Annotated in this window: 61 protein-coding genes and 1 pseudogene (1 of these 62 only partly in view); 54 read left to right on the plus strand and 8 right to left on the minus strand. The window is 43.1% G+C overall.

Translation table 11 applies throughout. The annotated features are described in order from the left end of the window. Nucleotides 1-83 precede the first annotated feature (83 nt). The 7 genes and pseudogenes from RKD52_RS01710 (at nt 84) to RKD52_RS01740 (ending at nt 7163) form a co-directional block, all read left to right on the plus strand. Complete coding sequence (locus tag RKD52_RS01710) at nt 84-749, plus strand: TIGR03943 family putative permease subunit (protein ID WP_454098409.1); 666 nt, start codon at nt 84-86, stop codon at nt 747-749. Between the two features lie 197 nt (nt 750-946). Beyond that, nucleotides 947-1990, plus strand: a complete 1044-nt coding sequence (gene xylF, locus RKD52_RS01715) for a D-xylose ABC transporter substrate-binding protein (protein WP_369735114.1) — start codon at nt 947-949, stop codon at nt 1988-1990. Nucleotides 1991-2552: 562 nt separating this feature from the next. Beyond that, nucleotides 2553-4076 (plus strand): xylose ABC transporter ATP-binding protein, encoded by a 1524-nt coding sequence (locus tag RKD52_RS01720; RefSeq protein WP_454098410.1) that lies wholly within the window; start codon nt 2553-2555, stop codon nt 4074-4076. Further along, nucleotides 4073-5252, plus strand: a pseudogene (locus RKD52_RS01725) (sugar ABC transporter permease). Before RKD52_RS01720 ends, RKD52_RS01725 begins: the two are co-directional and overlap by 4 nt. An 89-nt stretch (nt 5253-5341) precedes the next feature. Next, nucleotides 5342-6544: a methyl-accepting chemotaxis protein gene (locus RKD52_RS01730; RefSeq protein WP_454098411.1), complete on the plus strand. Its 1203-nt coding sequence runs from the start codon at nt 5342-5344 to the stop codon at nt 6542-6544. Beyond that, on the plus strand, nt 6495-6812 hold the full coding sequence (locus RKD52_RS01735; protein ID WP_454098412.1) for a hypothetical protein: 318 nt from the start codon (nt 6495-6497) through the stop codon (nt 6810-6812). Before RKD52_RS01730 ends, RKD52_RS01735 begins: the two co-directional genes overlap by 50 nt. Nucleotides 6813-6890: 78 nt before the next feature. Next, on the plus strand, nt 6891-7163 hold the full coding sequence (locus RKD52_RS01740) for a hypothetical protein (protein WP_454098413.1): 273 nt from the start codon (nt 6891-6893) through the stop codon (nt 7161-7163). A 68-nt stretch (nt 7164-7231) separates the two neighbouring features. On the opposite strand, the gene RKD52_RS01745 is transcribed toward RKD52_RS01740, so the two are convergent. Then, nucleotides 7232-8431: an NAD(P)/FAD-dependent oxidoreductase gene (locus RKD52_RS01745; RefSeq protein ID WP_454098414.1), complete on the minus strand. Its 1200-nt coding sequence runs from the start codon at nt 8429-8431 to the stop codon at nt 7232-7234. A gap of 172 nt (nt 8432-8603) precedes the next feature. Between RKD52_RS01745 and RKD52_RS01750 the strand changes: the two genes are divergently transcribed. Then, entirely contained in the window at nt 8604-9590 is a 987-nt protein-coding gene (locus RKD52_RS01750) for a Gfo/Idh/MocA family protein (protein WP_454098415.1), read from the plus strand. 151 nt (nt 9591-9741) lie between these two features. Here RKD52_RS01750 and RKD52_RS01755 read toward each other — a convergent pair whose 3' ends face one another. Then, nucleotides 9742-10245, minus strand: coding sequence for a hypothetical protein (locus tag RKD52_RS01755; RefSeq protein ID WP_454098416.1), 504 nt, complete (start codon nt 10243-10245; stop codon nt 9742-9744). Nucleotides 10246-10461: 216 nt separating this feature from the next. Here RKD52_RS01755 and RKD52_RS01760 point away from each other — a divergent pair, with 216 nt between their 5' ends. The 16 genes from RKD52_RS01760 to spoIID all read left to right on the plus strand — a co-directional run bounded on the left by RKD52_RS01760 (nt 10462) and on the right by spoIID (nt 25716). Beyond that, on the plus strand, nt 10462-10836 hold the full coding sequence (locus RKD52_RS01760; protein ID WP_029566617.1) for an NADH-quinone oxidoreductase subunit A: 375 nt from the start codon (nt 10462-10464) through the stop codon (nt 10834-10836). Then, nucleotides 10827-11348: a NuoB/complex I 20 kDa subunit family protein gene (locus RKD52_RS01765; protein WP_029283394.1), complete on the plus strand. Its 522-nt coding sequence runs from the start codon at nt 10827-10829 to the stop codon at nt 11346-11348. Before RKD52_RS01760 ends, RKD52_RS01765 begins: the two co-directional genes overlap by 10 nt. Beyond that, the gene (locus RKD52_RS01770; protein ID WP_454098417.1) at nt 11338-12786 is read left to right on the plus strand and encodes an NADH-quinone oxidoreductase subunit C; all 1449 of its coding nucleotides are present in this window, start codon (nt 11338-11340) and stop codon (nt 12784-12786) included. The genes RKD52_RS01765 and RKD52_RS01770 overlap by 11 nt, the downstream gene beginning before the upstream one ends. A gap of 3 nt (nt 12787-12789) precedes the next feature. Beyond that, a complete protein-coding gene (locus RKD52_RS01775) occupies nt 12790-13890 on the plus strand; it encodes an NADH-quinone oxidoreductase subunit D (RefSeq protein ID WP_454098418.1) in 1101 nt (366 codons plus the stop codon). Beyond that, nucleotides 13890-14894 carry an NADH-quinone oxidoreductase subunit NuoH gene (gene nuoH / locus RKD52_RS01780; RefSeq protein ID WP_454098419.1) on the plus strand — a complete coding sequence of 335 codons (1005 nt, stop codon included), beginning with the start codon at nt 13890-13892 and terminating at the stop codon, nt 14892-14894. Before RKD52_RS01775 ends, nuoH begins: the two co-directional genes overlap by 1 nt. A 38-nt stretch (nt 14895-14932) precedes the next feature. After that, entirely contained in the window at nt 14933-15352 is a 420-nt protein-coding gene (gene nuoI, locus RKD52_RS01785; protein ID WP_454098420.1) for an NADH-quinone oxidoreductase subunit NuoI, read from the plus strand. A gap of 2 nt (nt 15353-15354) precedes the next feature. Next, complete coding sequence (locus RKD52_RS01790; RefSeq protein WP_454101119.1) at nt 15355-15867, plus strand: NADH-quinone oxidoreductase subunit J; 513 nt, start codon at nt 15355-15357, stop codon at nt 15865-15867. Beyond that, nucleotides 15864-16178: an NADH-quinone oxidoreductase subunit NuoK gene (nuoK, locus tag RKD52_RS01795; protein ID WP_029283405.1), complete on the plus strand. Its 315-nt coding sequence runs from the start codon at nt 15864-15866 to the stop codon at nt 16176-16178. Before RKD52_RS01790 ends, nuoK begins: the two co-directional genes overlap by 4 nt. Before the next feature lie 29 nt (nt 16179-16207). Then, nucleotides 16208-18073: an NADH-quinone oxidoreductase subunit L gene (gene nuoL / locus RKD52_RS01800; protein WP_454098421.1), complete on the plus strand. Its 1866-nt coding sequence runs from the start codon at nt 16208-16210 to the stop codon at nt 18071-18073. Continuing rightward, the gene (locus RKD52_RS01805) at nt 18073-19587 is read left to right on the plus strand and encodes an NADH-quinone oxidoreductase subunit M (protein ID WP_454098422.1); all 1515 of its coding nucleotides are present in this window, start codon (nt 18073-18075) and stop codon (nt 19585-19587) included. Before nuoL ends, RKD52_RS01805 begins: the two co-directional genes overlap by 1 nt. Nucleotides 19588-19593: 6 nt before the next feature. After that, on the plus strand, nt 19594-21084 hold the full coding sequence (nuoN, locus tag RKD52_RS01810) for an NADH-quinone oxidoreductase subunit NuoN (protein WP_454098423.1): 1491 nt from the start codon (nt 19594-19596) through the stop codon (nt 21082-21084). A gap of 350 nt (nt 21085-21434) precedes the next feature. Further along, nucleotides 21435-21665, plus strand: coding sequence for a DUF1146 family protein (locus RKD52_RS01815; protein ID WP_029284972.1), 231 nt, complete (start codon nt 21435-21437; stop codon nt 21663-21665). Between the two features lie 242 nt (nt 21666-21907). After that, on the plus strand, nt 21908-22648 hold the full coding sequence (locus RKD52_RS01820) for a YwmB family TATA-box binding protein (RefSeq protein WP_454098424.1): 741 nt from the start codon (nt 21908-21910) through the stop codon (nt 22646-22648). Between the two features lie 32 nt (nt 22649-22680). Beyond that, nucleotides 22681-23985 (plus strand): UDP-N-acetylglucosamine 1-carboxyvinyltransferase, encoded by a 1305-nt coding sequence (murA, locus tag RKD52_RS01825; protein ID WP_454098425.1) that lies wholly within the window; start codon nt 22681-22683, stop codon nt 23983-23985. A 167-nt stretch (nt 23986-24152) separates the two neighbouring features. Beyond that, nucleotides 24153-24587, plus strand: coding sequence for a VanZ family protein (locus tag RKD52_RS01830; protein ID WP_454098426.1), 435 nt, complete (start codon nt 24153-24155; stop codon nt 24585-24587). 106 nt (nt 24588-24693) lie between these two features. Then, nucleotides 24694-25716 (plus strand): stage II sporulation protein D, encoded by a 1023-nt coding sequence (spoIID, locus tag RKD52_RS01835; protein ID WP_342824199.1) that lies wholly within the window; start codon nt 24694-24696, stop codon nt 25714-25716. Between the two features lie 264 nt (nt 25717-25980). Here the strand turns inward: spoIID and RKD52_RS01840 are convergent, their stop codons facing one another. Both RKD52_RS01840 and RKD52_RS01845 read right to left on the minus strand, forming a co-directional pair. Continuing rightward, nucleotides 25981-26478: an N-acetyltransferase family protein gene (locus RKD52_RS01840; protein ID WP_454098427.1), complete on the minus strand. Its 498-nt coding sequence runs from the start codon at nt 26476-26478 to the stop codon at nt 25981-25983. 6 nt (nt 26479-26484) lie between these two features. Then, nucleotides 26485-26913, minus strand: a complete 429-nt coding sequence (locus tag RKD52_RS01845) for a VanZ family protein (RefSeq protein ID WP_454098428.1) — start codon at nt 26911-26913, stop codon at nt 26485-26487. 175 nt (nt 26914-27088) lie between these two features. On the opposite strand from RKD52_RS01845, the gene RKD52_RS01850 reads away from it, so the two are divergent. The 8 genes from RKD52_RS01850 to RKD52_RS01885 all read left to right on the plus strand — a co-directional run bounded on the left by RKD52_RS01850 (nt 27089) and on the right by RKD52_RS01885 (nt 33072). Beyond that, nucleotides 27089-28027, plus strand: coding sequence for a peptidoglycan DD-metalloendopeptidase family protein (locus RKD52_RS01850; RefSeq protein WP_454098429.1), 939 nt, complete (start codon nt 27089-27091; stop codon nt 28025-28027). 352 nt (nt 28028-28379) lie between these two features. Further along, nucleotides 28380-28655, plus strand: a complete 276-nt coding sequence (gene spoIIID / locus RKD52_RS01855; protein ID WP_029284957.1) for a sporulation transcriptional regulator SpoIIID — start codon at nt 28380-28382, stop codon at nt 28653-28655. Nucleotides 28656-28804: 149 nt separating this feature from the next. After that, the gene (gene mreB / locus RKD52_RS01860) at nt 28805-29806 is read left to right on the plus strand and encodes a rod shape-determining protein MreB (RefSeq protein WP_454101120.1); all 1002 of its coding nucleotides are present in this window, start codon (nt 28805-28807) and stop codon (nt 29804-29806) included. Between the two features lie 192 nt (nt 29807-29998). Further along, the gene (locus RKD52_RS01865; protein ID WP_454098430.1) at nt 29999-30787 is read left to right on the plus strand and encodes a flagellar hook-basal body protein; all 789 of its coding nucleotides are present in this window, start codon (nt 29999-30001) and stop codon (nt 30785-30787) included. A gap of 10 nt (nt 30788-30797) precedes the next feature. Beyond that, on the plus strand, nt 30798-31589 hold the full coding sequence (locus RKD52_RS01870) for a flagellar hook-basal body protein (protein ID WP_454098431.1): 792 nt from the start codon (nt 30798-30800) through the stop codon (nt 31587-31589). Nucleotides 31590-31601: 12 nt separating this feature from the next. Continuing rightward, nucleotides 31602-31865: a DNA-directed RNA polymerase subunit beta gene (locus RKD52_RS01875; RefSeq protein ID WP_369735601.1), complete on the plus strand. Its 264-nt coding sequence runs from the start codon at nt 31602-31604 to the stop codon at nt 31863-31865. Between the two features lie 67 nt (nt 31866-31932). Then, nucleotides 31933-32367, plus strand: coding sequence for a 3-hydroxyacyl-ACP dehydratase FabZ (fabZ, locus tag RKD52_RS01880; RefSeq protein WP_369735603.1), 435 nt, complete (start codon nt 31933-31935; stop codon nt 32365-32367). A 429-nt stretch (nt 32368-32796) separates the two neighbouring features. Next, complete coding sequence (locus RKD52_RS01885; RefSeq protein WP_454098432.1) at nt 32797-33072, plus strand: hypothetical protein; 276 nt, start codon at nt 32797-32799, stop codon at nt 33070-33072. Nucleotides 33073-33090: 18 nt separating this feature from the next. Here RKD52_RS01885 and RKD52_RS01890 read toward each other — a convergent pair whose 3' ends face one another. Beyond that, entirely contained in the window at nt 33091-33546 is a 456-nt protein-coding gene (locus RKD52_RS01890; protein ID WP_454098433.1) for a YwpF family protein, read from the minus strand. A 97-nt stretch (nt 33547-33643) separates the two neighbouring features. Then, nucleotides 33644-34054, minus strand: a complete 411-nt coding sequence (locus RKD52_RS01895; RefSeq protein ID WP_029284937.1) for a helix-turn-helix domain-containing protein — start codon at nt 34052-34054, stop codon at nt 33644-33646. A gap of 293 nt (nt 34055-34347) precedes the next feature. On the opposite strand from RKD52_RS01895, the gene RKD52_RS01900 reads away from it, so the two are divergent. The 4 genes from RKD52_RS01900 to RKD52_RS01915 all read left to right on the plus strand — a co-directional run bounded on the left by RKD52_RS01900 (nt 34348) and on the right by RKD52_RS01915 (nt 36064). Beyond that, nucleotides 34348-34746 (plus strand): hypothetical protein, encoded by a 399-nt coding sequence (locus RKD52_RS01900; protein WP_454098434.1) that lies wholly within the window; start codon nt 34348-34350, stop codon nt 34744-34746. A gap of 157 nt (nt 34747-34903) precedes the next feature. Then, nucleotides 34904-35281, plus strand: coding sequence for a single-stranded DNA-binding protein (gene ssb / locus RKD52_RS01905; protein ID WP_454098435.1), 378 nt, complete (start codon nt 34904-34906; stop codon nt 35279-35281). A gap of 244 nt (nt 35282-35525) precedes the next feature. After that, nucleotides 35526-35678 (plus strand): hypothetical protein, encoded by a 153-nt coding sequence (locus tag RKD52_RS01910; protein ID WP_454098436.1) that lies wholly within the window; start codon nt 35526-35528, stop codon nt 35676-35678. Nucleotides 35679-35824: 146 nt separating this feature from the next. After that, nucleotides 35825-36064 carry a hypothetical protein gene (locus RKD52_RS01915; protein WP_454098437.1) on the plus strand — a complete coding sequence of 80 codons (240 nt, stop codon included), beginning with the start codon at nt 35825-35827 and terminating at the stop codon, nt 36062-36064. A 235-nt stretch (nt 36065-36299) separates the two neighbouring features. Here RKD52_RS01915 and RKD52_RS01920 read toward each other — a convergent pair whose 3' ends face one another. Both RKD52_RS01920 and RKD52_RS01925 read right to left on the minus strand, forming a co-directional pair. Then, nucleotides 36300-39056: a DEAD/DEAH box helicase gene (locus tag RKD52_RS01920; protein WP_454098438.1), complete on the minus strand. Its 2757-nt coding sequence runs from the start codon at nt 39054-39056 to the stop codon at nt 36300-36302. After that, nucleotides 39046-40656, minus strand: a complete 1611-nt coding sequence (locus tag RKD52_RS01925; protein ID WP_454098439.1) for an SWIM zinc finger family protein — start codon at nt 40654-40656, stop codon at nt 39046-39048. The genes RKD52_RS01920 and RKD52_RS01925 overlap by 11 nt, the downstream gene beginning before the upstream one ends. A gap of 258 nt (nt 40657-40914) precedes the next feature. Here RKD52_RS01925 and RKD52_RS01930 point away from each other — a divergent pair, with 258 nt between their 5' ends. From RKD52_RS01930 to galE, 18 genes are all read left to right on the plus strand, one after another. Continuing rightward, complete coding sequence (locus RKD52_RS01930; RefSeq protein ID WP_454098440.1) at nt 40915-41058, plus strand: hypothetical protein; 144 nt, start codon at nt 40915-40917, stop codon at nt 41056-41058. A gap of 156 nt (nt 41059-41214) precedes the next feature. Further along, nucleotides 41215-41346: a hypothetical protein gene (locus RKD52_RS01935; RefSeq protein ID WP_267881656.1), complete on the plus strand. Its 132-nt coding sequence runs from the start codon at nt 41215-41217 to the stop codon at nt 41344-41346. Between the two features lie 230 nt (nt 41347-41576). Beyond that, nucleotides 41577-42326, plus strand: coding sequence for a YveK family protein (locus tag RKD52_RS01940; protein WP_454098441.1), 750 nt, complete (start codon nt 41577-41579; stop codon nt 42324-42326). Further along, nucleotides 42316-43014 (plus strand): CpsD/CapB family tyrosine-protein kinase, encoded by a 699-nt coding sequence (locus RKD52_RS01945; RefSeq protein WP_454098442.1) that lies wholly within the window; start codon nt 42316-42318, stop codon nt 43012-43014. Before RKD52_RS01940 ends, RKD52_RS01945 begins: the two co-directional genes overlap by 11 nt. Nucleotides 43015-43140: 126 nt before the next feature. Further along, on the plus strand, nt 43141-43905 hold the full coding sequence (locus RKD52_RS01950) for a tyrosine-protein phosphatase (RefSeq protein WP_454098443.1): 765 nt from the start codon (nt 43141-43143) through the stop codon (nt 43903-43905). A gap of 218 nt (nt 43906-44123) precedes the next feature. Beyond that, entirely contained in the window at nt 44124-45452 is a 1329-nt protein-coding gene (locus RKD52_RS01955) for a UDP-glucose dehydrogenase family protein (protein WP_454098444.1), read from the plus strand. Nucleotides 45453-45467: 15 nt separating this feature from the next. Beyond that, nucleotides 45468-46355, plus strand: a complete 888-nt coding sequence (gene galU, locus RKD52_RS01960; protein ID WP_454098445.1) for a UTP--glucose-1-phosphate uridylyltransferase GalU — start codon at nt 45468-45470, stop codon at nt 46353-46355. Nucleotides 46356-46370: 15 nt separating this feature from the next. Continuing rightward, nucleotides 46371-47051 carry a sugar transferase gene (locus tag RKD52_RS01965; protein ID WP_454098446.1) on the plus strand — a complete coding sequence of 227 codons (681 nt, stop codon included), beginning with the start codon at nt 46371-46373 and terminating at the stop codon, nt 47049-47051. Nucleotides 47052-47114: 63 nt separating this feature from the next. After that, complete coding sequence (pssD, locus tag RKD52_RS01970) at nt 47115-47570, plus strand: PssD/Cps14F family polysaccharide biosynthesis glycosyltransferase (protein ID WP_454098447.1); 456 nt, start codon at nt 47115-47117, stop codon at nt 47568-47570. Further along, a complete protein-coding gene (gene pssE, locus RKD52_RS01975) occupies nt 47567-48055 on the plus strand; it encodes a PssE/Cps14G family polysaccharide biosynthesis glycosyltransferase (protein ID WP_454098448.1) in 489 nt (162 codons plus the stop codon). The genes pssD and pssE overlap by 4 nt, the downstream gene beginning before the upstream one ends. 31 nt (nt 48056-48086) lie before the next feature. After that, on the plus strand, nt 48087-49154 hold the full coding sequence (locus RKD52_RS01980) for a glycosyltransferase family 4 protein (RefSeq protein WP_454098449.1): 1068 nt from the start codon (nt 48087-48089) through the stop codon (nt 49152-49154). Nucleotides 49155-49263: 109 nt separating this feature from the next. After that, the gene (locus RKD52_RS01985; RefSeq protein WP_454098450.1) at nt 49264-50625 is read left to right on the plus strand and encodes an O-antigen ligase family protein; all 1362 of its coding nucleotides are present in this window, start codon (nt 49264-49266) and stop codon (nt 50623-50625) included. Between the two features lie 38 nt (nt 50626-50663). After that, nucleotides 50664-51701 carry a glycosyltransferase family 2 protein gene (locus RKD52_RS01990; RefSeq protein WP_454098451.1) on the plus strand — a complete coding sequence of 346 codons (1038 nt, stop codon included), beginning with the start codon at nt 50664-50666 and terminating at the stop codon, nt 51699-51701. A gap of 24 nt (nt 51702-51725) precedes the next feature. Further along, a complete protein-coding gene (locus RKD52_RS01995) occupies nt 51726-52910 on the plus strand; it encodes a polysaccharide pyruvyl transferase family protein (protein ID WP_454098452.1) in 1185 nt (394 codons plus the stop codon). Nucleotides 52911-52986: 76 nt separating this feature from the next. Further along, nucleotides 52987-54528: a lipopolysaccharide biosynthesis protein gene (locus RKD52_RS02000; RefSeq protein ID WP_454098453.1), complete on the plus strand. Its 1542-nt coding sequence runs from the start codon at nt 52987-52989 to the stop codon at nt 54526-54528. After that, nucleotides 54507-55496 (plus strand): glycosyltransferase, encoded by a 990-nt coding sequence (locus tag RKD52_RS02005; protein ID WP_454098454.1) that lies wholly within the window; start codon nt 54507-54509, stop codon nt 55494-55496. Before RKD52_RS02000 ends, RKD52_RS02005 begins: the two co-directional genes overlap by 22 nt. 5 nt (nt 55497-55501) lie before the next feature. After that, the gene (locus RKD52_RS02010; RefSeq protein ID WP_454098455.1) at nt 55502-56512 is read left to right on the plus strand and encodes a nitroreductase family protein; all 1011 of its coding nucleotides are present in this window, start codon (nt 55502-55504) and stop codon (nt 56510-56512) included. 26 nt (nt 56513-56538) lie between these two features. Then, nucleotides 56539-57369, plus strand: partial view of a UDP-glucose 4-epimerase GalE gene (gene galE / locus RKD52_RS02015; RefSeq protein ID WP_454098456.1) — the 5' portion only. It continues 150 nt past the right edge of the window; only the first 831 of its 981 coding nucleotides appear in the window; the start codon lies at nt 56539-56541; the stop codon falls past the right edge of the window.

The raw sequence follows: 57369 nt of genomic DNA on the forward strand, positions 1-57369 counted from the left end.
GGGAGTTTCTTCTTAACGAAACTCCCTTCTTTTTTGTTACACTGAAAAGAGCAATTCTTATAAATGGAATGGGAGTTAATCGAGTGAAAAATTTCTTAATGACCGCTTTTGGTCTCCTCATAATAGGAAGCATCGTTTTTATTTTTGGAATGAGCATGCAGCCGGAAAAAGCAGAGCCGGAAAAACAAGAAGCTTCTCAGAAAACAGAAGAGCCATTCGCAAATGCGAAAGAGTACTTAGAAGATCCAGATAGCTATATGAATGAGCTTGATGAAAAATACAAGCCTGAGCTTGAAGATGATCATCATGCAGAAGAGAAGCCGGATGATTATTACCAGAATCAAAAAAATGAACTATTGAAGATGGATACAATCATACTTACAAATGAAAATTACACGTCCGTCCTGGATGTTCTGGACCGTTTTCCGAGGGGATTTGAGGGGAAACAGATTGAACTGACCGGATTTGTCCACCGCGAAAAAGATTTTAAACCTACACAGTTTGTCGTTGCAAGAAGCGGTGATCCGTGCTGCACGGATGAGCATGACGGGTTATACGGTCTCTTTTCCGCGACAGAAAAAGCAAAGGATTTTAATGACCGGGAGTGGGTCAGTGTCTCGGGCGAGCTGCAGACAACAGTGTATTCATCTACTGAGATTCCCTATCTGCAAATTAGGAAAATCTCAAAGATAGATCCTCCTTCACAGCCATATGTTTATAAGGAAAAAGAAGAGGGTCATTCTCATTGACTAGCCTATTAATAAGACTGTACCGCTAATGAACAATTGGAGGTACAGTCTTTTTAGGGAAAAAAGAAAGCGGTTTCTAAAATGCAGAAAATAATGCTAGATATCTTAAAAAAGTACAGAAATCATATAAAATAAACCGCTTACAAAGGTGATAAAGTTAGTCTTGTAAGATTGATATTCCAAGGGGGAATGGGGAAATGAAGAAAGGGTTAATGCTGCTTATGCTGATGATGTTTGTGTTTGGTCTTACTGCCTGTGTCAGCTCGGGCTCAGAGCCGACAAAAGGGGACGGCGAAAAGGCTGGCAAAGATGATGAGCTTGTCATCGGATTCTCAATGGACACGCTTGAAGAAGAGCGCTGGCAGCGCGACCGTGATCTGTTTGTTGCAAAAGCCGAGGAGCTTGGCGCAAAAGTTAATGTACAGGCAGCAAACGGGGACGATGCAAAGCAGATTGCACAGGCTGAAAACCTGATCAGCCAGGGTGTGGACATTCTGGTTGTCGTGCCTCATAACGCGGAGGTTGCCGCGTCAATCGTCGAAATGGCTCACCAGGAAGACGTTAAAGTCATCTCATACGACCGTCTGATTAAAAATTCGGATGTGGATCTCTATGTATCCTTTGACAATGAACGTGTAGGAGAAATGCAGGCAACAGCCATCACTGAGCTTGTACCTAAAGGAAACTATGTGCTGATTGAAGGCGCGGATACTGACAACAATGCCCATCTTTTCAAAAAGGGACAAATGAACGTGCTTCAGCCTCTGATTGACAGCGGCGACATTAAAATCGTCTACGACCAGTGGACAGAAGAGTGGGATCCGGCAAATGCCCTTGCCAATATGGAAAATGCTCTGACAGCGAACAACAACAAAGTCGATGCTGTTGTAGCAGCAAATGACGGCACTGCCGGCGGTGTCATTCAGGCGCTTGCCGCTCAGGGCCTTGCAGGAAAAGTACCTGTATCAGGACAGGATGCCGAGCTTGCGGCTGCACAGCGGATCGTAGAAGGCACACAGACGATGACGGTTTACAAGCCAATCACCCTGATCGCAGAAACAGTTGCTGACCTTGCAGTGAAAATGGCCAATGGCGAAGAAGTTGAAACAAATGGCAAAGTCAATAACGGCAAAATCGATGTCCCATCGCTTCTGCTTGATCCGGTAGCTGTAAATAAAGACAACATCGATGACACCATCATTAAAGACGGGTTCCATAAGAAAGAGGATGTGTATAAGTAAAACCCTGGGTCATTTGTGCAAATGATGACCGGTCGGGTGGAAATGGGATAGAAAGGCTGACGGAGTGCCGCCACAAATCCGATAGGTGGGTATGCAAAAGTGGCACCACTCCGGCGAGTGCCGCCACAAATCCAGTCAGTGGGTGTGTAAAAGTGTTACCACTTGGGCGACTGCCGCCACAAATCCAGTCAGTGGGTATGCAAAAGTGGCATTACTCAGGCGAGTGCCGCCACAAAACGTGTCTGACGGTATGCGAAAGTGGCATCACTCAGGCGAGTGCCGCCACAAATCCAGTCAGTGGGTGTGTAAAAGTAGTACCACTCGGGCGAGTGCCGCCACAAACCAGTCAGTGGGTATGCAAAAGTGGCACCACTTAGGCGAATGCTACCAAAAATCCAATTGGTGAGTACGCAAAAGTGCCACTACTCAGGCGGATGCCGCCGCTCAGCACACTCAGCTCAAGCATGAAACTTTTAAAGCTTTACCATACATTGAAAAATGCGGAATTCTCGATAATTCTGCATTTTTTTCTAGACATTTTAATGAATTGGAGGGGGAAGTCGTGTCATCTGTTCTTGAAATGACGAGTATTACGAAAGAATTTCCAGGCGTGAAGGCTCTTGATGATGTCACGTTTCAAGTGGAAAAAGGCGAAATCCATGCACTCTGCGGAGAGAACGGGGCCGGGAAATCCACGCTTATGAAGGTGCTGAGCGGGCTGTATCCTTCAGGCTCTTATTCAGGTGAGATAACGGTGGACGGAGAAGTGCAGTCTTTTAAAACGATTAAGGATGCTGAAAAAGCGGGCATCTCCATCATCTATCAGGAGCTCGCTCTTGTCCGGCAAATGACGGTGGCAGAAAATCTCATTCTCGGCAATGAGCCGGCAACCTTCGGCATTATTGATCAGAATAAGATGATACAAATGTGTGAGAAATGGCTTGCTGAGGTCGGCCTGAAAGGCGTAAGCCCAGATACGATTACGGGAACACTCGGCATCGGCCAGCAGCAGCTTGTCGAAATTGCAAAGGCGCTTTCAAAAAAGGCCAAAATCCTGATTTTAGATGAACCGACTGCTGCTCTGACTGAACAGGAAGTCAAGATTCTGCTTGCGATTTTAAAAGAATTCAGGGAGCGGGGCGTCACCTGCATCTACATCTCCCACAAGCTCGGAGAAGTGTTTGATATTGCCGATACGATCACGGTTCTCCGCGACGGAAAAACGGTCACTTCCCAAAAAGCGGCCGATCTCACGGAGGATAAAGTCATCGCATACATGGTGGGGCGCGAGATCAAAGACCGCTATCCCCGAATGGCCGCAAACCCGAAAGAGACCATTCTGAAGGTTGAGGACTATACGGTTTATCATCCTGATATGCCTGGAAAAAAAGTTATAGATTCTGTCTCATTTCAAGTGAAAAAAGGTGAAATTCTTGGAATTGCAGGGCTGATGGGTTCAGGAAGAACGGAGCTTGTGATGAGCTTGTTCGGTGCTTATGCGGGCTATTCAGAAGGTGGAGTGGAAATCAATGGAAAGAATGCGAAAAACAAATCCGTCAAGCAGGCAATCGAAAACGGACTGGCGCTCGTATCGGAGGACCGGAAAAAATTCGGCCTTGTCCTGAACATGGATATCCAGAACAACGTGACGCTTCCGAGCCTGAGGCGCGTCTCATCCCTCGGCATCATCAACCAGAATGAAGAAATCCGCAGCGGGAATCAGTATTTAAAACAGCTGAGAATAAAAGCGCCATCTGTTGAAACAGTCACCGGCACACTGAGCGGGGGGAACCAGCAGAAGGTTGTCATCGGAAAATGGCTGATGACGAAACCTAAAATTTTGATCCTTGATGAACCGACGAGGGGAATTGACGTTGGAGCGAAGCTTGAAATCTATCACATTATGAATGAGCTCGCAAACGAGGGAGTGGCCATCATCATGATTTCGTCTGAGCTGCCTGAAGTACTTGGCATGAGCCACAGAATTCTGGTGATGTCAGAAGGGAAATTCACAGGTGAATTCCATGCAGAAAATGCTACCCAGGAAAACATTATGAGAGCAGCGACAGGAGGACTTGCAGGATGAGCACAAACCTTGAAACCGTTAAACAGCCGGCAGTGAAAGAAAAGAAAATCAATTTGTTTACAATCGATATCCGCGCGTACTCCATGATTGGCGCCCTTCTCATCATCTGGATTTTATTTTCCGTCTTAAATGATACCTTTCTAACCCCGCGGAATTTATCCAATCTCTTTTTGCAGATGTCTGTAACATCCATTCTAGCAATTGGCATGGTCCTGATCATCGTATCCGGACAGATTGACCTCTCAGTCGGCTCGCTTGTCGGACTGACGGGAGGCGTTGCAGCAATCCTGAACGTCTGGCTTGGCTGGGATACGATACCCGTTATTATTGCAACAGTGGTATTGGGTGCGCTGATTGGTCTGTGGCAGGGATGGTGGATTGCCTACAGGGCCGTGCCGGCCTTTTATCGTCACGCTCGGAGGAATGCTTATTTTCCGGGGAATACTGACCGGTATAACCGGAAGCATGACCGTAGCTCCGCTTTCACCTAGCCTTAAGATCATCGGACAGGGATATGTGACGCCTGCTGCAGGCCTTATCATGGGAGCTATTGCGTTTATCCTTGCCGTGTACTTTTTGATCAGACAAAGAAACGCGCGCATCAAGTACGGATTTGATGTTCTTTCCATGAACTGGACGCTGATTGCTTCAGTGGGCATCGGTCTTCTGATCTTTACGTTCATATACTTGATGAATCAGTACCAGGGAATTCCGGTCCCATTTATAACGGTCATCATCCTCGCTGTTCTTTTTCACTTTATCGCCAAAAAGACGGTATTCGGCAGGCAGGTGTATGCCATTGGCGGCAATCCCGAGGCCGCTGTTCTCTCAGGCATTAACATGAAGCGCAGAATTCTCCTCGTTTTCGTTCTCGGGAACACACTTGCAGCGATCGCAGGTCTTGTCCTGACTGCGCGCGTGAACGCGGCTACCGTTGGAGCAGGAAACATGTATGAGCTCGATGCCATTGCAGCCTGCGTCATCGGGGGCACAAGTTTGATGGGCGGAATCGGAACCATCCCGGGAGCCATCATTGGAGCTCTTGTTATGGCGAGCCTGGATAACGGCATGAGCATCATGAACATTGATGCCTATTGGCAGCTGATTGTAAAAGGAAGTATTCTGGTTCTTGCCGTTTGGTTCGATATCTACAGCAGGAATAAAAAGAAGCGCTGAATTCAGCGTTTCTTTTTTTGTTATATAAAAAATATGTAAGCGCTGTCGATATAGTAAGTAAACCAATTTGAACACAGGGGAGAACATGTATGACAGCGATTGAAAAGGTAAAACACGATGATTTATTAAGCAAAAACAAGCTGATGCTGTTTACATTTGGCGCGTCATCTTTATTTGCTCTGATTTACGTCCTGGTCACGGGGCAGATGGAGCAGGTGCCGATTTATTCAGCTGAATGTGTGCTGCTGATTGTTTTTTATGTATTGTTCCGGTATTTGAAAAGGGACAGGCTGTTTCCGTATTTCACGGTTGTGATGATTTCTATTCTTGCATGCGCCTCGATCTTCATAACCGGCGCGAATCTTGCACTTATTCCAGTCCTCTTTTTTCAGGCCGTTTTTTCAGCGGTCCCTTACTACTCGACGGTTTTTGCAACTGGATTTGGCCTTGGCCTTGTGACCCTTTTTGTCAATGCATCGATTCCCTCTGCAGAACAGGAAATGATTGCAGGCAGCATGGGCGCCATTGTTCTGGCCTATCTTTTAACAGGGGTCCTGCTTGGCGTGCTCATCCATCTGAATAAAAAACAGTTCAATGTGCTGCAGCAGTTCATAGCGGATGCCGAAGCTGAAGCAGGCCGAAAAGAAGAGCAGAGGCACAAGCTCGAACAGGCAGCTTCCCGGATCGCTGACAGTGTGGCAAAAGCGAACGAGAGAGTGCAGATGAATACACGCGCCCAGGCAGAAATGACGATTGCCATTAATGAAGTCTCTGCCGGGAGCCAGATCCAGAGCGAGCAGATCAGCGAAATTGCTGAAAGTGCCCACAACAACATGCTTTCCATGAACGAACTGAACGAGATTTCTTCCCTGTTGAACGAAGACTCAAGACAAGCCAGCCGCATTGCGGACAGGAGCGGTGAAAAAGTGAGCAGGCTGATGACAGAAATGAATGACCTGAATCAAATCGTTACGGCTTTGAATGCGACCTTTAAAAACCTGAACCTGAAGATTGAAGAAACCAATCAGTTCACAAACACGATCCGCCAGATTACCGAACAGACAAATCTTCTCGCTTTAAATGCATCAATCGAAGCTGCAAGAGCAGGAGAGGCAGGCAAAGGATTTTCGGTCGTTGCCCAGGAAATTCGCAAGCTTGCTGAATTAACGAATGATGCCAATAAAAAAATCACGGAAAATCTGAAACAGGTGAATGAAACGAGCGGGGAAAGCGGAAGAAAAAATGGCGGCAAGCAGCGCGAACCTGCTGACAAGCGTCGAGGCAACACGTGAAGTCCACGAGAATTTCCAGCAGCTGAAAGAGAAATTGGCCAATATGGCAGAAAGCTTCACAGGCTTTGAAGCTATTTCGGGCGACGTAGAGACAAACACGGCAAATGTCGAGCGTTCAACCAATGAACTTGCCGCCATCATTGAGCAGGCCTCCGCCAGCATGCAGGAGATGAGCGCGACGATTGAAACCCTCAGTGATGATAATAAAAAAATCGCAGACCTCATGAACGAAACGGCTTTAAGCGCGGAATCAATCCTTAAATCATAAGCCCCTATGTTTTGCATTTTGATAAGCGGGTAAAAGTAAGAAACACTTAAAAAATGCAAAACGGAAGGAGCATCAAGCATGAGACAAAAAGCGTTAATTTCAGGCATTGCCATCTCGACAGTCGGAGTAGGCGTCACATCCTACCTATTAAAGGACAAAGCAAACCGTGAAAAGGTAACTGAATTTGTACAAAGCACGAAAAACAAAATTCCTTATTTCTCGCGCAAAAACACAGATTCATTCCCTGTTGAAAAAGCGGGACATCCGGATCCGGAAGACATCGATGACAACACAATGGTCTCAGAAGGCTCCATGTATCCCGTTCAATATTATGATGAAAATCAAAAGTAATGAAAAAACCGGCCCTGTGCCGGTTTTTTGCTGCAGAAAAACACAAAAAAGGAAAGCCGCAGCTTTCCCTATCTGTCCAGCCGGACAATGTCAGCATCCGGGTGGGATTGATATAGAATCAAATCTTTTATGATTTCTGCTCCAAGCATCGAATAGACGGTGCCGTTGCCGCCAAAGCCAAGACAATAATAAATGTTGTCTTTTTTAGGATGCTGTCCGATGAAGGGTAGGCCATCGTCTGATTCGCCAAAGCTTGCTCCCCAGGCGGAGTCGACCTCCATGTCATATGAAGGATAATGTTCTTTAATTTTATCAAGCAAACGCTGGCCGCGCTCGCGGATGATGTCTTCATTGCTCGGAGCTTCCATCTTGTCTTCATCAAGTCCGCCTGCAACGATTCTTCCGTCGACCGTTGTCCTCATATAAAAGTAAGGGCGTTTCGTTTCCCAGATTAAGTTTCTTTCCTCCCATTTTTCTAAAGAGGCAACAGGTGTAGTGGCAATAGCGTATGTCCTGTTTACATCCGCACCAAGTTTTTTGGCAAATGGAATTGTTTCATACCCGGTTGAGTAAACGACATTCTTTGCCCGGATGGTTCCGTGCGGAGTGTGCATAACGACATACTCTTCCTCGCGGTCACCCTCTTCAACAGCCGTGTTCTCATAAATTTGCACGCCGCGGGTATGGGCATCTTCGAGCAGGGTCTGAGCAAATTTGTATGGATTTACCTCTGCATCCCCGTCAGTCAGAAGGGCCGCAGGCTTTTTAAATCCAAACCGTTCTTCAATCTCATCTTCTTCTAAAAAAGAAACTGGAAAACCATACTTGGAAAGCGCCTTGAATTCTTTTTTAAGCTTTGACACATCTCCGGAGTCGCTTGCATAATACAGGCTTTTCCGTCTGTTAAATTCGACCGGCTTAGACAGGCTCTTTGCCGTTTTCTCAAGCTCGTCCACCGCTTTTAAGCACATCTTATAAAAACGCACGGCCTCATCCTTGCCGATTTCCTTTATAAATTCATGCAGCATTTTGTCATTTGAAAATTGAAGCAGCCCGGTGTTGGCAGACGAACTTCCGCTTCCGACAATTCTTTTTTCAACGAGCACGGTTTTCAGATTATAGGCTGAAAGAGTGTTGGCGCACAAGGCGCCGGACATCCCCCCGCCAACAATGAGAACATCGCATGTAATGGATTCCCGGAGCTCGGGATATTTTTGTGTGCTGCTGATTGTTTTTGGCCAATAAAGTGAACCATTATGCAGTTTCATTCATTTTCCTCCTAGAAGTCATACAGGGATATTCCCTCTTTTATCCAGACGGGAAACCTTTTGGTGAAAAAAATCATTTACGCTTTTCTTTTTATTTTATCCAATTAAAGAAAAGGAAATCAGCGGTGCGAAAAGGAAATAGTATAGGGACAACGTCAAGGAGGGAACAGACATGATAAAAGCAGCGATGCTGAGCAAGTGGCACGTGCATGCCGTTGATTATGCACGGGATATACATAACAGTTCAAAAGTGGAAATTGCGATGGTTTGGGATGAAGACAAAGAGCGCGGAGAGAAGTGGGCAAATGAGCTTGGTGTGCCGTTTGAGGCGAGCCTCGAGGCGGTGCTCGGTAATCCTGAGATTCAGGGAGTCGTGGTAGACACGCCGACAAATATGCATAAGGAAGTCATTGTGAAGGCAGCAGAACACGGAAAGCACATCTTCACGGAAAAAGTGCTGGCACTGACAGCAGCAGACTGCAATGAAATTTTTAAGGCGGTCGAGAAAGCGGGCGTTTCCCTGGTTGTTTCTATGCCAAGGCTGAGTACAGACTATTACCTATATGCAGAGAAAGCGGTAAAGGAAGGCCTGCTTGGAGAGGTGAAAAACGCGAGATGCCGCGTTGCCCATAATGGCTCGGTTCCGACAGAAGAAAATCCGCAGGGCTGGCTGCCGGCACACTTTTACAACGCCGAGCAATGCGGCGGCGGGGCGCTGATCGACCTGGGTGCCCATCCGATCTATTTAATGAACAGACTTGCAGGAAAACCGAAAGAAGTTTCCGCGCATTTTGATTATGTGTACGGCAAGGAAGTGGAAGACCAGGCATCCGTGCTTGTCACGTATGAGAACGGTGCCACAGCTGTCCTGGAAACATCTTTCGTTTCATTCGGCAGTCCGTTTTCCCTGGAACTGTACGGAACAGAAGGGTGTCTCCTGATTCAGGACGGGAAAATCGAGCTTCGGAATGCAGAAGGCGTACGCATTATGGAGAATCTGCCTGAAGAACTCCCGATTCCGATGGAGCAATGGGCTGACGCGATTCTGTCTGGGACAGCGCCATTTATTACGAACGAGGATGCCTTGTTCCTGACCGCAGTTAATGAAGCGGCGATCAAATCCAATGCAGAAAAGCGCAGAGTGGCCGTCGAATGTTAAAAGAATCCGGCCGGAAATCGTAATTCCGGCCGGATTTGCTCCTTATTGGTGCTCTAACAATCCAAACTCGTGCTCCAACAATCCAAATCAGCATGCTAACAATCCAAAAGCCGCCTTTAACAATCCGGCGCACAAAAAAAGAACCAAACGCTCAGTTTGGTCCCAGCTTTTTGCTTTTTCGCTCATATTTTTGATATAGCTCATAAATTTTCTGCTCAGACGCATCTTTTGCAGATAAAAAATGATTCTCAAACAGATTTGAAAAATAAGTGACGGTGCGCCCGCACTGGATTCCTGACACATACGCATTTTCTGTGAACGAGTATTCCTTCACAGCCCATGCAGCATGCTCTAGATGTATCACTGCCACCTCACCAAAGTAAATGCTCATGCATTCCTCAAGATCGGCAACCGTTAGTTGAAAATCACGGAATTTATTTTCTTTGAAAAAATCAAAGTAGACTTCTTCAAGCTCAATCAAACTTTTTGGAGAATAGGTTAATGGTAAGCCAAGTTCTGCATATATATCTTCTAAAAGAGACAAGTTCTCTTTCCGCTGTTCATAAAAATAGATTTTAGCCGCTTCTTCTGATTCAAACACAGGCAGATTCTTGCCGTAATCCGTTTCAAAGTCATGCTGATATGATTCTGGCATTCTGTCACCTCGCGTTTTTTATTCATGAGCTAGTATAACATCCTGAAGGCGATAAAAGAGCAGCTTACAGAAATGCTACAAAAGAGGATGAAACTGGATATGTTCTTGTGAAAATATCCCTTATCGACACGTTTTGGGCAACAGTGTTATAATGTTAGCGGTTACATTTTGAATATTAGAAAAGTTTTACCAACTTTCACATAACGGGGGAAAGGGATGGAATCACTCAACGTATACTTGAATAACTACTTAATTGTTGTTGTTTTCCTGCTGCTTGGTATTCTGCTTCCGGTCGTGGCTCTTGGAATCGGCCGGGTTTTAAGGCCGCACAAGCCGAGTGAGGCAAAGGCCACTACTTATGAGAGCGGGATTGATCCATTTCATGATTCACGCGTTCAATTTAATGTCCGGTACTATATGTTTGGTCTGATGTTTGTCATTTTTGACGTAGAAACGGTGTTTTTGTATCCGTGGGCTGTCGCATATGAGAAGCTTGGTGTTTTTGCTCTGATTGAAATGCTTATTTTTGTCATCATGCTCGTGATTGGGCTAGTCTACGCATGGAAGAAGAAGGTGCTGAAATGGACTTAAAGCTAACGAATATCCCTCAGGATGAAATGGAAGAGCTCAAGCGCAGCGTCTTTTTGACGACACTTGAGGATTTAAAGGGCTGGGCGAGAAGCAATTCACTCTGGCCGCTGACATTCGGCCTTGCATGCTGTGCCATTGAAATGATGGGTGTCGGCTCATCACACTATGACCTCGACCGTTTTGGCTCGTTTTTCAGAACGTCGCCCCGGCAATCGGATGTCATGATCGTATCAGGGACCGTTACGAAAAAAATGGCCCCGGTCTTAAAGCGTCTGTACGACCAGATGCCTGAACCGAAATGGGTCATTGCCATGGGTTCTTGTGCAACGGCAGGCGGACCTTACATCAAATCCTACGCCGTCGTAAAAGGGGTCGATCAGATTGTGCCGGTTGACGTCTATATCCCGGGCTGTCCGCCCAATCCTGCCGCCCTCATCTACGGAATCAACAAGCTGAAAGAAAAAATCCGTTACGAGGCAAAAACAGGGAGTGAAATAATCCATGAGCGATGAAAAAGACCTCCAGCAGCAAAAGAGAGAAGCCGCTCAAAAGGCAAAGGAAGCTGCCCTGAAAAAACTTGCTGAAAAGCAGGCCGGAAACGCACCCGCAAGCGAAGACTCTCTAGCCAAACAAAAGGCCGCCGCTGCCGCAAAAGCCAAAGCCGCCGCACTGGCTAAGCAGAAAGCGAAAGAATCCAGCGGAAGCGAATTATCAGGAGACGACCTCGCATTAGCGAAGCAAAAAGCTGTTGCAGCCGCCAAAGCAAAAGCCGAAGCCATCGCGAAGCAAAAAGCGAAAGAAGCGGGAGAAAGCGAATCCACAGGAGACGACAAGTCATTAGCCAAACAAAAAGTTGCCGCCGCAGTAAAGGCAAAAGCCGCTGATATGGCTAAGCAGAAAGCGAAAGAAGCGGGGGAAAGCGAATCCTCAGGAGACGACCTGGCATTAGCAAAGCAAAAAGCAGTCGCAGCTGCCAAAGCAAAAGCCGCTGCACTCACTAAGCAGAAAGCGAAAGAAGCGGGTGGAATCGAAACCCCAAGGGACGACTTGGCATTAGCAAAGCAAAAAGCAGTCGCCGCAGCAAAGGCAAAAGCCGCTGCACTGGCTAAGCAGAAAGCAAAAGAAGCGGGTGGAAGTGAAACCATAGGAGACGACCTGGCATTAGCAAAGCAAAAGGCTGTCGCCGCAGCAAAGGCAAAAGCCGCTGCACTGGCTAAGCAGAAAGCGAAAGAAGCGGGTGGAATCGAAACCCCAGGGGACGACCTGGCATTAGCAAAGCAAAAGGCTGTCGCAGCCGCCAAAGCAAAAGCCGCTGCAGCCGCCAAAGCAAAGGCATCCCGTGAAAATATGTCAGAAGACGACTTGGCGAAAGAAAAGGCAAAAGCGATTGCCGCTGCCAAGGCAAAGGCTGCCGCTGCTGCTAAAGCGAAGCAAATGGCAGTCAAGGAAGAACCGCAGCAAGAAGAACCCTCACCGAATGAACCGATCCTTCAGAAATACATCAGCGTCATTGAAACGCATCTCGGCCGGGATGTCCTGGAAGAGTCAGGCATCAATAGGCTTTCTAAAGATGTTCCTACCCTTACTGCAAAGAAAGAATCCTATTTTACGATAGCAAAATTGCTGAAAGAACAGGAAGACTTACAGTTTGATTATGTATCCGAACTGCACGGCACCGACTTTCAGACCCATATGGAAATTTACGTGTACCTCTTTTCCTATACACACAGGCACACAGTCGTGCTGAAGGTGAAGCTTGACCGTGACCAGCCTGAAATCCAGTCGCTTGTGCCTCTTTGGAAAGGGGCGGACTGGCCTGAGCGCGAGGCTTACGACTTGCTCGGCATCCGTTTTACGGACCATCCGAATTTAACGAGAATCATGATGCCGGATGACTGGGTCGGGCATCCGCTCAGAAAAGATTATGAACCTTATGATGTGGAGGTGTAGCTTTTGATCCGGACAGAAGAAATGCTCCTGAATGTCGGCCCGCAGCATCCGAGTACGCACGGCGTATTCAGGCTGGTCATAAAAATTGACGGAGAAATCATTAAAGAGGCTACACCGGTGATTGGCTATTTACATAGAGGCACGGAAAAAATCGCGGAAAATCTGCAGTACACGCAGATCATCCCTTACACAGACCGCATGGATTACCTGTCCGCGATGACAAACAATTACGTGATCTGCCATGCAGTGGAGACGATGGCGGGTATTCAGGTTCCGGAACGCGCGGACTATTTGCGCGTCATTGCGATGGAGCTTGGCCGGGTCGCGAGTCACCTTGTCTGGTGGGGCACGTATTTGCTTGATATCGGTGCGGTAAGCCCGTTCTTATATGCTTTCCGCGAGCGGGAAATGATCATTAATCTGCTGACGGAACTGTCGGGTGCACGCCTTACGTTTAACTACATGCGTGTAGGCGGAGTGAAGTGGGATGCACCGGAGGGCTGGATTGAAAAAGTCGCCGAATTCATCCCGTACATGAGAGAGCAGCTCAAGGGCTATCATGATCTTGTGTCAGGGAACGAAATTTTCCTGAACCGTGTAAAAGGGGTCGGCATTTATACAAAAGAAGAGGCTCTTGAGTACTCCCTGAGCGGCGCCAACCTTCGCTGTACCGGGGTGAAATGGGATCTCCGCAAAGATGAGCCGTATTCCATTTATGACCGTTTTGATTTTGACGTTCCGGTCAGGACAAAAGGCGACGCTTTTGCCCGCTATGAATGCCGTATGGCTGAAATCGAGGAGTCTCTGAAAATTTTGGAGCAGGCGGTTGAACAGTTTCCTGGTGACGGGCCGATCATGGCTAAGGTGCCGAAAATCATTAAGGCTCCAAAAGGAGAGGCGTATGTGCGGATTGAATCCCCGCGCGGCGAGATCGGCTGCTATATCGCCAGTGACGGAAAAAAAGAGCCGTACCGCCTGAAATTCAGACGGCCGTCTTTTTACAATCTGCAAATCCTGCCAAAGCTGCTTCAGGGAGAAAACATGGCAAACCTCATTACCATTCTCGGCGCCATTGACATCGTGCTCGGGGAGGTGGACGGCTGATGGTGGAGGATCTGCTGCAATCGTCCCCGGGCCTCGGCAATTTCGCTATTTTTTTCGGACTCGCAACAGCTTTCCTGTTCGTTGTCCTTGGATTTGTCACTTACGGCATTCTGGCTGAACGCAAAGTCATGGGCTTTATGCAGGGCCGGATCGGACCGAATCAAGTAGGCGGCAGGTGGGGCCTGCTGCAGACAGTCGCTGATGTCCTGAAGCTCCTGATAAAAGAGGACACGATTCCAAAGCTTGCAGATAAACCGCTGTTTATTCTCGCGCCAGTCCTTGCTTTTGCACCTGCCTTTATCGTGCTGTCAACAATCCCCTTTACAGATTCCTTTCAATTTGCGGATCTTGGAGTCGGACTGCTATTTTATATCGCCATTTCCGGGCTGACGACAATCGGCATTGTCACCGGCGGCTGGGCATCGAACAACAAATACTCGCTGCTCGGCGGCATGCGGGCCGCGGCCCAGATGATTTCCTATGAAATCCCGCTTGTTATGTCAGTCATCGGCGTCGTACTTTTATCCGGAAGTTTGAACTTGAACACCATTGTCGATGCACAGGAGAATGTCTGGTTTATTTTCCTGCAGCCGATTGGCTTTTTAATCTTTTTGATTGCATCTGTCGCAGAACTGAACCGGACGCCGTTTGACTTGCCTGAAGCGGAATCAGAGCTTGTCGCAGGCTACCATGTCGAATATTCCGGCTTCCGCTGGGCGTTCTTCATGCTCTCGGAATACGTTTACTTCTTCGCCATGGCATCGCTGACGACCGTGCTTTTCCTCGGCGGCTGGCAGCCTGTTGCCTTCCTTGATTTCATCCCGGGCGCCATCTGGTTCGGACTGAAATTCAGTGTCGTGATCTTCATCCTGATCTGGTTCCGCGTCACCTTCCCGAGAATCCGCGCCGACCAGCTCATGGAATTCGGCTGGAAAGTGCTCCTGCCTGTCGCACTCGCGAACATATTTGTAACAGCGATTGTGAAGGAGATTTTCTTTAAGTAACAGATGAATAACGCAAAACACAAACAAGGGGTGAAAACATGCGAGGTTTAGCAAAAGGTTTGACGTATACCCTGAACAGCTTGACGAAGAAGAAAGTGACATATGATTACCCGAATAAGGCGCTTGCACTGCCTGACCGGTTCCGGGGCATTCAGAAGTTTTATCCGGAGAAGTGCATTGTGTGCAATCAGTGTGCGGCTATTTGCCCTACTGACTGCATAGAGCTAACTGGCAAGAAGCATCCGGATCCGGCGAAAAAAGGGAAAATCATCGACACGTACGATATTAATTTTGAAATATGCATCCTCTGCGATCTTTGCACAGAGGTGTGTCCGACAGAAGCGATTGTGATGACGAACAATTTTGAGCTTGCCGAGTACAGCCGCGATCAGCTGTTTAAGAATCTGGAGTGGCTGGATGAAAATGATGAGAACATCAGGGAGGAGAATAAGGTGTGAGTATAACCGGAGAGTTTGTTGCCTTTGTCGCACTCGCCATGGTGGCCATCGGCGGCGGCATTCTCATGCTGAATGTGACGAAAGTGGTTCATATGGTCGTATCGCTTGTGTTCACATTTGTGAGTATCGCCGGTCTGTACGTGCTCCTTTCGGCGGAATTTGTGGCTGCGGTCCAGATCCTGATTTACTCGGGTGCGATCACGATCATCATGCTGTTTGGGATCATGCTGACGCGCCACCAGGATGAGGATGAGCCGTCTGCCGGCATCGGCAAAAAGCTCATCGTGTTTCTTGGCATTGCGGCGTTTGCCCTCGTGATGTATCTAGGAATCTATGATTTGCAGCTCGGGGAAGAGCAGGCAGATCTGCATGTGAAAAATACCGAACAGATCGGAATCTCGCTTTATTCCCACTTTGTGATTCCGTTTGAACTGACGTCTGTTCTTCTGCTTGTGGCGTTAATAGGAGCCATTATCCTGGCGAGAAAAGATGAAAACGGGGAGGACGAAAAATGAGCTCGATTCCTTTATCGGCCTTTCTTGTGCTCGCTCTGATCCTTTTTTGCATCGGACTGTACGGGGCCCTGACGAAGCGGAACACAGTGATCGTTTTGATTTCAATTGAGCTGATGCTGAATGCGGCAAATATCAATCTGGTTGCCTTCAGCAAGTACGGAGTGATTCCGTCCATTACCGGCCAGGTGTTCTCGCTGTTTACGATTACGATTGCAGCAGCTGAGGCAGCCGTTGGACTTGCCATCTTGTTTGCCCTTTACCGCAACCGGAGATCTGTCAATATTGATGACTATGAATCTATGAAGCATTAACACCTCTAACAAGAAGGGGATTGAATACAATGATGCCATACGCCTGGATCATCCCGCTGTTTCCGCTTGTCTCCTTTCTCGTGCTGCTCCTGTTCGGGAAACGGCTGAAAGAAGGAAGCGTCTACGTGGGAGGCATCCTGATGACCCTCTCATTCACCGGTGCTCTTGCGGTGCTAGCAGACCGGTTCGCACAGAATACCTATAAAGCAGAAGCTGTATGGCTCACAATCGGCAGCATGGAGCTTACGGCAGGTTTTGAGATTACGCCGCTCAATGCGCTGATGCTTGTGATCGTCACGCTCGTCAGCTTAGCTGTACATATTTATTCCAAAGGATACATGCACGGAGATCCCCGCTTTCATGTGTTTTATGCCTATCTTGGCCTATTCACCTTCAGCATGCTCGGGCTCGTCATGACGACCAATCTGCTGCAGCTCTACATTTTCTGGGAGCTTGTCGGCGTCGGGTCTTTCCTTTTGATCGGATTCTACTTTTACAAAGAAGAAGCGAAGGCTGCCGCGAAAAAAGCGTTCATTATGACAAGGATCGGGGATGTCGGCCTGTTTGTCGGGATGCTTCTTCTGTTCTGGCAGGTTGGAAGCTTTGAATATGACCGCATTTTTGCAAGTGTTGCAGATGGTATGATTTCGCTCGATATGATCACTTTGACCAGCATCCTGATTTTCATCGGGGCAATCGGGAAATCCGGCCAATTCCCGCTCCATTCCTGGCTGCCTGATGCGATGGAGGGGCCGACGCCGGTTTCCGCGCTCATCCACGCCGCGACGATGGTTGCAGCGGGTGTCTACCTTGTTGCCCTCATGTATCCGCTGTTTGCCGCAAGTGAAACGGCGCTTCTGGTTGTCGCAACGGTTGGTGCATTCACCGCTATCTTTGCTGCAAGCATCGGGCTTGTTCAAAAAGATATCAAACGCGTGCTTGCTTACTCGACTGTGAGCCAGCTTGGCTACATGATGCTTGCCCTTGGTTCTGCAGGCTATGTCGCCGGTGTCTTTCACCTGATGACGCACGCCTTTTTCAAAGCGCTGCTGTTCCTTGCTGCCGGAAGCGTCATTCACGCAGTCCACACCCAGAACATTGACGAAATGGGCGGTCTTTGGAAAAAACTCAAATTCACCGGTCCGCTGTTTTTGATCGGAACCCTTGCCATCAGCGGTGTTCCGCTCTTTTCAGGCTTCTTCAGTAAAGATGAAATTCTCATCGCTGCCTGGGAGCACGGAAATCCTGCGCTGTTCTGGCTTGCGGTCATCGCTGCTTTCTTTACTGCCTTTTACATGTTCAGGCTCTTCTTCCTCGTCTTTACGGGACGTCCGAAAACCGAGCTTGCTGCTGTTCATGAATCACCGCCTTCCATGCTGATTCCGATGAGTGTGCTGGCAGTACTTGCTGTTTTTTCAGGCTACGTCAATACGCCTTGGTTCGGAACGTTCCTCGGGGACTGGCTGACAGAAGGCGCGCCTCAGCTCGGTCACGGGCATATCGAAGGTCCGGCCTGGATCATGATTCTGGCAACAGCTGTCTCGCTGCTCGGCATTCTGCTTGCGTATCTGATGTACAAGAAAGGCTCCATTTCACCCGAAGGAACAAGAGCCCGCATGCCGATGATTCACTCGGTTCTGAAAAACAAGTACTTTATCGATGAGCTTTACAGTGTCACTGTGGTGTGGCTGACGAACACGGTCAGCATGCTCTGCAAATACCTGGAGAAGTTCCTTGTAGAAGGTGCTGTAAAAGGAGTGGCCGGGATCGTCCGCTCTGCAGGGGCACTCGGTTCAAAAATGCAGAATGGCCAGGTTCAGATGTACGGAACGGTTGCATTTGTCGGGCTTGCCCTGCTGCTTGTGCTGTACGCGGTGACAGGAGGGAACTTATAATGACGTCAATCTTGCTGACAGCCCTTGTTTTCTCGCCTGTCCTTGGCATTCTCGTACTCTCATTTATGAAACGCGATCAGGAATCCTCCCTGAAGCTGGTTGGATTCCTCGCCACTCTTCCTGCCGTCCTGCTGTCAGGCATTGTTTTTGCGCAGTATCTTGCAGGGGAAAAGCTGGAGCGCTTTTCTGAAAAGGTCCGCTGGATCACGTTTGGCCAGTACCATGAGATGCAGCCAGGCGTGTTCACGGTCGACTACGAGCTTGCCCTGGACGGATTCTCGCTTGTCATGGTGCTTTTAACGGCTATACTGGCCGCTTTGGCTGCAGCCGCATCGGTTTCAATCAAGAAGGACTGGAAGGGCTACTTCATGCTGCTTCTGCTTCTTGAAACAGGTATGCTCGGCGTGTTCCTGGCGCAGAATCTCGTGCTCTTTTTCATCTTTTTCGAAATCACGCTGATCCCGATGTTTTTCCTCGTCGGCAAGTGGGGCTTCGCTGCACGGGAAAAGGCAGCCTATCAGTTCCTTCTATATAACGGGTTTGGATCTGCTATCCTGCTGATTGTGATCATCCTTCTTTTTTCAAAAACAGGAACAACAAATCTTCCGCTGCTCACACAGCTCATGACGATGCCGGATGCTCAGCTGATCGGCCCGATGTCAGAGGATTTCAGGCTAGGCCTTCTAATTGCCCTGCTCGTTGCATTTGGCGTAAAGCTTCCGATTTTCCCGCTGCACACATGGATGCTCAGGGTGCACGTTCAGGCGCCGACGCCTATCGTCATGCTGCATTCAGGCATTCTTTTGAAAATCGGGGCGTACGGTTTGATCAAGTTTGGCCTTGGGCTGTTTCCGGCTGAGTTTTCAAAGCTTGGCACGATTGTCATTGTGCTAGGACTTGTGAACCTGCTGTACGGGGCCTTCCTTGCGCTGATTCAGAATGAACTCAGAATGGTTCTTGCGTACTCTAGTATTTCGCATATGGGCATTGTGCTCATTGGCCTTGGCGCATTAAATGAAGCGGGCATTCAAGGGGCGATTTTTCAGGTCGTTTCGCACGGACTGATTTCAGCGCTGCTGTTTTTCCTCGTCGGTGTTCTATTGGAACGGACCGGGACAACAGAGCTCGGGAAGCTTTCAGGCCTTGCAAAATCGATGCCGCTTGCAGCGGGTTTTCTGCTCGCAGGGGCCATGGCGTCGCTCGGACTGCCGGGGATGTCTGGCTTCATCAGCGAGCTGACAGCGTTCATGGGTGTCTTTTATCAGCATCCGGAGCTTGGTGCAATCGGGGCGATTGGGATTATCCTAACTGCGGCCTATTTGCTGAGAGCGGTGCTTTCCATCACGTTTGGAGCGGAAAAGAGCCCCGGTCTCATGTCTGATTTGAAGTGGCATGAAACGATTCCAGTTTCCATTCTTCTGCTGCTGATTGTGCTGATCGGCGTGTTTCCAAATGGACTTTCCGTCCCGCTGCAGCTGACGATTGAAACGATCATGAAAGGGATAGGAGGGTGATGAATCATGGATATGGAAACCTTGCTCAGCTATAACTGGGGCGCGATGATACCTGAGTTCATCATTCTCGGGACCGCCCTTATCCTGTCGCTTGCCGACCTTTTCATGAAAGAGGGAAGCAGCCGCAGGTGGCTAGGATGGCTTGGACTTGCCGGAATTGTCGGCGCGATTGTCAGCCTGACGCTCATGATTGGGGCAGAGGATGCCGTTATTCTTTATGACACTTTTGTCCTCGACTCTTTCGCAAAGGCGTTCAAATTTATTCTGCTCCTTGGCGGGGCGCTGATTTTTCTGCTTGCCATCGACTATGAACCGCGCGAGGGCTTGAAAGAGCGGGGAGAATTTTATTACCTGCTTCTTGCTGCCCTTCTCGGCGCGATGATGATGGCCTCGAGCAGAGACTTAATCACCCTGTTCACAGGACTAGAACTCTTGTCCATTTCTTCCTATATACTGGCCGGGCTCAGAAAGCGGGATTTAAAGTCAAACGAATCGGCCATGAAATACGTCATTAACGGCGGTATTTCAACGGCGATTACGCTGTTTGGAATGAGCTATATTTACGGACTGACAGGAACGACAAGCCTGTCTGAAATGATTCCACAGCTGAACGGGCTGACGGAATCAGGCTACGTTTACATAGCGTCGATCTCATTCCTGCTGGTCTTTGTCGGTTTATCCTTTAAAATTGCAACCGTGCCTTTTCACATGTGGGCACCTGACGTTTATGAAGGCGCACCGACACCTGTTACGGCCTTCCTGAGCGTCGTTTCAAAAACGGCAGGCTTCGTTATCATTTTGAGAATCTGCCTTTCCGTCTTCGGGAACATTCCGGATGAAGGCGGCATGCAGTCGATTCTCCAGTCGCTGCAGGGCTTTATCGCCATCCTGGCCGCTGTCACCATGATCGTCGGAAACACCGTCGCCCTCAGGCAGAAAAACATCAAGCGGATGCTCGCCTACTCATCGATTGCCCATGCAGGGTACGTCCTTGTCGGCTTCGTCGCGTTTGGAGGCTACTTTTACTTTGATGCCATCTGGTTCTACCTGCTTGCCTACGTCATCATGAACGTCGGGATCTTTGCCATCGTTCAGGCTGTCTCCCGCAAAACAGGATCAGAAGACATCTCGGCCTTTGCCGGACTTTACCGCAGATCGCCGGCAGCAGGCATTGCCGTCGCGGTTTTCCTGCTCTCACTCGCAGGACTGCCCGGAACAGCCGGTTTCATCGGAAAAGTCACCATCTTCATGAACGCATTCACAAACAGCACGCCGCAAATCGTCCTTGCAAGCATTATGATTGCCGCAACCGTCGTCTCGTACTTTTACTACTTCGGAATTCTGACACAGGTCTTCTCCCGAAAAAAAGAAACCGACGAGCCGTTCACATGGAGCGCGCCGCTGGTCATCGTCACCGCCGTCTGCGTCGCTGCAACCATCCTGCTCGGAATCTTCCCGGGTGCGGCGTTTGATTTTTTGAACGCTAATATTTCTTAGAAACTTCTGGGGGAATTTATTTTTTGCAAGTAGTGGATTGCAGCGGAAGGCACTTGACTCCTGCGGGATGGAGAGGGATGTGGAGACCCCGCAGGCGAAGCTGAGGAGGCTCCACTGCCTCCCCGCGGAAAGCAAGTGACTGCAGCGGAAAGGAACGGTCACAGTTCGAACCATTGGCGCAAACATTTCATAAATTTGCCACGAATCTTCACAAAAAAAACATCACTGCACGCACAGAATTTTATATAATAGAGGAGGTGTAAAAGCCTCTTCTTTTTTGTGTGCAAAAAAAGAAGAAAAGCAAAAGCCTTCTTTTCGAAAAATAGCTACATATAGGAGTTGTTTAACCTATGCTTGATTTTAATCAGCAGGCATTGCTTGGCCTTATGTCTCACCTCGTGTTTATTCCGGTTACCTGGTGGGCGCTGCAGGCGCTTCATATTGAAAAAGCCATGAAAAAAGGAAAGGTCATGCAAGCGCGTGCGCTGCTGATCCTGCTTACTATTGCCATCTCAGGTGCTGTCAGCAATTTTTTTCTTGATTATTTAATATGGTCCCGCCAGCTGCCTTTTTTATTTTAGGGCCTTTTTTACCGGTTTATTTCAGCACTGACACAGCAAATTCACTTAGCCAATAGATCAGGCAAGCGCGCTGAATGCATCTTTTCCTTGAGATCTTACGTTTATATCTATGACAACAGGGGAATATGTCCTACAGATTAGGAAGTGAACAGCACGAGCTTGTCTAACAATGACGACTTTTTCCACGTATGACGCGGTCTCAAACGGTAACACTGTTACTAGGGAGAGGACGTGGGGATAAAATGAAAAAAGTCAGTCTTGCCATTATGTTATTTCTTATTTTTTTTACAGGTGCATTTGCTGCACACCAGACATTCGGAGCAAAGAAGGAAACGGAGCTTGAAACCATTGTAGATGGCATGGAAGCACAGGGAATTGATGTAAAAGAATGGTCAATGTATTCTAAGAAGATGGTTTCAGACGAGACTCGTTCTTTTGAAGATACAGTGAAACTTTTCCAAAATCAATTTCGTCAGTTTAAGTGGTCTGAGGACCGTGCGAATGGCAAACTACATAAAATGACAGGGACCTTTTTCGACAAGGATTCGGGATTTACCGAAAAGCTCCAGATTCAAGCAACCGACACAAATGGATTTCAGCAATCGTATATCTTGTATGAGCTGAGCGGAGAGGGTTCCGGAAAAAAATGGGCGGAGATCTATGGGCATGCGCAGGCCAGAAGCTTCGACATTTTCCATGAAAATCCTACAATTTTCACTTGTGTCAATGGACAGCTTGATGATAAGATGAGTAGTGTTTTGCAACTTAAAGTGGATGCTTTGCTTAAACAATTTAACGCGGTGCCGGTGGAACAGCTTAAAGAGAAGTCGTTCATATCCGTGTCCGCACTCACGACGGATTGGAATCATGTGATTCCGGCAGACTCAGGCAGCATGAACATTCAAATTGCGCTCAGAAGCGCAGGATTGGGCGGTAATACTAGCGTTACAGTAGGAACCCCAATCATAACGTCTGAATATTAATATATAGAAATTGGGACGCGGAGGGGAAGACCTTGGAAAAAATCATCGTCCGCGGCGGTCGTAAGTTAAACGGTACTGTAAAAGTAGAAGGTGCTAAAAATGCCGTTTTACCAGTAATCGCTGCATCTTTATTAGCCAGTGAACAAAAAAGCATAATCTGTGATGTGCCTACGCTCTCCGATGTGTATACAATCAATGAAGTGCTGCGCCATCTTGGTGCAGAAGTTCACTTTGAAAATAACCAAGTGTTTGTAGATGCATCAAACGAGCTAAATATGGAAGCTCCTTTTGAATATGTGCGCAAAATGCGCGCTTCTGTATTGGTCATGGGGCCATTACTAGCAAGAAACGGCCGTGCACGCGTGGCTCTGCCAGGCGGATGTGCGATCGGATCACGTCCAATTGACCAGCATTTAAAAGGCTTTGAAGCAATGGGAGCATCAATTAAAGTAGGTAACGGATTCATCGACGCTGAAGTCAAAGGAAGACTTCGCGGCGCCAAAATCTACCTTGATTTCCCAAGTGTTGGAGCAACTGAAAACATCATCATGGCTGCGGCTCTTGCGGAAGGAACAACCATCCTTGAGAACGTAGCAAAAGAACCGGAAATCGTCGACCTTGCCAACTACATCAACGCGATGGGCGGCAAAGTGCGCGGAGCCGGAACTGGAACAATCCGCATTGAAGGTGTGGAAAAACTGACAGGCGTTAAGCATCACATCATTCCTGACCGCATTGAAGCTGGTACATTCATGGTAGCAGCAGCAATCACAGGCGGAAATGTGCTTGTTCGCGGCGCTGTGCCAGAACATTTAGCATCTTTAATTGCAAAAATGGAAGAAATGGGCATCCAAATCACAGAAGAGGAAGACGGACTTCGTGTCATTGGCCCTGAAAAACTAAAAGCCATCGACATCAAGACGATGCCGCATCCAGGCTTCCCGACAGACATGCAATCTCAAATGATGGCATTGCTGCTGAAAGCTGAAGGCACTTCTATGATTACGGAGACAGTTTTTGAAAACCGCTTCATGCACGTGGAAGAATTCCGCCGCATGAATGGAGAAATTAAAATTGAGGGCCGTTCTGTCATCATCAATGGTCCAGCCAACATGCAAGGCGCTGAAGTTGCAGCAACAGACCTGCGCGCTGGTGCAGCACTTGTTCTTGCAGGCTTAGTATCTGAAGGCTACACGCGTGTAACGGAGCTTAAGCACGTTGACCGCGGCTACGTAGACTTCCACGGAAAACTTGCTTCTATCGGTGCAGACATCGAACGCATCACGGAAGAAAGCACTGTGAAATCAGAAAAAGCTGTCAGTGACATGAACGCATAAATTTATACGTATTTTTTCAGGAAGCCGGGGTAGATCTACTCCGGTTTCTTTTTGTTTTTCTTAAAAAGAAAGACTTTATTAGTTTGGGTGTTTTCCTTATGATTTATACATAGATACTTATAAAAAACACCGTAAATGACCACGATAAATGCGGAGGAGGGAAAGAGATGAAAGTTATCATTGCATGCTGCCTGATCACCGCATTTTCATTGTTTTCATTTACGAGCGACCTGCAGTCTCTGCTGACTTGGGACTATATCGGATTTATCTTCAGGAGCGATCCTGATTTCTCAGATTTGCTGATGACCGCGGATATCGACTGGCAAAGCACGTTTTATGTAGTTTCCAAAACGGGACACGCGCTGTACTTCTTTTTTTTCACACTGATCATGACGTTTCTGTATCGTATGCGCACGGCTCTTCTTTGGGCTCTCTTTCTTGCGGTTTCATCAGAATTTCTTCAGCTTTACACAAACCGCAGCGGAAGAATCGTCGATATGCTCTATGATCTTTCCGGAACGCTTGCTGCCATACTCGTTCTTTTCATCATGAAAAAGAGCGCTGAGATTGTCGAAGGAAATCGCCGCAGCGTGCCGAAATGAATAATAGAAGTGCGTGAACTTTCCAATGTTTGGAGTCATAAACGGTTGTCCACCTCCATAGAATTGAACAGAGACGGTAAACGACATATCGGATATGGAGGCCCAGATGAAATCTTTGAAACCAATCGTTTTAGTACTCGCCGGATTATTTCTCATCATATTAATGATCCCAACACTCCTCGTAGCCCCCTTTATGAACGATCCATCAAGCGGAGAACTATCAGAAGACCTTCAAACCAAAAAGGGTGAACAGCTTATGCTCGGAAAATCCATGATCGATGTACCAGTGTACCGAAGCAGCTCGGAGAAAATTGAAAACATCCCGCTCGAAGAATATGTCATCGGCGTAGTCGCCTCAGAAATGCCGGCTGATTTTGAAGAAGAAGCGCTGAAGGCGCAGGCGCTTGCAGCGAGGACGTATGTGGTGAAGCAGATGATGTTTGATAAGCTTCCGAAAGTTCCTGAAGGAGCGGTCGTCAGTGACACAACCTCCCATCAGGTTTACAAAAACAACGACCAGCTGAAAAAACAGTGGGGCAAGGATTATAACTGGAAAATGACAAAGATCTACAATGCGGTAGCATCCACTCAGGGGCAAATTCTGACCTATGACAATAAACCGATTGATGCTTCCTTTTTCTCGACAAGCAACGGCTACACCGAAAACTCGGATGAATACTGGACAGCAGCACTGCCTTACTTAAAAAGCGTGGAAAGTCCGTGGGATGAAAAATCTCCTAAATATCATGATCAAACGGTCATCAGCGTACGTGACTTCGAGAAAAAGCTCGGAGTGAAGCTCGGTTCGGGAGGAGAAGTCGGCAAAGTGATTGAGCGCACGTCCGGCAAACGGGTCGCCCAAGTCGACTTCAACGGCAAAAAGCTAAGCGGCCGCGAAATCCGTGAAAAGCTCGGCCTCCGCTCAAGCGACTTCGCCTGGCAGCTCAAAGGCGACCAGGTGGTCATCACCACAAAAGGTTTTGGCCACGGCGTCGGCATGAGCCAATACGGCGCCAACTTCATGGCCCAGGACGGCAAAAAATACAAAGACATCGTCAGCTACTACTACCAGGGAGCCAAAGTCGGCAGCGCCGAACCGTTTATTGCCCAGTACACAGCTAAAAACTAAGTTTCTGCCCGCGGGAGGGGTCCTGCGGGTTTTTCAGCATTCATTTTTAACCAAAAAAGAGCAGAATGCCCCTTTTTCTAGATACCTTGTGTTCAGATTCAGTGCTCCATGTTAAAAAGAGGTCATCTAAAGGCCGTGCAGCGGTCTAACTATCCAAACGGCCGCTCTAACAAGCGGAAATGATGCTCTAACAATCCGAATCCCGGTTCTAACAATCCAACGAAAACTCCATACAAAAAACGCGCCCTCCACAGGCGCGTTTTCCTATTGAACCACTCGTTTTCCAACTATCACTAAATCGCGTTCCACTCCATCGAGCTCCGCGACGCCGGGCATGTTCGCCCACTGTTCAAAGCCGAAGCGCTTGAACAGGCGCAGGCTTGCTTCGTTGTGCCCGAATACAAGTCCTAGCAGGGTTTTGATGCCGAGCTCGGGGCATGCATCGAGTGCAGCCTGCAAAAATGTTGTGCCGATGCCTTTTCCGCGCACGTTTTGATCAATATAGATGCTGACTTCAGCGGTATATTGGTAGGCGGCACGTCCGTGGAAGGATTCAAAGCTGAGCCAGGCCACCACTTTGTCTTCTTCTGTCATCACCCAAATCGGGCGCATATCCGTATGGTTGTTGAACCAGGCTTCACGGTCGGCAACCGTAACCGGAGTCAGGTCTGCTGTCACCGCTCTGCTTTCGATTGTTGAGTTGTAGATCTCAACGATGGCAGGCAAGTCGCTGCGGACAGCTTTTCGAATAGGAAAACTCATAGATGATCACTCCGAATCATTTAACTTTTTAAAAAGAGAGGTGATAAACGAAGGGCGTTCTGCAAAATACGTCACCTTCATTATGTAGAAAGACACAAGTACACCGATGGTATCCTTCACCAGATCGATCACTGTAGCGGACCGGTACGGAACGAAGTACTGGTGAATTTCATCTGTAGCCCCGTAAAGAATGGAGATCACTGCAGCAAGGACACTCGCCTTTGCGGTCCAGCGTCCGTTTGCGGCAAACGCCAGCGCTATGAGCCAGTAAAGAATGCCGAATTCAATTAAGTGAAGCGATTCCTTCATTAAGCGGTCAAACGAAAACGGCGTCTTAATGATGGCATCCGCAGGCAGGCTAGAGAGTATCCAAATGAGGATCATATAGAGAATGGGGGCGATTGTTAGCGCCCATTTGTAAATCGGCTTCTTCATTAACGTGCTCCTTTAGCGTGCTGATGGAACATAGTATACCACGTGTGTGGAAAAAATTTTAGAATCCATACATAATTTTATAACCCTCAGCAAAAAATAACTTTTTGAATTTTTTTGGACCAGATGTATATATTTTCAGAATTCTGTTCAGAATGATTGCTGAGGTGATGATAGAATGAGAGAGGAAGAAACTAAACGTACTTCTCAAAACTCAAAAATGCAACAAATTTTCAGAAAGCGTTGGGTATTCCCAGCAATCTACTTAGTCAGTGCAGCATTGATTTTGACAGCCGTGTTATGGTATCAGTCAATCGGCAATGGTAACTCAGCAAACGATCCAAGTGATTATGGAACATCGTATCAAGATGAGCCGACACGTGAAGTAAACTCAGCAGTAGAAAACTTTGCAATGCCGGCAGCAGATGCAGATTCAGTATCTGTCATCCGCAGCTTCTATGAAGCAGATGCAACAGCCGAAGAGCAAGAAGCAGCACTCGTTTCCTATAATAATACGTACGAGCCTAGTAAAGGAATTGACCTGGCAAGAGAAGACGGCAAGGAATTCGAAGTCGCAGCTGCTCTAAGCGGTACAGTTACTAAAGCTGAAAAAGATCCATTACTCGGAAATGTCATTGAAATCGAGCACAAAGACGGCGTAACTACAGTTTACCAATCATTATCAAGCATGACTGTCGCAGTTGGTGACGAAGTCGAGCAAAACGAAATCCTCGGACAAGCTGGAAAAAGCCTGATCCACGAAGAAGATGGCGTACACGTTCACTTTGAAATCCGCAAAGACGGTACAGCAGTAAATCCAGTTGACTACATGGATAAGCCAGTTTCAGCATTGAACGAAATCAACGCTGAAAAAGAAGCACCTGCTAAAGAAGAAGAAGGTACTGAAGACGCAGAAAAAGGCGCTGAGGAAGAAAAGGGCGCTGAAGAAGAAAAAGGTGCTGAAGAAGAAAAGGGCACTGAAGATGCTGAAAAAGGAACCGAAGATGAAAAAGGTTCTGAAGAAGGCAAAGAAAAAGAAGACGCTGGTAAAGAGGGCAAAGAAAAAGGCAACTCTGACGACCAGTCCGAAGCTTCAATCAGCACAAAAAACGCATAATAAGCATCACTCTATAGATTGTCTATCCGCTTAGGGATAGACTATTTTTTTGTTTGTTTTTGAAAAGGGCTGTACAGATTCGACAAATCTTTCAGGAAATACCCCCTCCGCCAGAGCTACAAAATGCAATTTCAAAGTGCTCCAAAACGCAATTTATAAAAAAATTCGCACAAATCCCTTGTCCCTCTTGACTTTTTAGCATATATCTTCAACCAAGCTAATAAAATGTTACAAACCTAACAAAGAGAGTGTCTGAGGTGAGGGATCGTAAGTTTTATACATAGGCGCAGCTGCGTCTTGGTGCGAGTCTCATTTCACACTTCTCACATCCATTTTAGGGAGGTCGAGTGGTGTGCACGATTACATCAAAGAACGTACTATCAAGATTGGAAAGTATATCGTGGAGACGAAGAAAACTGTTCGCGTGATTGCGAAGGAATTTGGCGTTTCTAAAAGTACTGTCCATAAGGATTTAACGGAAAGGCTGCCTGAAATCAATCCAGAGCTTGCGAATGAGGTAAAAGAAATTCTTGATTATCATAAATCCATCCGTCATTTAAGGGGCGGGGAAGCGACGAAGCTGAAGTACCGGAAAGAGGATATTTTACAAGAAGAGCCTGTGAAATAAGAATTCTGCCTGTCTTTCTTGCAATTTCGACAAATCCCTACAAAACCTTTTACAATTTCAACCTTTTTTTAGTAAATTGTGATACAATATGAAATTAGGGCACAAAGTAGGAAATGCTGGGATCAGATTGCAAGGAGGATATGGAAAGAATGTTTGCAAGGGATATTGGAATTGACCTTGGTACTGCAAATGTACTAATTCATGTAAAAGGAAAAGGCATCGTTCTGAACGAGCCGTCTGTAGTTGCACTGGATAAGAATACTGGCAAGGTTCTTGCTGTAGGCGAGGAAGCCAGAAGAATGGTTGGACGTACTCCTGGGAATATTGTTGCGATCCGTCCATTGAAAGACGGGGTCATCGCGGATTTTGAAGTAACAGAAGCGATGCTCAAGCATTTCATCAACAAATTAAATGTAAAGGGTTTATTTACGAAACCCCGGATGCTTATTTGCTGTCCGACGAACATTACCTCTGTTGAACAGAAAGCCATCAAGGAAGCTGCTGAAAAAAGCGGCGGAAAAGACGTATTTCTTGAAGAAGAGCCAAAGGTTGCCGCAATCGGCGCCGGTATGGATATTTTTCAGCCTAGCGGAAATATGGTTGTAGATATTGGCGGTGGAACGACGGATGTCGCAGTTCTTTCAATGGGCGATATTGTCACCGCCTCTTCTATTAAGATGGCAGGGGACAAGTTCGACATGGAAATCTTGAACTACATCAAAAAAGAGTACAAGCTCTTGATTGGTGAACGTACGGCTGAGGATATCAAAACGCAAGTCGCGACAGTATTCCCAGGCGCACGCAACGAAGAAATCGCTATTCGCGGACGTGACATGGTGTCAGGTCTGCCTAGAACCATTACAGTCAACTCTGAAGAGGTTGAAGGCGCACTGCGCGAATCAGTAGCCCTCATCGTTCAAACTGCGAAAAGCGTCCTTGAGCGCACTCCGCCGGAGCTTTCTGCGGACATCATTGACCGCGGTATTATCTTAACAGGCGGCGGAGCACTCCTGAACGGCCTTGATCAGTTAATGGCAGAAGAATTAAAGGTTCCTGTCTTAATAGCAGAAAACCCAATGGACTGTGTTGCAGTCGGAACGGGCATCATGCTTGATAACGTCGACCGTCTGACTAGACGCAAAATCGTATAATCTATGAGAAACATCAGTCATGCTGGCTGGTGTTTTTTTCTTCTTCCCCTAAACCTTTCGCCCTCCCAGCCGATTTTAAGAGTGTAGTAGCTTAACTTTATACGATTTACAAATTTATACTGTGCGGAGCTGCGAACTCCGCTATAATTAAAAATAGAGAAAATTGCCTAAATACTCTTAAGAGGTGGAACGATGCTAAGAGGCTTTTATACTGCTTCAGCGGGAATGCTCGCCCAGCAGCGGAGAACGGAAATGCTCTCCAATAATATTGCAAACGCCAATACCCCGGGCTATAAAACCGATCAGGCTGCGCTCAAAGCGTTTCCTGAAATGCTTCTGAAAAGAGTGCAGGACAACAAACTGCCTCAGGAAGTCGGCTCAATCAATACAGGTGTCTATCTTCAGGAAATGATTCCACAGTTCGCTCAGGGCGACCTTCGCGAAACTGGGTTGAATACAGATATAGCTTTGCTTGAAACGGCCGTGCCTGAAAACGGTACGCTGATGTTCGGCGTGCAGCTTCCGGACGGCGAGGTCCGCTACACGCGTAACGGGCAGTTTACAAGAAACGAAAACGGTCAGCTCTCCCTTGGAGGCAATCCGGTGCTCGGAACGGACGGACAGCCGATTACCCTTGCATCTGACGAGTTTGAAATTTTGCAGGACGGCACGGTCAGAGTAAATGGTGAGGCTGGGTCGCAAATTGGCATCTTTTTTTCCAACAATACAGCAGGCCTTGTGAAAGAAGGGAACGGTTTATACCGGACAGAGGATGGAAATGAGCTTGGAGCGGCTGCCGGCAACCCGGACGTTGCCTACCAGCTGAAACAGGGCTTCATTGAAGGATCCAACGTGGATGTATCAAGATCCTATACGGAAATGATGACGGCCTACCGCGCCTTTGAAGCGAACCAGAAAGTGCTGCAGGCCTACGACAGAAGCATGGACAAAGCCGTCAACGAAATCGGCAGAGTCAGATAGGAGGAGAAATATGCTGCGATCTATGATTACCGCATCGAACACACTCGGCCAGCTGCAGCAGCAGCTTGACCTGATTGGAAACAACATGGCCAACATCGACACTCAAGGCTATAAACGCACGCAGACCGGTTTTTCTGACCTGCTGCATCAGCAAATGAACAACGGCGGCCCGGATGACAGCCTCGCCGGCAGGTCGACTCCGCTTGGCGTGCGCTCCGGATCCGGTGCGGTGCTGACGGCTCAGACTGCCTTTTCGCAGGGTAGCATCAAGACTACGGACCGCGAGCTTGATTTTGCGCTGACTAAGCCTGGACAATTTCTGCAGGTGGAAGCAGGCGGGGAAATTCAATATACACGGGATGGCGCAATGTATTTGAATCCTGCTCAGGACGGACGTCTTCAGCTTGTCACGTCTGAGGGGCACGCTGTTTTAGATGAGAATCAGAATCCGATTTTTCTGGATGCTTCTTTTAAAAACAGCACCTTATCAGCAGGCGGAAGATTGACGGCAAATCCATCCGGTGAAACGGTCCAGCTTGGAATTGTAGGAATTACCCAGCAAACAATGCTTGAAAAACAGGGCGGAAATCGGTACGCTTTAAAAGAGATCGCTCCAAATGGAACGGTTGCCTTTTTAGAGCCTGAACAAGTCGGCATCAAACAGGGTGCCCTTGAAATGTCCAACGTCGATCTTTCAAAAGAAATGACCGACCTCATGATTGCGCAGCGGTCTTATCAGCTCAACTCAAAATCAATCACCATGGGCGATCAAATGCTCGGGTTAATCAATAGCGTCAGATAAGGGGTTTTTACAGTGAGTGCAAACGAACAGTCTCGTGAACATGTGAAACAGAAAAAGAATAGCGAAGAAAAGAGCGAAAAAAGTCCAAAAATCAGAATCAGGCTGATTCCGATCTGGCTGCGCATCATTCTTTTGCTTCTTTTCATGGCCATTGCCGTCACCAGCGGCGCGATGATTGGATACGGTGTACTCGGCGACGGAAAACCAACAGATATCTTCGACAAACAGACGTGGCAGCACGTCATCGACCTGGTTGAAAAAGAATCCGAAAAATAAGGAGGGCGAACCCCTCCTTTTTGTGTATAATAGAACTATTAGGTTGTACTAGGAGGAGGTCCTAAAAATGCTCGACATCAATCAAATCAAAGAAATCATCCCGCATCGCTACCCATTCCTGCTCGTGGACAAAGTCATCGAAGTTGAAGAGGGCAAGCGCGCCATCGGACTCAAAAACGTAACAGCAAACGAAGAATTCTTTAACGGACACTTCCCGGAATACCCTGTCATGCCGGGTGTCCTAATCGTGGAAGCACTGGCCCAGGTAGGCGCCGTCGCCATGCTCATCAAAGAAGAAAACCGCGGCCGCCTCGCTTTCTTCGCAGGCATCGACAACTGCCGCTTCAAAAAACAAGTCACACCAGGCGACCAGCTCCGCCTCGAAGTCGAAATCATCCGCCTCCGCGGCTCCCTCGGCAAAGGAAAAGGCGTCGCAACCGTGAACGGTGAGGTTGTTTGTGAAACTGAATTAATGTTTGCATTGGGTGAGAAAAAAGAATAGTGGTTTGAAGGACGATCCTGGGTGGGGTCGTTTTTTTGTTCGGTCGAATTAGGATAAAGTTGGAAATTTTCAAGTAAACAGCTGTTTGCAGCAAGTAAAGGGTCAGCTTTTTCAAGAAAAAGAGGTATTTTGGCAAGTAATACGCGCTGGGTGGCAAGTAACAGACAAAGTGCTGCCCTCGCTTCTCATTTAGAGATTAGAATGCCCAAAAGCATCTTCGAGCAAGGGAGCGTATACGTAGTTGTAATACTGGATTTTAAGAAGCGTCTGTAAATTTCAAATAAACTGCTGTTCGCGACAAGTAAAAGATCAGCTTCTCTCATTAAGCATCTATCTAAACAGAGCCTATCTTCTGCCCGCCCTCACATAAAATCCTCCACAATAACACACCCTAACCCCGAACAACCACTACGAAAGGAGCAACCCAACATGAAAAAGAAATGGTACCTGCTAGCAGCAGGATCTCTGCTTGCGATGATGCTTGCAGCGGGATGTCAGGATGATCAGGATCCGGCGCCTCCAGAGGATAACAACATGGAGGAGGAAGTGCCGAACGACGAGACGCCTCCGGCTGAGGAAGAAACGGAAGACGACATGGAGCAGGATATGGAAGAGGATATGCAGGAAGACGAAGGCAAGATGGAAGATGAGATGCAAAAAGATGAGAAGCACATGGAAGAAGATATGAAAAAAGATATGAAATAAGCAAAACAAAAAGTCCCTTCACGGTTGAGGGGACTTTTTGGTGTGGATTTCTCGCTGTTCGTTGAGTTTTTGTCTGAAGGCGTGGGCGAGTTCGTCGCCGTGAAGACCTTTGGTGAGCAGGTCGCCGAGGACTTTTTCCGGCTCGCTTTTGGATTTTCGGGCGAGCATGCGGCCTTCAAATAATACAGATATATGCTCTTCAAGGACCATAATGGATTTGATGTTTGCCATAATTTCAGCAGGCTTGTTCGTTTTTTTGGATATGGTGACATAGAGGCGGAGTTCGTCCTGCTGCTTTGACAGCGATTCAAAGTATTCATTCTGGTCTTTTGGCAGCAGCGCTTCGATCATCCAGTGATTTTCGCCGTCTTCTTTGTTGATAATCAGTCCGTCCGATAGGGAGATTTCGTCAAAGCTTACGCCGTTTTCTCCCTCAAGTTCAATTGTCAGTCCCACGAGTCTAAACGTTTTCATAAACACCCTCCTTGGTCCAGTTTATCGTTCTCATATGGTTATTGTTACATTATACCATACGAGAAGAGCGGGGCACCAAAGGAAGGGATGAGCCAAATTATTCAATTATCTTCTGTATCTCCTGAATCGCATGCACAATGACGTTCTCCGCATGCTTCCGGTTCTTGGATTTCATCATCATAAGCCGCTCGAGCTGTTCAAGCATCTGAGGCGTTTTCACTAAATATTCCACAATCTCAGATAGCTGGTGCTTCGTTTCATACCGCTCATAAACCTCATGCAGGATTGTATTTTCAATTTCTTCGCGGCCAAGCAGCTGATCGATGCTGACTTCAAACGCGTTGCTGAGTGAAATCAGGTAATTGAGCTCTGGTGCCTGTTCCCCTGTCTCAAGGCGTGACACAACCGAGCGGGACACGTTCATCCGTGCAGCCAGATCCTCCTGCGACCAGCCGTATTCCTGCCTGTAGAATTTCATGTTCTTCTTCAGTGTTTCCAGTTCTTTCATCAGGAGCACCTTCATTTCCGTGTTTCAAGCACTTTACTCATATCGTAAAGTAGCTGGTCCGGCGCAACTGTTCAGTTTGCGGACAAACGAATGAATGTGCGAAGAATGAACATCCTTCTGAAAAAACAGAAAAAGGGAGAAAAATCATTTCTAGAGACGGATAACCGAGCTTGAAAGAGATTTATTACACATTTTGACAATAAATAAGAAGATATACCCATTATTTGAGATTTTCAAACATCTTATCTTTTGCTATTTTGGAATAGTAAACATTTAAGAAAAGAGGATGATTAGTGGAAACCTTCAAACTTAAAACCATTTCAGTGAAAGACCTTCAGGCGTCAGGAGGATTTGTGCGGGAGGGACCGGCTGACATGCCGATGACACTTAGAGTAGGGGAAATCACCTGCGGAAAAGTAAAGCACCACCATTTTCAGGTCAACAGGGAATCCGCAGTAGAAATTCTGTATGAAGCACAAAACAAGCAGCAAATGGTCCGGATTCTATTGGACTTATTTAAAAATCACCTATCCATCCACTCGTACATGTGGACGAATGAAACAAACCGCTATGAACAAACAGCCATCGAAGAACAGCTCATGACATCAAAGGGCTTTCAAACCATTCTCCAAAGCATCACGTTTTCAGGCAGTGATCAGCAATCCTATCTCTTTCAGCTTCATAAAAAATAGCTATATGCGAAATGAATGACGCTTGAATCCAAATCAAAACGATATTTTCCTAAAGTAAAAACTTCATTATCACCCGGCAAAATTCGATTTTCACGATTTTTCCTTGGCTCCAAAACCCGTTACAATGGTCATGCAAGCTAAGGAAAGGAGGAATCTCGTGATCAACTCAGTTGTGCTCGTCGGACGTTTAACGAAAGATCCGGAAATGCGCTACACAGCAGACGGTGCCCCCGTCGCCAACATCACACTTGCAGTCAACCGCACCTTCAAGAACGCATCAGGTGTCATGGAAGCAGACTTCGTCAACTGCACCCTCTGGAGAAAAACCGCAGAAAACACGGCAAACTACTGCCGCAAAGGCTCCATCGTCGGCGTCTCCGGCCGCATTCAAACCCGCAACTACGAAAACACAGAAGGCAAGCGCGTCTACGTCACCGAAGTCGTAGCCGATTCCGTGCGCTTCATGGGCGGACAAACCCGAGAACTGGCCGTAACCGAAAAACCGCAGCCGCTGCAGCAAACCCAGCCGCAGTAAGAACAGGTTGCACCTCCCTCACAGACAGAGAATCAATGAACGCCCCGTTTACCCACACACTTTGGCCGGCCGGATTGAATCTGGCTGGTCGTTTTTGATTTAAAGAGCCAGTGAGGTCCTGTGCACTCCAGTTAATGGTGAAAAGACTTTAAAAAATAAAGAAAAAGAATGACTTTTGTATAAAATAGTTTATTATGTAATAAAATCCCTTTTATTCTTTCCAAAACGGATAAGGAGTAAAAATATGAAAAACGCCTACCAAAAAAAGCTCATTGAAAAGAAATATAAAGAGATCATTAAGTACAAAAAAGAAGAAAAGAAACATACCAGGGAGGCGTTCTTCGTTATTATCTTCTTTGTCTCAATTTTTGTTTTAAATATGTTTTTTGATTTATGAAAGATATGAGGTTAACACTGCTCCTTGAGGCACTTAGTATCAATCATAGTGCTTGTAACTTCTACTGCTTTGTCAGGAGAGTCCCCCTTAAGCTCAAGTGAAATACATATCCAAATAGGTACAATAAAATCATGGAGGTGTCTATCATGGAAGAAGTGCAAATCAAAAAGCAAAATCCACAAGGCAATAGAATCGGGCTAATGGTCTTCATACCGTTGGTGCTCGCCAGCTTTATGCCGCATATCTCATGGATTTATATTATGGGTGTGCTGATTTATGGCTATCACATCTATCTTAATCGGAAATCAAAGATGTTGATCTTGAAACATATAGGATCTTTTTTTGGCTTTATATTGTTTGTTTATCTATTAGAACGATTTTTTTAAAGGACGGGGGTCCTAAGCTGTTCCTTATACGAGTAAAATGTCTCTTACTTCCCAAGAGTAAATGTATCCCCGTATCTACTTCCACTCAAAAAAACCAGCTCCCCAAAAAGGAACTGGCCACACAAATCTATTTTCCAACCTTCTTCCCAATCAGCTCATACAGCTTCCGCCATTCGGGACTCATGGTGTCTTTTTCTTTCGACTGTTCTTGTTTCTTGGCCATGTCGCACGCCTCCTAGCTCATGGATAGGGTGAAGAGCTCTTCGAGTTCGTCTGTTGAGAGCTCGGTGATCCAGCTTTCGCTCTGGATGATTTCATCATTCAGGGACTGTTTTTTATCCAGCATGACGTCGATTTTCTCTTCGATGGTGCCGGTTGTGATCAGCTTGTGCACGTGCACGAAGCGGCTCTGGCCGATCCGGTACGCACGGTCGGTTGCCTGGTTCTCGACAGCGGGATTCCACCAGCGGTCGTAGTGGACAACGTGATTGGCGGCCGTCAGATTCAGCCCGGTTCCGCCGGCCTTCAGGGACAGAATCAGAATCGTATACTCCCGGTTCTGGAACTGCTCGACCATCTTATCGCGCGCAGCCTTTGGCACACTGCCGTTCAAGAACAGCACCTTTTCCCCGAACTCACGCTCAAGCAGCGACTGAATCATTTCTCCCATCCCGATATACTGAGTGAAAATCAGCAGACTCTCATCCTGCTCGCGGATTGCACCTACAAGTTCCAGCAACTTCTCGATTTTGTGAGAACGTGTCGTCACAGACACCGCACGCTCTTCCTTCAAATAAAGCGCAGGATGATTGCAGATCTGCTTCAGCTTTCCGAGCATCTTCAGGATCAGCGCCTTCCGCTGCATGCCTGCAAGCTGTGAGACCTGGGCGAATGTATCCTTCACAAGCTGCTCATAAAGCGACGCCTGCTCGACGGTGAGCGGGATGTACTCTTTTTGCTCCTGCTTTTCAGGCAGATTCAGCGCCACCTGCTCATCGCGCTTCGTGCGTCGGAGCAAGAACGGCTTGATCAGCTGCTGCAGGTTGCCAATGATCTTTGGATCGCGGTCCTTCTCGATTGGCAGCACAAACTTCTTATGAAAGCTGTGCAGACTGCCAAGGAATCCGGTATTGATAAAATCAAAAATCGACCACAGTTCCGTCAGGCGGTTCTCCATCGGCGTCCCGGTCAGGGCGATATGGTGATGGCCCTTCAGCTTGCGGATTGCCCGAGACTGCTTAGTATGAGCATTTTTAATGTTCTGCGCCTCATCCAGGCAAATCGTGCTCCATGGAACAGCCGCAATCTCCTCGTGATCTGCGTGAGACAGGCCGTATGACGTCAGCACAATATCGGCACCGGCAATCGACGCGGCAAAATTTTCGCCTTTAGCCCTGTTCGGTCCGTAGTGGAGATGTACCTTCATATCCGGCGCAAACTTCTCAATTTCCTTTTGCCAGTTGCCCAGAACAGAGGTAGGGGCAATAATCAAAAACGGCGCCTTCATGTTCTCATGCTCGAGTACATAGGCAAAATAAGCGATCATCTGAATCGTCTTTCCAAGACCCATATCATCTGCCAAACAACCGCCAAACTTGAACTTCCGCAGAAACAGCAGCCAGTCAACGCCCTGCTGCTGATACGGACGCAGCTCGCCGATAAAGGAAGCGGGGACATCATGTTTCGGAATATCCGTTGTCTGCGTCAGCTGGCGCAGCATCGATTTCATCTGCTTATTCAGCTCAATATGAATATTCGCAAATGCACGCGCATCCATGATCTCATCCTCATCATCACGCGTATCCGCAAGCTCCTGCTGCAGAATATCGGAAAAATGCAGGCCTTCTTTTTCCGCCTTTTTCAAAATCGACTGCACATGCTTGATAAAAGCGGGGTCTAGCTTGATCCACTGTCCTTTAAAGTTCACAAGACGGCGGTTCGCGTTCACCATTTGCATGAACTCATCTTCGCTCAGCTCCACACCGTTAGTAGAAAACCGCCAGTTAAAATCAATCAGCGAGCTCATGCCGACAAAGGACTGGCCGCGAGGGGAGGAAGACATCTTCGCCTTAAGCATCACTTTAGAATCGCGGACAACCTGCCACCACGACGGCAGAAGAATTTCTACACCAGTATTCACAAACGTCTCACTCGCACTCGTAAGGAAGAGCCACGCCTCATCCTCTGATATATGGGTGTTTCCATTCTTAAACGACAGCCATGGCACAATCTCCTCGAATCGCTGCTGTTCTCGTTCAATCCGGTCCATATAACTGCGCCACGGAGCGGGAAGATCCTTCAGCCCCTGGAAAAGATGAAACGAATCCGGATTTTTCCGGTCACGCAGGAACAGCTCAAGCTTCCAGTCATCCCCGTCATAATCCGGCTCATTCAACCGCAGGCCAATCGTAAACGGCGCATCATCAACAAGGTAGCCGATTTTCTCAAGCCAGTCTCGTTCATCCAGAAAATGACCTTCAAACGTTTCGGCAGCCCCGTACGCATTCACTATATCGCCCCACGCTACGCGTAGATCAGGGTTCTGCTCAATCAAATCATTCACAGCAGCCGACAGCCAGTCAGCCGTAAACCCTTCAAGCTCTCCGGCCGTATCGCGCCATCCGAACGAACCGCCTTTCCAGCGCTCGTAATCCGGTATAAAATCGCCCGATACGATACAGTCGTATATCGCTTCCGCTGCATCGATAAGCGATACGGCATCTCCGCTGTACTCGATATCAGCAAGCGAATTCGTCGTGTCTTTTCCAATCAGCTCGACCATCATCCACGGCGACAGGAGCACAGAAGGGACGCCGATATAGCTCACGTCCTCAAGCATCGACCCGTAGAAAGAGGATTCATGCCAGGCGAAAAGATAGCGCCTCATATGATTGGTGCCGAGCACTTTCTCATCCTTTGTCGTACACCAGATGTAAAAATGAAAATTCTCGATTTGTTCGGTGTGAACGGAGATCTTCAAATCATTCAGCATGAATCAACTTTCCTCTCTTCAGCTCCTCCTGAAAAGCCCGCAGGCGCCGGTGCTCATGCGCAAGCTTCTCAAGATAGATCTCAAATTGACTTTCCTTCTTCAGCTTCTTATATAACGTGCGCGCTTTTTTCAAATACCGCACGGCAAATTTATAATTGCTCCGCGTTTTCTGGGCAATTTCATGGCGTATCGCATGGTGATACACAGTTAGCAGAGACTCAGGACTTTCCTTCTCGACAACCTTCAGCAAATCGCGGTCGATCTCATACAGCTCAAACCCGAGCAGCAGCTGCAGCTCCGCCCACGTCTTAAACTGCTTCCGGTTAATCAGAAAATGGTGATACTCCGCATAGCTGAAAGGAAGGGCGGCGCGGCAAGCATTTTCATACATCCGCTCTTCCTTTGACTGCATCGAATAGTCCGCGAGCAGATCAAGATAATACCGGATCGATCTCCGCTTTTCTTCATATGGTAGTTCGCTGTTGATATACGCATCAATCTTTCCGTGCATAACTGTAAACCACTTGCCGGCACGTTTCCAGTTTTTCCGGGAAATAATATCTTCCACCCAATCATACAAAACGACAAAGCCCGCATCCGAAAACATTTCCATTTTCTCAAACAGGACATCGTCATTTCCAAGCAAATACTCCATATGCAGAAGGGCTAGCCCGTATTCAGGCTTCATTTCCTCACTTTGCTTTTTCTGAAGCCACTCCGCCTCCTCGGCGACCAACTTCTTTTGGTTCAAAAGAGCCGTCCAAAGCGAGCGATATATGCTCAGCCGTTCATACTGCAAATGGGGACTGACATCCAGCAGTTTCCGGAAAACTTCTATACTATCCTTTAACAGACCGTCAATCGAAAACGGCAACGCAAACTTCCGCATCTCACGCAGCTCATAAGTAATCGTATCAATGCACTCTTCTGTATAGGAATGATACATATTCTGAAACATATGACCACCCGGATTCGTCTCATTAATTAGACGGAGCATCCGGAACAGCACATCGAGATTGGCGTGAATCAGATAAAAGCGTCTGAGATCCGCATCTTTGGGAGCCTTCTTCTTAAGCGCAGGATAATAATGGTTGTACAGGCTTTGGAGCTGCTGCACTGTGCGCTGCCGATTCCCGGCCCATCGCCCGTATTCATACTCAAAATACGCAAGCCAGCTCTCAAGCGAATCGTCCTTCCACTTCACAGGAGAAATCATTTGGCTCGCCGGCTTCAATTGGGCCAGAATTGCCCTCTGGGCCTTGGCATTCCAGGCGTCCATATACGTTCCGACTGCATCGGTACTTGCATATAAATAAAGAAAGGCAGCCGCAGCATGACGGCAAGGAAAAGCCGCAGGACACGAGCACGAGCTCATCGTGAAAAAATCAAGCTCAAGCACCACCCGCACAGGCGTCACATCCTGCACATTCGCCTTCACCGTGTGCCCGTCAATCTTGACATTATAAACACTGCCCTGCCGATACAGCATCAAACCCTTTTTCATCAGCTGCCGATCATCCTCCGAATTCGGCGAAAGCATATCCTGCAGCTGCTCACCCGCATGCAGAATCAGTTCTTTATCCAGTTCGTGCTGAAGCATGGCGTACCGCTCCTTTTTGATTTATATAAATAAAAATGTTGTGATCTTCACTATAAGTACATCTCTTTATTATAACTGAAATTGCCAAAAGGAGAAAACGTTCCACAACATTTCAATTTTAGGTTTAACGGAAAGAAAATTCGGGGACATAAACATTAGTTCGACACGAACGCTATAATATAGTTGCCAGCCGACACTAAACGCAGTATAATCTGCTTGTTGTATATTTTTGTAAAAAAGAGAAAGGAAATTTGTAGAATGAAAGAAAACAGTTTGAAACAAGAAGAACTTCTGCAAATTTTAATGAGCGCCTACCAGAAAGGCGAGCATTCAAATGACATTACCACCAAAGAACTGCTCGATGAGCTGATCCTCCAATTCAGAAAAGTATATGCCTCTTAATAAATGAACACCGAAAAGAGTCCGCAGTGAAAAGTGTGCGGACTTTTTTCGTCTACATCCTACCAAAGGTCTATTAAACTATTACTAAACCTCACCGATAATTAAGACATAAACATTTAGACATTTGTCGACAAGATTCGAGGGGGATTATTTACAATGAGTCAATGGATTACACCAGAGGAAATGGAACGGAAGAGAGAACTGAAAAAGCGCGTCGTTACTGTAACCATTCCGGTTTTAACAATTGCAATCACAGCGCTTGTAACCGTTTTAATAAATGGCCTATAATTCGTCAGGAGATTCGCGTTTATGCGGGTCTCCTTTTTGCATTGGAAAAAAATTAATACACAATTTACAAATCCTTGTTATAATTGTCATTATTGTTCAAGAAAAACCAATAATTGATAAAATATGAGGAAATTATCACTTTTACTGTAAAAATCTGTAGCAAATCACTAGGTCTTTTAATATAATACTCTTTGTGCTTTTTCGATTACATACAAAAAATGGAGGTCAACATGGAAGAAAACATCAGCTTGAAAGGGCTGTTTCAAACTTTAAAGAAACGTCTTTCACTCATCATCATTATCACGGCCATCGCCGCAGCCACAAGCGGACTTATCAGTTTTTTTGTTCTTACTCCCATCTATCAATCTTCTACTCAAATACTAGTGAATCAGGCTAAGAGTGATCAGCAGTCATTTAATCCAGGCGAAGTGCAAACGAACCTTCAACTCATTAATACTTATAACGTAATCATTAAAAGTCCAGCAATCCTTGACAAAGTCGTTCAACAACTTGATTTAGACATGTCAAGCAGCCAGTTAAATTCAAATGTAACGGTTGCCAGTGAACAGAACTCTCAAGTAGTGACCATATCTGTACAGGATGAAAAGCCAGAGCAGGCAGCTGAAATTGCAAATACAATTGCAACGGTCTTCCAAAATGACATCGCTAAAATTATGAATGTCAACAATGTAAGTATTCTTTCAAAAGCAGACTTAGGGACAGATCCTTCTCCTATACAGCCTAAACCACTATTGAACATTGCGATTGCTATGATTGTGGGTCTAATAGCGGGGGTAGGACTTGCGTTTCTTCTTGAATATTTGGATAACACGATTAAGACAGAAGAAGATATTGAAAAACACCTTGGTCTTCCTGTATTAGGAGCAATTACACGCATTGATATGGAACAGGAAATGCAAAATCAAAAGAATGTGCAAACGAACGTTGAAAGAACGAGAGGTGAGAGTTTTGGCTCGTAAAAATCGGAAAGAGCTGTTTCAAATTCAAAGCAGAAGTCTAGTTTCAATGACAGCTCCAAAATCACCAATTGCAGAGCAGTACCGGACAATCCGTACGAACATTCAATTCTCAACGGTTGATGAAGAGATTACATCTATGATTGTAACGTCAGCTGGACCAGGCGAAGGGAAATCAACTACAGCAGCGAACGTTGCAGTCGTATTTGCTCAACAAGGTAAAAAAGTCTTATTGGTAGATGCAGATTTAAGAAAACCAACAGCACATTACACGTTTAAAGTAGACAACCTCTCAGGATTGACTAATGTCCTAACAAAGCAAACAAGCGTTACTCAAGCTTCTAAATACACAGATCAAGAGAATCTTTATCTCTTAACAAGCGGACCGATCCCTCCGAACCCATCTGAATTATTGGCCTCAAAAGGGATGAAGCAGCTGATTGAAGATGCAAAAAGAGACTTTGATATGATTATTTTCGATACGCCTCCAGTACTTGTTGTAACAGATGCACAGATTCTTTCAAACATAGTCGATGGTGCTCTGCTTGTAGTCAGCAGTGGTAAAACGGACCTTGAAGGAGCGAAAAAAGCAAAGGATGCTCTGGTACAATCGCAAGCTAAGATCTTGGGTACAGTCCTTAATAACAAAAAACAACAAGATAGTCAGTATTACTATTACGCAACAAAATAATGAATTCGACAATATTCGAATCTTTTGGACTAGGTCCAAGTATAGTGTTATCTTGAATTTTTAACAAAAGTAAATAGGCATTATAAATCTTAATGCCTATTTTTATTTTTATGGGCGGTGGTTCTTATGATTGATATTCACTCACATATTTTACCCGGGGTAGATGACGGAGCGGCAACTCCTGAAGAAGCGATTCAAATTGCTAAAGCGGCAGTGGAAGAAGGCATCACTACAATTATCGCCACACCCCATCATCAAAATGGCAAATACATAAACGGCAAACAAAGCATTCTAAAAAACGTTGAAGCACTAAACACACTACTTCGAAATGAAACCATTCCTCTAACCATATTACCTGGGCAGGAAACACGAATTCATGGAGACTTGATGAATGAATTAGAAACCGACGTCATCCTGCCGCTCAATCACACCAACTATGTTTTTATCGAGCTTCCCTCCGGTCACGTACCTAGATACACGGAGCAAATGATGTTTGATCTTCAGCTCAAGGGACTTACACCAATTATTGTTCATCCAGAACGAAACGCAGAATTCTTAGCAAACCCTGATCTCTTGTACAAGCTTGTAAGTAAAGGAGCACTTACTCAGATTACATCATCGAGCATCACGGGGAACTTCGGAAAAAACATTAAGAAATTCACCCTGCAGCTTGTAGAAGCACAATTAACTCATTTTCTCGCATCGGATGTTCACAGCTTGAAAAATCGTCCGTTCAGATTAGTCGATGGATATATCGTTCTTAATAAAGAATTTGGATCTCAGGCTGAGTACCTATTTAAAGAAAATGCTGAACTCCTCGTGCAAAACTTAACAGCCTTCAGGTTGGATCCAACAAGAATAAAGAAAAAGAAGTTCTTAGGAATCTTTTAAAAAGGAATTGGTGATGCCTCCTCCACCCTTATCAAAGGAGGCACTCGGCTGCATTGTGGGTGAGGGACCTTAGACGCCTGTCGTCAAAAGTGTGGTGTGAGGATGGGTTGAATGCCCAATATTATTAATATTCAAAATACTTAACGAAAGAGTGTTACAAGGGGATCGCTATTCCTTTACCTATTTTAATTATAAATGACAAGAAAAAGGTGAACGTAATGAAAATTGCAGTTGTGGGAACTGGGTATGTTGGTCTAGTGACTGGAACCTGCCTGTCTGAAATTGGCCACACTGTTACATGTATTGATATTGATCAAAAAAAGGTCGATAAAATGCAGGCAGGAATATCTCCAATCTTTGAGCCAGGACTGGATGAACTCATGTTGAAGAACATTAATGAAAAGAGATTGTTTTTCACATCGGACCATGCTGAGGGTTTTAATGGAGCAGATGTTATTTATATCGCTGTTGGCACTCCTGAAAAAGAAGATGGTTCTGCCAACCTGACATTTGTTGAACTAGTAGCAAAAGATATTGCTACGAATGTGAAACAGGATGTAGTAGTTGTAACTAAAAGTACGGTCCCTGTTGGAACGAATGACTGGATCAAAGAAGTAATCCAAAGTAATTTATCTCACGATGTGAGAGTAGAGATTGTCTCGAACCCCGAATTTTTAAGAGAAGGCTCCGCTATTTATGATTCTTTCAATGGCGATCGAATTGTCATTGGTTCGAATTCAGAGAAAGCGGCAGTTACCCTAGAAGAAATTAACAAGCCATTCGGACTTCCGATATTCAAGACTGATATCCGCAGTGCAGAAATGATTAAATATGCTGCCAATGCATTTCTTGCAACAAAAATCAGTTTCATTAATGAAATTTCAAATATATGTGAAAAATTGAATGCCAACGTTGAAGACGTAGCAAACGGAATGGGCCAGGACAGTAGAATTGGCTCTCAGTTCCTGAACGCTGGCATTGGATATGGTGGATCATGTTTTCCGAAAGATACTAAAGCACTTATTCAAATTGCAGGGAATGTAGAGTACGATTTTGACCTATTAAAAGGTGTAGTCCGGGTTAATCAAAAACAACAGGAAATCCTACTGAATAAGCTTGAAGATCGATTTGAGAGTTTAAAAAATAAAAAGATAGCGATTTTGGGCTTAGCATTCAAACCAAACACAGATGATATGAGAGAAGCAGCTTCCATTGTAATTGCGAATCATTTAATTAAAAAGGGCGCAAATGTAATTGCTTATGATCCTGTATCAATGTTAAACGCTCAAAAAGTTCTTGATAACAAAGTGAATTTTGCTTCAAATGCAGCTGAAGCTTTAATTGATGCAGATGCCGCACTAATTCTCACAGAATGGAATGAATTTAAAGATATAAGTTTGAAAGTATTCCAAGAGAAAATGAAATCACCTATTATCTTCGATGGCCGCAATTGCTATGACCTTGAAGTTGTTAAGAATCACAACCTAGAATATCACTCAATGGGTAGAAAAACGATAAATACCTTAAATAAATCAGCTGTTAACTAAAAAGGGGAGTTCTAATTGAAGAAAGTAAGAAAAGCTATTATTCCAGCTGCGGGATTAGGAACACGCTTTTTACCTGCCACAAAGGCAATGCCAAAGGAGATGCTTCCTATTGTAGATAAGCCTACAATCCAATATATCATCGAAGAAGCCATTGAATCTGGAATTGAAGACCTAATTATCGTGACAGGCAAAGGCAAAAGAGCGATTGAAGATCATTTTGATCATAACTTTGAACTTGAACAAAATCTAATAGAAAAAGAAAAATATGATTTGCTTGAAAAAGTAAAACATTCTTCTGGAATTAACCTACATTACATCCGCCAAAAAGAACCCAAAGGTCTTGGACATGCCGTATGGTGCGCACGTAAATTTATCGGAAACGAACCGTTCGCAGTATTGCTAGGGGATGACATTGTACAAGCTGAAACACCATGCTTAAAACAATTAATCAACGAATATGACAACACTGGAACATCTGTTATTGGCGTTCAAACGGTTGGAAATGATCAAACACATCGTTATGGGATTATTGATCCTTTGACAAAAAAAGGAAAGCTTTATCAAGTAAAACGGTTTGTGGAAAAACCAAAGCAGGGTACGGCCCCGTCAAATCTGGCAATTATGGGACGGTATATTTTAACACCAGAAATTTTTGAACTTTTAGAAAATCAAGAAACAGGTGCAGGCGGAGAAATTCAGCTGACAGATGCTATTCAGACATTAAACGAGAAGCAGCATGTCTATGCTTATGATTTCGCTGGGAAGCGATATGATGTGGGTGAAAAATTCGGCTTCATTCAGACGACAATTGAATTTGCCCTGCAGCATGAAGACCTTAAAAATGATTTGGTTGAACTCATGCAAAAACTGGTTGAAAAGGAAACTCTAAAATTATCGAATTAAGGAAGTGGCGCGGAAATGTCAGAGTGGGCAAAGGAAAGTACGGCACAGTCCTCGCAAAATCAGACAATCGTAAATTTTAATACAACAACGTCTACGTACAAACTTGTTAAGCGTTCTATGGATATAACAGGAGCTCTTTTGGGAATTATTCTTTTGAGTTTTTTATTTATAATAGTTGCTATTGCAATTAAACTTGAGGATCCAAGAGGACCAATCTTTTTTACACAAAAAAGAGTCGGTAAAAACGGAGAAGAGTTTAACATGTACAAATTTAGGTCAATGGTAAGCGACGCCGAAGTGAGATTGAAAGAATTACTGGCATTTAACGAAGTAACTGGCGCTATGTTTAAAATGAAAAATGATCCAAGGATTACAAGAATTGGAAAAATAATCAGGAAAACAAGTATTGATGAGTTGCCTCAGCTGTTTAATGTCCTTAAAGGGGACATGAGTTTAGTAGGTCCGCGACCTCCGCTTCCAAGAGAGGTTGAGCAGTACACTGATTATGATAAACAGCGACTATTTGTTACACCTGGTTGTACTGGTGTGTGGCAAGTTAGTGCAAGAAACAGTGTAGGCTTTCGTGAAATGGTAGAAATGGATCTTTACTATATAAAAAACCAATCTGTAATTACAGATATCAAAATTCTATTTAAAACAATTATTGTCTTATTCGGTTCTAAAGATGCGTTTTAATACAAATATTTTCAACGCTCTAAGGAATTTACATTATAGAATTTAATGAAAGGAGGACTTCATTTGAAAGTTTGTTTTACAGCATCATCGGGTGGGCATTTAGAGCAATTGATGATGTTATATCCTATGATGAAAAAGCACGAGAGTATTATTGTTACTGAAGATACAGAATATAAATTTGATACAAAAGGGATTAAAACTTATAAATTAAATCAAATTAATAGGCGAGAAGTTCTATTTTTTTGTAAATTCACAATTATCTTTCTAAAATCATTGGAAATTTTCTTGAAAGAAAAACCCGATATATTAGTTTCTACAGGTGCTTTAGCTACTATTCCAATTTGTATAATTGCCAAGATGTTTAAAAAGAAAATAATATTTATAGAATCTTTCTCTAAAATTAATTCCCGTACAATAACTGGTAAATTCATGTATAAGATAGCAGATTTATTTATAGTTCAATGGGAAGATATGAAAAAATTATACCCAGATGCTATATATGGGGGTGGGATATATTGATTTTTGTTACTGTAGGATCTCAGAAATTTCAATTCAATAGATTGCTCGAAGAAATTGATAAGTTAGTGTTTAAAAAAATAATTAGCTCGAATAATATTTTCGCTCAGACTGGTTACTCTTCATATCAGCCAGAATTTTACGGATTTAAAGATTTTCTGAATAAAGATGAATTTGTAAGATATATTGATCAAAGCACAATTATAATTACTCACGGGGGAACTGGTTCGATTATTAACGGTGTTAAGAAAAACAAGAAAGTTATCGGTGTCCCTAGGATGAAAGAATTTGGGGAGCATGTAGATAATCACCAGGTAGAAATAGTTAATCAGTTTTCTAGCTCGAATTTGATATATGCGGTAGAGGATATAAATGATATTGGAGAAGCCATTGAAACTGTTGTTGCAATGGATTTCGAATCGTACGAATCAAATACTAAGAATATAATAAGTATATTAGAAGAATTCATCCAAAAAAATGATTATTAATAATATTAATAGTGTCAGAAAAGGAGCAACCATGAAGGTACTTATGATTGGCTCTCATTTACGTGTAACGGGTGGTATAACCACGGTGTTAAGGAACTATGAAGAGGCGGGTTTATCAAAAAAAGTTAATCTAGAACATTTACCTACTTATTTGGGGAGCAAAAATGTAATAAATATATTGTATTTTGTTTTACAGTATTGCAGGCTGGTATTTAAGTTGTTTTTTATTAACCGAACTTACGATGTAGCTCATATTCACATGTCCTATAGAGGTAGTTTTATCAGGAAAATGTTAATAATTAATTTATTGCACAAAAAAAATATACCAATTATTCTTCATATGCATGGCTCTCAATTTGAAAAATTTTACAATGAAAGCTCTATTAAAATGCAGAATATAATTAAGAGCACCCTTAACAAGACAACATTAATTATCGCGTTAGGCGACCAATGGAAAAAATACTATGAAGGATTGAGTACCGCAAAAGTAGTTAGTCTAGATAATGCTGTCTTTCCAAAAAAAGAATCTGATAAAGATACAGATAAGTTATATATTTCGACAATGGGTATTTTATCTGAAAGAAAGGGAACTTACGATTTAATTGAAGCTGCTTCAAAAATAAAAGGTCAAATCAACCCTGAGTATAAATTTTTGATAGCTGGTGATGGAGAAATTGATAAAGTTAAACGAAAAATTAAAGATTTAAACTTGGAAGATATGTTTGTGATTCCTGGATGGATTTCAGATCAATCAAAAATAGAGGAAATTTATAGAAATAGTATTTTATATGTTCTCCCTTCTTATAATGAAGGGATGCCAATGTCAGTTTTAGAAGCAATGAGTTATGGCTTGCCAGTAATAACTACTAACGTTGGATCTATTACCTCGGTCGTAGATGAAGAAAATGGTTTTATTCTTAAGCCTGGTGATATTGATTCTTTAGCAGAATGTCTACTATTTTTATTAAATAATACTTCCTTACATGAAAAGTATAAAAAAAACAACATGAAAAAAATCGAAGAAAAATATAACATATTCCGTTCTGTTGATAAGATAGTAAGTTTGTATAATAGTGTAAATCTAAATAAATCTAAATAAATCTAAATAAATCTAAATAAATCTAAATATACTAATAAACAATAGTAAAGATTTAAAGGAAATACTGAATTCCTAAATATCACTAGATTTTTCTGAAAAAGGTGTAACTATGTTAATTAATTGGATCGGCAGCAAAAGTGTTAACAAATATTTGGTATATATTTTTATAACTTTTCTAGGAGTAACTCTTGGTAGCTTGGTAAGTTTGTATTCAGTATTACCTTTAATAATACTTGCTTTTCTTAGTATAAGTATATGGTTAATTAGTAAACCAAATAATATTCCATTATTGTTACTAATATTATCTTCGCTTTCACTAAATCTATTGCTTACGTTTTCAATTTTTGGATTCGATGCTTCTACTTTTTACAAGCTTTTAATTATAATAGTAATGTTATTTTCCATTCGGTATTATGGTATTAATCTTCTGAATTTACTTCCTGTAATTTCTTTGTTTATGATATTAGTATTTTCCTATACTTTTTCTTCTTTTCATCCAAGGATGAGTATGGTCGATCCCTTTATTTCTTTTATAGGTTTAGTAGCGCCATTTACAATATTGTTAGTTAAATGGAAAACACCAATCTCGAATAAAATCATTTCGATAATTCCGTTATTATCCATATTTAGTGTTGTTGTTGGTTTTATCCTAGCTCAAGCGGGTTTACACGACTTTATTCTTGAAGAATACTACGGTGGAAAAAGGTTACAAGGAGCGAATATTGGACCGCATTTAGCAATGTTAGCTTTTTTAGGAATGTCTATTAGTTTAATAGAGATAAAAAGACGTCCTGATAAAAAGATGTTTTTCTTTTTTATGGCCATTTTAAACTTTTTGATATTGCTAAGTACCGGAACAAGAGGCGCATTAATATCTTCTATATTCATAATCCTGGTTTTTATTTTTAATCAGTTGAAAGAAATTATGAAAGGTAAAATTTATGTTTTAGTACCAATAGGCATATTCGTTATAACAGTTATTACGCTATTAATTACTCAATGGGAGAATCTTATTGTTAGATCTTTCAACGCAAATGCAGGTAGTATCGGTATAAACCTCTCTGGAAGAGACATTGCATGGAAATACTTTATAGAAAATGCAGTTGGGTCAGAAATTTTTGGTCAAGGTCTTGGGGCTGTTTTAGTTGCAAATGATGGAAGTCTTTACAGTGGCTTTACTGTTCCTCACAATGAATATATTAGGTTTTATTTTGATAGTGGTTTTATTGGTGCAATACTAATTTTCATATCTCTTGGAATAATACTGGTAAATATAGTGCTATGTTTACCCAATAATATCCGAATTTTATTCTTAAGCCTCACTATAGGTTTTTTTGTATTTACTTTTGTAGATAATACCCTTTCAACAATTCAATTTGTAGTCCCATTCTGTTTTTATCTATCCGCTATTAAATCTTTTACTATAATTGAAAGATTTGAATTAAACACTAAAGATTATTCCCAACTGTAAATGTTAAATAATGAATTAATATTTCCTAAGGAGTAGAAATGAAATTAAGTGTAATTATACCTACCTATAATTTAAGTTTTCATATTTGTAAAACTTTAAGTTCTCTTACTAATCAAAACGAATATGAGTATGAAGTAATAATTGTTGACGATGGATCTACGGATAGGACTTCAGATATAGCTAGGGAGTATTTATGTAATAATAGTTTTAGAAATTTTCAGGTGATTGAAAAAGAAAATGGCGGTGTTAGTTCTGCTAGAAATACAGGTATCAATTATGCAAAAGGTGACTATGTACTATTTCTAGATGGAGATGATTTGGTTAGTGAAAGATTAATGCAGACTCTCGAAGAGCATTTAGATGGACAAAATGACGTTGTATGCTGGGGTTATGATAGAGTCGATCAAAACAATAATATTATTGAACACTATTTTAGTAAATATAAAAATCTTAATCAATTCTCAGGTTATCAAGGAATAAAAAATATTATTGTGGAAGAGAAATTATTTATAGCTATAGGCAGTGCTGCATATAAAAGATCAATTTTATTAGATAAAAATATTAGGTTTACAGAAGATTGCTCAAATGGGGAAGATCAAGAATTTATTTATAAATACTTATCTGAATCCAGCAAAATTAAATTTGTAAATGAAGTTTTACTGTTCTATGTTACTAGAATAGGATCAATCTCTAATAGTTATAATATTAGGAAATTCGATGTATTCAATGCGATGAAAAGAACAATAAACTTTTTTGAGAGCAAGCAAAATTATGAGCTTAGTGAAATGTCTAATTATATCAAAAATAATTTTATAGTTAGAACATACTTAGTGAATTTTTTTACATGTGTTAATTATGATTATAACTCTTCGAAGAATACTAATGCTAAAGCTAAGGACTTGTTACTAGAGATAGATAAACACTATCCAGGCTTGAATAAAGAAGTAAACTATTTAATGGGTAGATTTCAAGGAAGTACTAAGCTTAAGTTGCAGGTGAAATTGTTTTTATTCTCTCCAGTAGTATTTATTAATATGATGAGAATAAAAAAAATAATTAATAAAATATTTAACTAGTTTATTTAAAGGGGAATCTTGAAAGTGAACATATATATATATAATTGTCCCAATACATTTAATTATGGATCAATGATGATGTGTGAGAATTTTATTAGTTACTCAAACAAGATATTAGGAAATGACAACAAATATTTTGTTGAAACTGATGATGAAATAAATATCTTAAGATTGAAAAATGCAACAAAAATCGAAAATATTCATGCTGTTAGAATGGATTCACTATTCAACAAGGGTATAAAAAAGATTGACTATTTAAAAAGCTATTCTGGTTTAAAAAATGTTATTGATAAATCTTCAAAAGAAATTGATTTGGTCGTCGTGCTAGGTGGAGATGATTTTACAGAAGATTATGGTTGGAAAGGACCAATCTTAAATGCAATAAAATTTAATTTGTTAAAAAGAGCTGGTTTGAAAGTCATAATGATAGGTCAAACAATGGGTCCCTATGAGAACTTTAGAGAACCAATAATGAAGCATCTATTGAGCAAACTAGATATGATTTATCCAAGGGATCCTCTTACTTACGAATATCTAAAAAAAATTAATTTGAAGAATATAGAAATTACAGATGATTTAGCTCTAATAGCTTTAAATAATCAAAAAGAAGAAGAAAGAAATCAGAAATATATAACGTATTGTCCTAGTGAATTGATCTATAGATATTCAAAAGAAGGCAATCGCCAAGATTGGATAGAATTCAATTTATTTATGATAGATGAAATTCTAAATAAGTTTCCAGAAAAAAAACTTTTGCTATTGCCGCATGTATTATTACCAAAACATGTAGACGATAGAATCATTGCTAATGAGTTATATGAACTTATTAAAGATAAATACAAAGACAGTGTTATTATATTTAATGAAGAAATGTATCCAGCTCAAGTAAGGAGTTATATACAACAATCGTATTTTACAATTTCAAGTAGAATGCATCCTATTGTTTCTTCAATTCAATGTGAAATTCCATCTATAGCTCTATCTTATAGTACGAAGTATTGGGGAATCATTGGAGAAAGATACGGCTTGAGCGAATATATAATTGATGTAAGGCATCTAAACTATAATGAGATGAAAGTAAAGTTCAAAAACCTTATTGACAAAATAGATGAAGAATATATTCAAATTCAAACTCTTATGAAAGAAAAAAATAAACAAGCAGAAAACTCAATAATTAAAACTATAAAAGAAATTAAGTCTATAAGTTGATTAAAAAGGCCAAGAGATTGGCCTTTTTAATATAAAATGGATAATTAAATCAGGAATAAATACTTGGAGATAAGTAATGAGAACTAAAAACTCTATTCTTAATTTTACAACTGGTATTGGAATAAAATTAGTAAGTCTAATATTAAATTTTATTTCAAGAACGGTATTTATTAATGTCCTTGGAATAACATATTTGGGAATTAACGGACTAATGTTGAATGTGATTTCTATGTTATCAATTGCAGAATTAGGCATTGGAACAGCAATCACTTTTAGCTTGTATAAGCCAATCGCGAATAATAATATTGAACAAATGAAGATACTTATGAATTTTTATAAAAAAGTTTATAGGTACATAGGGATTTTGGTTCTTGTATTAGGTTTAATATTAATGTTGTTTATTGATTTCTTTATAAAAGATGCTAATGGAATAAATAATCTAGAATTGATTTTCTTCATGTATATTATTAATACTGTAATTCCATATTTTATTAACTATAAAGTAGTACTATTGGTTGCTAGTCAAAAGGAATATATGCTATCGACTACATATGTATTATTTAATGTGTTAAGCGTAACTGCGCAGGTATTAATCTTAATTTCTTTGGAAGACTTTATACTATATTTGTTGGTAAATACATTAATGTTAATAATACAAACACTATTTGTGAACGCTAAAGTAATGAAAATATATCCATTCTTGAAAGAAAAAAATATCGGAAAATTATCAGAAAGTGATCTAGGCACCATTACCAAAAATGTAAAAGCGATGATATTTCACAAAATAGGTGACTTCAGCATTAATGGTACTGACAATTTAATTATGTCAGCTTTCATTAGCTTAAGTATTGTAGGAATTTACTCGAATTATTTATTAATAATTTCGTCAATAACTACCTTTGTAACATTATTTTTTACTAGTATAACAGCTAGTATGGGAAATTTAATCGCCACAGCTTCTGATGAAAAAAAAATAGAGATATTTAAAATGATTAATTTTATAGGATTTTTGATATATAGCTTAATATCAATATGTTTTTATAATTTACTTAATCCAACTATAGAGATTTGGATTGGAAAAGAATATACGTTGCCACAAGAAATAATTTTAATAGTTATAATAAATTACTATTTAACTGGAATGAGAATTCCTGTTAATACTGTCAAAACAGCTGCAGGTCTTTATGATATAGACAAATTTAGTCCTCTTATTCAGGCTGCAATTAATTTAGTCGCATCATTGATTCTAGTCCAGTATATGGGTCTTATGGGAATATTTTTAGGGACTTTAATTTCAAGTATATTATTACCATGTTGGCAAAGACCATATTATGTCTATAAATATATATTTAATACCTCATCTATGCCCTACTTTGTTGTATATCTAAAGTACTTGATTATTTTAACGTTATTAATCGTTTTTACTAATTGGATAAATACCGAGATTATTATAGGAAGTTCTATCGTAGACTATTTCTATAGAATAATTTTTTGCATATTTTTTTCAAGCATATCATTAGTCTTAATTTTCTATAGAACTCATGAATTTAAGGAGTTAATAAAAATTCTTAAATCTATATTAAAGGAGAAAAATAAATGGAGAAGAAAGTCAGCATAATTACTCCTTGTTATAACGGAGAGGAGTTTCTAGGACGGTATTTAGATTCGGTATTAAATCAAAGTTACAATAATCTAGAGGTTATACTGATAGATGATGGATCTACTGATAAAACTTCAGATATAGCAAAATCTTATGAGAGAAAATTCCTTGATAACAATATTGAGTTTTTGTATATTTACCAATCAAATAGAGGTCAAGCGGAAGCTCTAAATAAAGGATTGAAAATTTTTAAAGGAGAGTATTTAACGTGGCCAGATTCAGATGACATTTTATCTACGGATAGTATTGAAAAAAAGGTTAAATTTTTAGAAGAAAATAATGAATATGATATTGTGAGAAGTGATGCCCAAATAGTGAACGAGAACAATACATCAAAAATATTAAATTATTTTGCAAAGGACAATTCTAATAAATTCAAAGAAGATTTGTTCTTAGATTATATTATTGAGGATAAAGTTTGGTTTGCTCCTGGATGTTTTATGGTAAGAACAAAAGCATTTCTAGAGGTAAACCCAAATAAAAAGATATACTCCAAACAAAAAGGGCAAAATTGGCAAATGTTATTACCAGTTTTTTATAAATTTAAATGTGGTTTCATAAATGAACCTCTTTATACTTACGTAGTCAGAAGTGAAAGTCACTCTCATAAAATTATAAACTACTCAGATTATTTAATTAGGACATATGAACATGAAGATATACTCAATCATACAATTGCGTCTATTCCAATGGATAAGCTAGAAAAAGAACTATATTTAGATAAAGTTAAAGAAAAATATACACGGAAAAGGTTCTATTTAGCAATTAAACTTATGGATAGAACATTATTAGATGATGAATTTACTAAAATGAAAAATATATTTACTACATCATTAAATGACAGGTTACTATATATTTTGACTAAAACGAAATTAATAAACATTTTGATAAAGTTAAAAAGAAGAATACTTGATAGAAAAAGGTGAGTTAAATGAAGAATTTTATAAAAAAAATTATTTCGTTAAAAACAAGACAAAAAATTAAAAGACTTAAAGTATTTATTTTAGCTCAATTGATTATTAATTTTTCAATAGATTTAATAAAGTTTATAAAGTATTCAAGTACATTTGATACTAAAAAAACTAGGGAAAGCCATGAAGCTAGTTTGATATTTTATTATCACAAGATTGAGAAGGGTCTTTCATTACCTAAGCCAAGACCAGGTTTTGGAAAAGAACATGTATTTTATCTAGTAGGATTATTGGAGGATTATGTAAAAAAATATGGTTGGGATGATGTTTCTAAAGTTTCTTTAAACACCTTAAATGTCTACCATGACTTTAATTATAGAAATAATATAGAAATGAAAAATCTAGCAGAAAGAATTAGAAACTTAAATGCAGTACTTCCAACAGAAGGTAAACTACTAACTGGAGGAGTAGAGGAATTAAAAAAAGAAGACATCTGTAGAAAATTTATAGATTTTAAAGATCTTGTCAACTCCCGATATAGTATTAGGAATTTTGCAGATAGTGAAGTTAGTTTAGAAATTATTAGAGAAGCTGTTGAGATTGCTCAAAAAACACCATCAGTTTGCAATAGACAATCAGCAAGAGTACATATATATAGTGATTTAAAGTTCAAAGAATCCGTCTTGAATCACCAAAATGGAAATGCTGGTTTTGGAGACCAGGCAAGCAAAATAATTATTGTCACAACAAAAATTGAAAGTTTCAATGGGGCACATGAAAGGAATCAGAGTTATATTGATGGGGGAATGTATTCGATGTCTTTGATATATGCTTTACATTCATTGGGAGTAGGGACTTGCCCCCTCAACCTATCTTTAAATAATTCGCAAGAAAAAAACCTTAAGAGAGTTGCGAATATTAGTGATAAAGACGCATTAATAATGATGATTGCTGTTGGGAATCTTCCTAACAGTTTGAAAGTTGCTGCTTCACATAGACGAAAAGCAGAGGAAGTAATTACGATTCATTAAGTCAATTAAAATAAGGAGTAATGACCATGATATTAGTCATCGGTGGAGCAGGCTACATTGGCAGCCATGTAGTCAAAGAACTTTTAAATACACACGAAGTGATTGTGCTGGACAACCTTTCAACTGGCCACCGTTGGGCCATTGACGAGAGAGCTACTTTTGTAAAAGGTGATTTGGGAAATGTCGAAGACTTGAAATCTCTTTTCTCAACATATCCTATTGATGCAGTTATGCACTTTGCGGCGAGTAGCCTTGTTGGAGAATCAGTCTTAAACCCAATGAAGTATTATTTAAATAATGTTTCCTCGACGCTGACTTTATTAGATACGATGCTTGAATTTGGGATAAAGAAGTTTATTTTCTCGTCTACGGCTGCCACATATGGAATACCAGAAGTAGATATGATTACCGAAGAAACAGTTACGAATCCAATCAATCCTTATGGACAATCTAAGCTGATGGTTGAACATATCCTATCTGACTTAGCTGTTGCACAAGATTTAAAATATGTTGTTTTAAGATATTTTAATGCTGCTGGAGCTTACAAAAGTGGAGAGATTGGGGAAGAACACGATCCTGAAACGCATTTGATTCCTATTATCTTGCAGCATTTGCTTGGACAGCGTGATAATATCTCAGTTTTTGGTTCAGATTACGATACGGAAGACGGTACTTGTATTCGTGATTATATCCATGTTACAGACCTAGCAAATGCACATATTTTAGCATTGGAAGCACTTTTGAATGATACTAAAGATACCGCTACTTATAACTTAGGAAACGGTCTTGGTTATTCAGTAAAAGAAGTGATAGACATGTGCGAAAAGGTAACGAATAAAAAAGCGAATGTCTTGATG

The organism is Metabacillus sp. SLBN-84, from assembly GCF_053629595.1.

What these genes read in the sequence shown, in the direction of transcription:
- xylF (WP_369735114.1), top strand. Translation starts at nt 947, where the DNA reads ATGAAGAAAGGGTTAATGCTGCTTATGCTGATGATGTTTGTGTTTGGT.
- RKD52_RS01730 (WP_454098411.1), top strand. Translation starts at nt 5,342, where the DNA reads ATGACAGCGATTGAAAAGGTAAAACACGATGATTTATTAAGCAAAAAC.
- RKD52_RS01735 (WP_454098412.1), top strand. Translation starts at nt 6,495, where the DNA reads ATGGCGGCAAGCAGCGCGAACCTGCTGACAAGCGTCGAGGCAACACGT.
- RKD52_RS01740 (WP_454098413.1), top strand. Translation starts at nt 6,891, where the DNA reads ATGAGACAAAAAGCGTTAATTTCAGGCATTGCCATCTCGACAGTCGGA.
- RKD52_RS01745 (WP_454098414.1), bottom strand. Translation starts at nt 8,431, where the DNA reads ATGAAACTGCATAATGGTTCACTTTATTGGCCAAAAACAATCAGCAGC.
- RKD52_RS01750 (WP_454098415.1), top strand. Translation starts at nt 8,604, where the DNA reads ATGATAAAAGCAGCGATGCTGAGCAAGTGGCACGTGCATGCCGTTGAT.
- RKD52_RS01755 (WP_454098416.1), bottom strand. Translation starts at nt 10,245, where the DNA reads ATGCCAGAATCATATCAGCATGACTTTGAAACGGATTACGGCAAGAAT.
- RKD52_RS01760 (WP_029566617.1), top strand. Translation starts at nt 10,462, where the DNA reads ATGGAATCACTCAACGTATACTTGAATAACTACTTAATTGTTGTTGTT.
- RKD52_RS01765 (WP_029283394.1), top strand. Translation starts at nt 10,827, where the DNA reads ATGGACTTAAAGCTAACGAATATCCCTCAGGATGAAATGGAAGAGCTC.
- RKD52_RS01770 (WP_454098417.1), top strand. Translation starts at nt 11,338, where the DNA reads ATGAGCGATGAAAAAGACCTCCAGCAGCAAAAGAGAGAAGCCGCTCAA.
- nuoH (WP_454098419.1), top strand. Translation starts at nt 13,890, where the DNA reads ATGGTGGAGGATCTGCTGCAATCGTCCCCGGGCCTCGGCAATTTCGCT.
- nuoI (WP_454098420.1), top strand. Translation starts at nt 14,933, where the DNA reads ATGCGAGGTTTAGCAAAAGGTTTGACGTATACCCTGAACAGCTTGACG.
- nuoK (WP_029283405.1), top strand. Translation starts at nt 15,864, where the DNA reads ATGAGCTCGATTCCTTTATCGGCCTTTCTTGTGCTCGCTCTGATCCTT.
- nuoL (WP_454098421.1), top strand. Translation starts at nt 16,208, where the DNA reads ATGATGCCATACGCCTGGATCATCCCGCTGTTTCCGCTTGTCTCCTTT.
- RKD52_RS01805 (WP_454098422.1), top strand. Translation starts at nt 18,073, where the DNA reads ATGACGTCAATCTTGCTGACAGCCCTTGTTTTCTCGCCTGTCCTTGGC.
- nuoN (WP_454098423.1), top strand. Translation starts at nt 19,594, where the DNA reads ATGGATATGGAAACCTTGCTCAGCTATAACTGGGGCGCGATGATACCT.
- RKD52_RS01815 (WP_029284972.1), top strand. Translation starts at nt 21,435, where the DNA reads ATGCTTGATTTTAATCAGCAGGCATTGCTTGGCCTTATGTCTCACCTC.
- RKD52_RS01820 (WP_454098424.1), top strand. Translation starts at nt 21,908, where the DNA reads ATGAAAAAAGTCAGTCTTGCCATTATGTTATTTCTTATTTTTTTTACA.
- RKD52_RS01830 (WP_454098426.1), top strand. Translation starts at nt 24,153, where the DNA reads ATGAAAGTTATCATTGCATGCTGCCTGATCACCGCATTTTCATTGTTT.
- spoIID (WP_342824199.1), top strand. Translation starts at nt 24,694, where the DNA reads ATGAAATCTTTGAAACCAATCGTTTTAGTACTCGCCGGATTATTTCTC.
- RKD52_RS01840 (WP_454098427.1), bottom strand. Translation starts at nt 26,478, where the DNA reads ATGAGTTTTCCTATTCGAAAAGCTGTCCGCAGCGACTTGCCTGCCATC.
- RKD52_RS01845 (WP_454098428.1), bottom strand. Translation starts at nt 26,913, where the DNA reads ATGAAGAAGCCGATTTACAAATGGGCGCTAACAATCGCCCCCATTCTC.
- RKD52_RS01850 (WP_454098429.1), top strand. Translation starts at nt 27,089, where the DNA reads ATGAGAGAGGAAGAAACTAAACGTACTTCTCAAAACTCAAAAATGCAA.
- mreB (WP_454101120.1), top strand. Translation starts at nt 28,805, where the DNA reads ATGTTTGCAAGGGATATTGGAATTGACCTTGGTACTGCAAATGTACTA.
- RKD52_RS01865 (WP_454098430.1), top strand. Translation starts at nt 29,999, where the DNA reads ATGCTAAGAGGCTTTTATACTGCTTCAGCGGGAATGCTCGCCCAGCAG.
- RKD52_RS01870 (WP_454098431.1), top strand. Translation starts at nt 30,798, where the DNA reads ATGCTGCGATCTATGATTACCGCATCGAACACACTCGGCCAGCTGCAG.
- fabZ (WP_369735603.1), top strand. Translation starts at nt 31,933, where the DNA reads ATGCTCGACATCAATCAAATCAAAGAAATCATCCCGCATCGCTACCCA.
- RKD52_RS01885 (WP_454098432.1), top strand. Translation starts at nt 32,797, where the DNA reads ATGAAAAAGAAATGGTACCTGCTAGCAGCAGGATCTCTGCTTGCGATG.
- RKD52_RS01890 (WP_454098433.1), bottom strand. Translation starts at nt 33,546, where the DNA reads ATGAAAACGTTTAGACTCGTGGGACTGACAATTGAACTTGAGGGAGAA.
- RKD52_RS01895 (WP_029284937.1), bottom strand. Translation starts at nt 34,054, where the DNA reads ATGAAAGAACTGGAAACACTGAAGAAGAACATGAAATTCTACAGGCAG.
- RKD52_RS01910 (WP_454098436.1), top strand. Translation starts at nt 35,526, where the DNA reads ATGAAAAACGCCTACCAAAAAAAGCTCATTGAAAAGAAATATAAAGAG.
- RKD52_RS01915 (WP_454098437.1), top strand. Translation starts at nt 35,825, where the DNA reads ATGGAAGAAGTGCAAATCAAAAAGCAAAATCCACAAGGCAATAGAATC.
- RKD52_RS01920 (WP_454098438.1), bottom strand. Translation starts at nt 39,056, where the DNA reads ATGCTGAATGATTTGAAGATCTCCGTTCACACCGAACAAATCGAGAAT.
- RKD52_RS01925 (WP_454098439.1), bottom strand. Translation starts at nt 40,656, where the DNA reads ATGCTTCAGCACGAACTGGATAAAGAACTGATTCTGCATGCGGGTGAG.
- RKD52_RS01930 (WP_454098440.1), top strand. Translation starts at nt 40,915, where the DNA reads ATGAAAGAAAACAGTTTGAAACAAGAAGAACTTCTGCAAATTTTAATG.
- RKD52_RS01935 (WP_267881656.1), top strand. Translation starts at nt 41,215, where the DNA reads ATGAGTCAATGGATTACACCAGAGGAAATGGAACGGAAGAGAGAACTG.
- RKD52_RS01940 (WP_454098441.1), top strand. Translation starts at nt 41,577, where the DNA reads ATGGAAGAAAACATCAGCTTGAAAGGGCTGTTTCAAACTTTAAAGAAA.
- RKD52_RS01950 (WP_454098443.1), top strand. Translation starts at nt 43,141, where the DNA reads ATGATTGATATTCACTCACATATTTTACCCGGGGTAGATGACGGAGCG.
- RKD52_RS01955 (WP_454098444.1), top strand. Translation starts at nt 44,124, where the DNA reads ATGAAAATTGCAGTTGTGGGAACTGGGTATGTTGGTCTAGTGACTGGA.
- RKD52_RS01965 (WP_454098446.1), top strand. Translation starts at nt 46,371, where the DNA reads ATGTCAGAGTGGGCAAAGGAAAGTACGGCACAGTCCTCGCAAAATCAG.
- RKD52_RS01980 (WP_454098449.1), top strand. Translation starts at nt 48,087, where the DNA reads ATGAAGGTACTTATGATTGGCTCTCATTTACGTGTAACGGGTGGTATA.
- RKD52_RS01985 (WP_454098450.1), top strand. Translation starts at nt 49,264, where the DNA reads ATGTTAATTAATTGGATCGGCAGCAAAAGTGTTAACAAATATTTGGTA.
- RKD52_RS01990 (WP_454098451.1), top strand. Translation starts at nt 50,664, where the DNA reads ATGAAATTAAGTGTAATTATACCTACCTATAATTTAAGTTTTCATATT.
- RKD52_RS02000 (WP_454098453.1), top strand. Translation starts at nt 52,987, where the DNA reads ATGAGAACTAAAAACTCTATTCTTAATTTTACAACTGGTATTGGAATA.
- RKD52_RS02005 (WP_454098454.1), top strand. Translation starts at nt 54,507, where the DNA reads ATGGAGAAGAAAGTCAGCATAATTACTCCTTGTTATAACGGAGAGGAG.
- RKD52_RS02010 (WP_454098455.1), top strand. Translation starts at nt 55,502, where the DNA reads ATGAAGAATTTTATAAAAAAAATTATTTCGTTAAAAACAAGACAAAAA.